The sequence below is a fragment of the Chloroflexota bacterium genome (assembly GCA_038040195.1).
Taxonomy (GTDB): domain Bacteria; phylum Chloroflexota; class Limnocylindria; order QHBO01; family QHBO01; genus DASTEQ01.
Map to the genome: position 1 here is coordinate 750,036 of JBBPIR010000001.1, position 55,441 is coordinate 805,476.

Genomic DNA, 55,441 nt, shown 5'->3' on the forward strand with positions numbered 1-55,441 from the left:
GTGTCGTCATCGGTCTCGCGCTTGCGAGCCTTGGTGTTCACGCGCTTGACGGCTGCCGCGGCGGCCCGCTTGATGGCGTGGCCCTCGGTGTCGTCATCGGTCTCGCGCTTGCGAGCATTGGCGGCGGCCCGCTTGACCGCACCGGCGGCGGCGGCCCGCTTGACGGCGTCGGCCGCGGCCCGCGTATGGACGTGGCCCTCGACGTCGTCGTCCCCGGAGATCTTGCCCCGGACTCTGATGTTCTTATCCATAGTTGACTGGTGCCTCCCGATTCTCTATTCCGGACCGAGTGGCCCGGAACCTCAGGCCTGACGGTAGGTTAGCGTCCCCCGACCTCTCGATCACCTCGGTGACAGCCCGGCTGTCAACTGGGTGACACTGGCCGACCCAATCAGCGGGCGACTTGCCGCTCCAGCCGTTCGAGGTCGGTGATGACCAGCGTATCGCGGTCGATGCGAATCAGCCCACGTTCGACGAGGTCGCTGAGGAGCCGGTTCACGCTCTGCCGCGTGGCCCCAATCATGGCAGCCAGATCGGACTGTGTGAAGGGCCAGTCGAGCGTTGCCTCCAACGTTCCCTGCGGCGTTCGCTGGGGTCCGGGCTCCGCCTCCCCGGCGAGGCTCAACAGCCGGCTGGCCAACCGCCCGGCAAGGTCGAGGAAATGCAGCTCCTCGACGTGGCCCGTCAACCGGCGCAGCTCGCCGGCCAGCGATCGGAGCAGGACGTCCCGTAGGCTCGCACTGCGACCGATCTCCTCCAGGAACGTCTCGCGGGGCAGGCTCAGCGTTTCGGTGACCTCCACCGCAGCCGCGGTCGCCGAGCGCGGCGCCCCGTCGAGCAGGGCAAGCTCACCGAAGAAGTCGCCCGCGTGGACGGTGGCGATGATCGCCTCCTCTCCCTCGGCCGAGGGCAGCACGATCTTGACCGACCCCGATGCCACGATGTGGAGCGCATCGCCCGGATCGCCCTGGTGGAAGATCACCTCGCCCCGGCGGAAGCGGCGGCGACGCAGGTGGCGCGCCACGTCCCGCAGGTCATCGGGCAGGACACCCGCAAACAGAGGGCATCGGGCCAACAGGGTCAGGCTCGGATCGTCAGCCATCGGTCAAAGACTCGTCGCTCCGGTCCAGGCGTGCCGACGTCCCACGATGCACGTCCAGCAGTCGCGAGGTCAGGCCGGGGCCGGCGCCGACCAGCTCCAGGAAGCGACCCCCGTCCAGGGCGAGCAGGGTCCCGTCGCCGGTGGCGGTTACGGTGGCCGTCCGCGGGACGCCACGCAGCAGCCCGATCTCGCCGAACACGTCATCCGGGCCCAGGGTCCGCAAGAACCGGGGCGCACCACCCGGGTCCTTGGTCTGGGCGACCTCGAACGTACCGTCCAGGACGTGGAAGAAGCGGTCAGCCGGGTCGCCCTGGCGCACGACGACCTGGCCTGGCGTCACGCGCACGCGGGTCAGGTGGCGGGCGGCCTGCTCCAACGCGGCGGGGGCCAGCCCATCGAACAGCGGAATGCGGACGAACCGCTGGGCGCCCGGGTCCATCTCCGACGCTGCGGACCTCCCCACCAGGACCGTCCCGACCAGCGTGGCGGCAACCATGGCGACCCCGAACCCGAGCAGGACGACGACCGGACCGGTCGCGGCTGCCAGGATGGGTGCCAGGAACGCACCCAGCGCATAGGCCGATACGGTCAGCGTGTCCATGGCGCCGATCGTTCGCCCCCGGATGGAGTCGGGGACCGCCCGCTGGAAGATCGTCGTCGCCACCACCTCGAGCAGGAGCATGCCGGCAGTGGCCACCGCCATGGCGGCAATGGCCGCCAGCAGGACCGTCGACTGGCCGACAAGGATGACTCCAACGCCCAGTGTCACACCACCCACCGCCAGCGGGATCTCGAGTCGCCGACGGAGGGTCATGGGCCCGGCGATGAAGGCGCCGATGAGTCCGCCCAGCCCGATGGCGGCGTTCAGCCAGCCTGTCCCAGCGTCGCCTGCGCCGAGCACCTCGACCGCGATGACCACGGTCAGGACGGCCAGCCCGCCGGACACGAAGCCGTCGAACAGGTTGATCACGCCCAGGCCGGACAGGGGTCGGATGGCCGGCCGGACCGACGCCCGGAACCCAATCGTGCTCGCCTCGGTAGAGGCGGCGTGCGCCGCCACGGCGCGTCCCCGATCCCTCGGCAGCCGCCACAGGACGGCGGCGATGATCACGAACGTCACGGCATTCAGAAAGAAGGCCAGCGGGATGCTGCCGACCGTGATGAGGATGGCCGCCACCGCCGGACCGATGATGAACGCCAGGTTGTCCAGGCTCGACCAGGCGGCATTGGCGGGGCCCAGCTCCCGCTCATCGGCCACCAGGCTGGGGATCAGCGAGCCGATGGCGGGGCTGAAGAAGGCCGAGAAGCAGGCCGCCAGCAGGCTGAGGGCCACGACCGCGATGATCGGCCCCTCAACCAGGGTCAGCGCGGTCAGCGCCAGCATGATGACCCCGCGGGCGAGATCGGTGACGATCAGGATCAGGCGCCGGTCGTACCGATCGGCCACGATCCCGGCCGGGACCGAGAGCAGGATGTAGGGGACAACGCGGGCTGCCCCCACGATCCCCAGCACGACGGGCGAGGCGCCGGAGTTGTAGACCACGACCAGCAGCGCGACCAGGTACAGCCAGTCGCCGATGGAGGACACGAACTCCCCGATCATGAGACGCGCGAGGGCCGGGTTGGCGAAGACGCGCCGGTAACTGGCGAGGCTGCCCATCGGTCCGGGCAGTCTACCCGTACACTCCGAGGCGCCCATGCCGGTCCCCGTCATCCGATCGGACGCCCATCTCGCCCACGATGGCCTGGTCGAGGTCGAGCGCGGCCGCGCCATCCCCGGCTACGAGGTGCCGGCCCGCGCGGTGGAGATCGAGCAGGCGCTGGTGGACGCGGGCGGATATCGGTTCGAGGACCCGACCGAGCATGGCGAAGAGCCGATCCTGGCGGTGCATGATCGCGCGCTGCTTGATGTCCTGGCGGTGGCCTGGGATGAGGCCCTGGCTGCCGGGCTCACCGACGGAACCCAGCCGCTCATCCCGGGCACGTTCCTGACGACCGGGTATGCAGCCGGTCATGAAACCGGTCTGCCGGGACCGGGCCACCGGGTGTTCGCGTACACATTTGACACCGCGACGCCGATCGTGGCCGGCACCTACCACGCGGCGCGGGTGGCGGTCGACGTGGCCCTCACCGCCATGGACCGTGCCCTGGGCGGGGCGCACCTGGCGTACGGCCTGTGCCGGCCCCCCGGCCACCACGCCGGCCGCGCCCTGTACGGCGGCTACTGCTTCTTCAACAACGCGGCCATCGTCGCGCAGGCCCTGTCCAAAGGCGGAGCCTCGCGGATCGCCATCCTGGACATCGACTACCACCACGGCAACGGCACCCAGCAGCTGTTCTGGGATCGGCATGATGTGCTGTACGTCTCCCTTCATGGCGACCCGGCCCGGGCCTATCCGTACTACTCCGGCTTTGCGGGCGAGACCGGCTTCGGCGCTGGCGAGGGCATGAACGTCAACCTGCCGCTTCCGGAGGGGACCGACCTCGCCACCTACCTGGTGGCCCTGGAGGTTGGCCTGCGCGCTATCCGCGACCACGACCCCGATGCGCCCGTGGTCGTGTCGGTGGGCTTCGACACGTTCTATCGCGACCCGATTGCCGATTTCGCGATCACAACCGATGACTACCGCCGGATCGGGGCCGCGATCGGTGCGCTGGACCTGCCGGTGATCGCTCTTCAGGAAGGCGGGTACGCCCTCGACGCCATCGGCGCCAACGCGGTCAGCTTCCTTGGCGGGCTCCAGGGCCGGGACAGCTAGGCGCCGCGATGACCGTCGATCCGGACAGCTACCTCGGGCGCGAGGTCGCCGGCTACCAGGTCGAGGAGGTCATTGGCCGGGGCGGGATGGGCGTCGTGTACCGGGCCGAGCACCTGCGCCTGGGGCGCAAGGTGGCGCTCAAGGTCGTAGCGCCCCAGATCGCGCGCGAGCCGAAGTTCCGGGAGCGCTTCCTGCGCGAGTCGCGGACAGCGGGCTCGCTGGACCATCCGAACGTGGTCCCGATCTATGACGCCGGGGAGGCGGACGGCGTCCTGTACATCGCCATGCGGTTCGTGGATGGCGTGGACCTGGCGACCCTGATCACGCGGGACGGGCGACTGGAGCCGGCACGCACGGCCCGCATCGTGGCCCAGGTCGCCAGCGCCCTTGACGCCGCGCACGAAGCCGGTCTCGTTCACCGCGACGTCAAACCCAGCAACGTGCTGCTCCCCGCTCGCGGCGCCGGCCGAGGCGAGCATGCCTATCTCGGGGACTTCGGCCTCACCAAGCGGGTCCTGTCCGAATCGGGCGTGACCGGATCGTCCGCCTTCCTGGGGACCATTGCGTACGTTGCGCCCGAGCAGATCGAGGGCCGTCCGGTGGACGCCAAGGCAGACCAGTACTCGCTGGCATGCCTCATCTACGAGTGCCTGACCGGGCATCGGCCGTTCGAGCGCGAGACCGATGTCGCGACCCTGTATGCGCACCTGCGCGATCCGTTTCCGAGTGTCGGGGACGCGGCGGAGCCGGATCTCCGATCCGCCCTGGACGGGGCCCTGGCCCGGGCGGCGGCCAAGAAGCCTGCGGAGCGCTTTGACTCGTGCGGCGACCTCGCCGAGGAGCTGGTTCGGATCACGGGTGCGACCACGGGGACCGGATCGCAACCGGTCGCGGTCCGGCGGGTCCGCTCCGCGGCGCAATCTCGCCGCCGGCTTGCGGCTGGTTTCGGTTCCGCCGCGGTGGTCGCGGCGCTGGCGATCGGGGGCTTCATCCTGTGGCAGAGCAACCAGTCCGCGGCACCGGTGATCACTGGTAACGGGGTGGCGATCATCGACACCGCGACCAACCAAGCTTCGCTTGGTGCTGAGCTCGCGAACGAGCCGACCGCGATCGCAGCCGACCCAACCGCGGCGTGGGTGACCCATTTCTCGGCCAGCCAGGTCTCGCGAGTGGATGCGGTGACCCGCATGGTGACCTCCATTCCGGTCGGGGCCGGGCCCGGGGCCGTGGTGGCCGGGGCGGCCGAGGGCCTGGTGTGGGTCGCCAATACGACGGCGGAGACGCTGTCCGAGATCGACGCTGAGAACCCGGGTAGGGGACCCACCACGATGGCCCTTCTCTTCCGGCCCGGAGCTTTGGCGCTGGGTGACGCGTTCCTATGGGTCATCGATACGCAGGCCGACAGCGTGACCCAGATCGACGCCGGAAGGTTGCGTTTGGAGAACGAACCAATCAGCGTCGGCGCCGAGCCAGTTGGAGTGGCCGCCGGCGGCGGCGCGGTGTGGGTTGCGAACAGCCTGGACCAGAGCCTGTCGCGGTTGGCGATCGGCCTCACCAGTGCCGACGCTCCCATCGCGCTCGGCTTCACCCCGGGCGCCCTGGCACTCGATGTGGATACCGATGCGCTGTGGATCGTGGATGCCGCCGGTGGCGCCGTGGTCCGGTACAACACCAGGTCCCGTGATCAGGTTGTCCGCGTCCCGGTGGGTTCCCGGCCGGCCGCGATCGCGATCGGCGGGGGCGGGGTGTGGGTCGCCAACTCCGGCGACGGGACCGTGTCCCGGATCGACCCCGCCACCAACGAGGTCGTGGCCATCATCGCCATCGGCGGTGCGCCGGTGGGCGTCGCCGTGTCCGGCGAGACGGTCTGGGTGGCTGTGGCGGGGCGCTGAGTGGAGAAGGCCGCAGCCGCGGTCATCGCGGTGGCCATCCTGACCGCGTGCGCGGGAGAGAGCGTTCCGGCCAGCCCTGGCCCCACGCAACCAAATGCCTCGCCGGAGGCCCAGGTTCAATGCGAGGACGTCCCGGTTCACGCCCCGGACGGACAAATCGTGTTTCTGACCGGCCGCTGGATCGGCAGCGGCGATCCGAACGCGGTTCCACGGCCATCGGTCTTCTATGTCCGACAGACGAACAGCTGTGTGGTGTGGGTCGGCCTGAGCGCAGAGGAGGGAGAAGCACTCGGGGAGTCCTGGATCGAGACCTTCTCGGGCCACATTCGCCCAGACTTGACGATCGTCGGGCTCTGGGACGAGTTGCCCGACGGCGGTCGCGGTGCCATCACGGTCGGCTTGGAGTTTGTGCCCGCTGGTAGCATGTTCGAGGTCCAGCTTCACCTCCGGGATTCCACTGGCGACATCCATCCCACCAAGAGCTGGGTTCGAGAGGACGCATCCACCTGAGACCGCTGGGCAGACTGTTCCTGGTGGCCGCGCTCCTCCTGGCCGGGTGCGACCAGGCGAGCCCAAGCGGATCCGAGGCACCGACCGCGAGCGGGCGAGGCGGCGAACCCGAACAGATCCTCCGGCTCAGCTACTCCGAGGTCGGTTCGCTGGATCCCGCTGGCTACTTCGACGGAACGCTGCATCTACTTGTTCGCGGCCTGACAGGCCTGGACGAGGAAATGCGCACCGTTCCGGCCATAGCCGAGTCATGGGACGTGAGTGAGGAGGGCACCCATCTCACGTTCCATTTGCGCCAGGCCAGCTACAGCAACGGCGATCCAATCGTTGCCGCCGATTTCGTGTACGGCTGGCGGCGTCTGCTCGACCCACGCATCGAGTCCGGGTGGGGATATCTGCTGGCCGATCTGGTCGGCGCGGGAGACCTTCTCGCGCTCACGCCCGATTCCGTCCCGGCGGACGAGGTGATCGACTCGATGCTGGCCGGCCTCGGCGTTTCGGCGCCCGATGAGCGAACGCTCGAGGTGGATCTCGCCAGGCCGGCGGCCTACTTCGCGACCGTCGCCTACTTCCCGGCTTTGGCCCCCGTTCCCCAATCGTGGATTACACGCCCAGGCGCCACTGAGGGGGGTGCCTTCGTGTCGTCTGGGCCCTTCGTGCTGACCGAGTGGGTTCACGACCAGAGGCGGACGTATGAACCGAACCCGATGTGGTGGGGCGATCCGACCGGGCTCGATCGCATCGAAATGCGCGTCTTTTCCTCCGACGAGGACGCCCTCGAGGCATTCCGGCGGGGAGAGATCGACCTCCTCGGTGTGCCGGCCCTCCCAGGGGCTGAGGACCTCAATTCCCTGGCGCAACCGCGTCCGGGCTCCTCCTTCTGGTTCATCGGATTCAACATGCTCACCCCAGGCAGCCTCACCGCGCGCAGCGCCGAGCTCCGTCGCGCGCTCAGCCTGGCCATCGACCGCGAGGAGCTGAACGCCATCGTCGGATTCAACGGCCCGGTGGCCGGGAGTCCCATTCCGCCGGGCGTCCCTGGCCACGATCCGGACCTCGCATCCGTATTCGATCCCGACGAAGCCCGTCGTAGCCTGGCGCAGGCGCTCAAAGAGCTGGGGCTGACAGATGCGGAGGACCTCCACCTGACGTTCCTCCACGGCACACTGGTCGGAGAGGGCCCGCGTCACCTGGAGCTGCAATGGCGAACGGTCCTTGGCATCGAGGTCGAGTTCGTTGGCCTGGAGGTCGATCAGTACTTCGAACGGCTTTTTGCCGGGCATGATTTCGACATGTTCTGGGTAGGGTGGATCGCGGACTACCCGCACCCCCAGAGCTACCTCGAACCGGTGTGGGGATGCCAGCAACGGGCGAACTGGGCGGCGTATTGCAACCCAGCGTTCGAGGAGCTCCTCGACCAGGCAGCCCGCACCGGCGACGTCGACAGCCAGCTGGCCCTCTATGCCGAGGCCCAGCGCCTGCTGGTGGACGAGCCAGCCGCGATGTTCCTCCAATGGGAAAGCGGGTACGCACTGGTTGCGCCGTGGGTGAACGGGCTGGTGCTCACCCCGATGGACGATTCCCCGGGATCCGTGTTCCTCGACCAGATCCGGATCACCGCGCGGGACTAGGCTTCCGGCGCGACCGCCGTCATACGGTCGCGGATGCGCTCCGCGGCGGCCTCGTCGTTGAGCCGATTGGCGGCCCGCAGTGCGCGCAGCCACAGACGACCGGCTTCGTCATCGGCGCCCAGCTCGGCGGCCCGTTCGGCGCCACGTTCGAGGTACTCGAGCGCCTTGCCCAGGTCGTGAGCCCGGGCATAGTGATGGGCGACTTCCTCCAGGTGGCTGTCCAGGGCAGCCGCGTACCGCGCTTCGCAGGCGCGGGCGGTAGCCAGGTGCAGCTCGGCCCGCCGGGCATCGGTCAAGGTGCCCAGGACGGCTTCGTGAAGCAGGCCATGTCGAAACTCGTAGGTCGGGTCCGGATAGCGTCCCCGTTCGACGATGATCCCGCCGCGCAGCAGCGCCTCGAGGGCGGGGTCGACCTCGTCGACCACTCCCTCCAGGATGGTGCGGCTGAACTGACGGCCGATCACCGCCGCCGCTTCAGTGACCCCGCGCACCTCGGCGGGGAGATGGTCGATCCGGGCCACCAGCAACCCCTCCAGCGCTGGCGGCAGGACATTGCGGGGGACGGTCAGGGTCCACGCTTCGTGATGCGCCAGCGCGCCGGTCTCCTGCAGGCGAGCCAGCAGCTCCTCGAGGAACAGCGGATTGCCCTCGCTGACTTCGGCCAGGGTGCGGCGCGTCCCGGGATCCAACCCCTCCCCAGGTACGAGGAGGGTCGCCAGCTCCTCCGCAGCCGCGAGGTGGAGGGGCGGCAGGTCGACGCTGGTCAACCGGTGGCTGAAGTCGGTGAGGGCCTGGGTGCGCAGTGCCCAGCCAGCCGTCCCGGTGTCAGGCCGCAGGGTCAGCATCAGGCCGATCGGTGCCCGATCGGTCAGGGCCATCACATCGATCGCCAGCTCAGCCGATGACTCGTCGGCCCAGTTGACATCCTCCACCGCGACAGCCAGCGGCCCATTGGCGGCCAACGACCGCAACCATCCGACGTACGCGGCCCGCAATCGGGCGGCCAGCTCGGGCGGGGACAGCTCCGTCAGCACGGCCTCGGCATCGGCATCCAGGCGGATGCCCAGGAGGCGGGCCAGCTCAGGGAGCCGATCGGCGCCGTCAGCACCCAGCCGGGCCCGGAGACGGGTCCGGACGGCCAGGTCGGGCTCTCCGTCAGGGATGCCCAACCAACCCCGCAGCATCTCGACGAACGGCCCAAAGGGCGAGCGGGCGCCATACGACAGGCAGTGCCCCTCGAGCCAGGTCATCCGCCCTTGACTGAGGCGGCGCATCTCGGCCAGGAGGCGCGTCTTGCCGAGGCCGGCTTCACCGACGATGAGCACCACCTGGCCCTGGCCAGCGGTCAGCTGGTCAAGCGTCGTCGTCAGGCGTGCGAGCTCGACGTCGCGCCCGACCAATGGGCGGTCAGCCGCCGGGCCGCCAGCGGCCGGGGCTCCAGGAGTTGGCGCTCCTGCAGCCGGGGCTCCAGGAGTTGGGGTCGCCGATTGCGGGCCGATCAGCCTCCAGGCCTTCACCGGCTCCTCGCGGCCCTTGACGTGCAGCGGCCCGAGAGGCTGGGTGATGAAGCGGCCGGCGAGACGCCGCGCGGTGGCCTCCCCGACCGCGATCGTCCCCGGCTCGGCGGCTGCCTCGAGCCGCGCGGCGATATTTGTCGCATCCCCCAGGGCCACGGTCTGCGGGTCCGCTGCCCCAACCATCCCCACGCCCGCCTGGCCGCTGTTCACCCCCACCCGCACTCCCAGGCCGGCGATGCCCCACGCGGCCTCCACTTCTCGGCCATACGCCGCCATCAGGTCGATGATTCGCAATGCCGCCCGCGCGGCGCGCTCCGGATCGTCCTCGTGGGCTGTCGGAACGCCGAAGTACGCGCAGATGCCGTCGCCCTGGTAGGCCTGCACGGTGCCACCGAAATCCTCGACCGCGCCGCTCATGCGGGTGACGCACTCGCCGATGAGCGCCTTGACCTCGTCCGGCGCCAGGCGCTCCCCGAGGCCGGTGGATCCGGTGATGTCGGCAAAGAGGGCAGTGATGGGGCGCAGCTGATCGGCGGTCATGCCCTACCGGCCTCCGGCCAGGATGGACCGATACTGCTCCGGATCGACGTTGCCGCCGCTCAGCACGATGACGCGTGGCGGGTGGACCGGCCCAGCGGCGCCGGTCAGGTGTGCGGCCATGCTGGCCGCGCCCGACGGCTCGATCACCAGTCGGGCCCGGAGTGCCAGCTGACGCATGGCCTCGCGCATGTCGTCGTCCGAGACGGTCACGATATCGTCGACGAGGGCCTGGATGTGCGCCCAGGGAAGGTTCCCGAGGCGGTTCACGCGCAGGCCGTCGGCAATCGTCTGGTGCGTGCGCTCGGTCGGCCAGGCTCGGACCTCGCCCGCGGCCAGGGATTCGCGCGCATCGGCCGCATCTTCCGGCTCGACCCCGACGATCCGGGCCTTGGGCGCCAGCGCCTTCACCGCCGCCGCGATGCCGCTGATCAGGCCACCACCGCTGATCGGAACGAGCACCTCCCCGACGTTCGGCAGATCCTCCACGATCTCCAGGCCGCAGGTTCCCTGGCCGGCGATGATCTCGGGGTCGTCGTAGGGCGCGACCATCGTCAGGCCGCGCTCCGCCGCCAGGTTCTCGGCGAGTGCCCGCCTGGCGTCGTTGCCGGGTGCGGCCAGAATCAGCTCGGCGCCGTCGGCTCGCACCCGGTCGATCTTCAGCGACGGAGCGTCCTCGGGCATCACGATTACGGCGTGGATTCCCAGCAGCCGCGCCGCCCTTGCCACCGCCTGCGCATGGTTGCCCGAGGAGTAGGTGATCACGCCAGCAGAGCGTTCATCATCGGTCAGCGTGGACAGCCGGAAGTAGGCGCCGCGCATCTTGAACGCGCCCACCGGTTGCAGGCTCTCCGGCTTGAGCCAGACCCCGTCTTCCCAGGGCAGCAACGGGGTGCGGACCGCCACCCCCCGGATCTGCTCAGCGGCGAACCGAATGCGCTCCAGCGGGACAAGCATGCGAGGATGCTAGACGGATGAGAAACCAACCGTCCGCCTGCCCGGCCACGCCACCACGGGCGTGCTCACGCGGGTCGATGCCGGGACTGCCCTCCAAGCCCGCTGAACCTCCGGCGCCGCGAATGCCACGATGGGCGCGGCCCGCGCGCCGCTCGCGAGTGGCCACCGTGGTCGCCGTCGCGCTGCTGGGACTCGCGGCCTGCAACCTCGGTTCGCCGGCAGCAAGCGTCGCGCCCACGCCGACGCCCAATTCTTCGTCGGCCGCAGCGTCCCTGGACTGCGAAGAGCCGAATCTCCTGAGTCCGCAGGGCAGTCGGGTGGACCTGACCGGGACCTGGACGGGTGGCTCGACCCTGTTCTACGTCCGCCAGGTCGGCCAGTGCGTGTGGTGGATTGGGCTCAGCAACTGGCCGGGACAGTCACCGGGAGACTTCTTTTCGAACACCTTCGCGGGGCGGCTGGGCGTCGAAGGCCCCGATTACGTCGTTCGCGGCGAGTGGGCAAGCATCATCCGGCCCAGCTCCGGGATGGCATACAACCCCCCATATGAGCGTCTCATCGCATTCGAGGTCGTGTTCGAGACGGTCGGGGGGACGGAAACCATCGTCCTGCGGGGCCTGCGAATGTCGGAACTGGCGCCCACGGACTGGTACGCCCGGGACCTAACGAGAACCGGCCCCCTCCCCGATACGCAGACGCCATGACCTGCGAATTGGCGACGTCTACATCGTACCCACGCGGATCGAAAGAGAAGAACCTGGGCCGATCCTGGATGGGCTTGGTGAAGATCTGGAGCAGGTAGTCTTCCTTGTGGCGGGTCGGCTTCGATCCCTGACCAGCTCCGCCGTCTTGACCCGGGCGAGGGCCATACTCTGACGCATGTGTGCAGGGCGCTGCCTCCTTCACGCCGCCGTTCTGGCGACCATAGTTCTCGCCGGGTGCGTCGGAGAGCCCGTTCGCTCGCCATCCCCAAGCACGTCGCCGATCTCAACCCAGCCAATCAGCGGCCATCTCCCGCCGGGGTGTGAGCCGAGCAACCTGCGAGGCCCGGACGGTCAGCCCGTAGACCTCACTGGCGCCTGGACCGGTCCGCAGTCGTGGGTGGGCTTTTTCCAGAGCCCGACCGAGACCACCTTTATCCGTCAGGTCGGCGATTGCGTGTGGGCCGCCATCATGGACGAGGAGTTCCGATCCGACCCGAATTACGTCGGAGACTTTGAGCTACCGGCCGGCAACCTCGGCACCATGCGCGGGCAGGTCACCAACGATTTCGTGATTGAAGGCGAGTTGGTCTCCATACGGTTCGGATCCCCCCTGCCGCCGGCCGTGTTCGTCCAGATCAGGCTGCGCATTGAGTTCGACAAAGACGGCCGGATCCTGCTGCGCGAAGACCGCACCCCGGGCGTGGGGCCCCGATGCTATTCCTTTGCCCAAGGAGAGCTCTTCTGTCCGATACCGGTGATTCTGTATCGCGTGGACGACCTTCCCGCCCCCGCCCCGTGATGACCCCGGCGGGGAAGCGTGGCCTTCGCGCCGCGATCCTGGCGGCATCACTCCTTGCCGGGTGCGTCGCGGAGCCCGTTGGATCGCCTTCGCCAAGTACGCTGCCGACCTCAAGCCCGCCGATCAGCGGCCAGCTCGCTCCCGGGTGCGAGCCGATTGACTTGCGCGGCCCAGACGGTCAGCCGGTTGACCTGACCGGTGCCTGGCGCTCGCCACCCGACATCGGTTTTTTCTTCGGGAGCAGGGCGGAGACAACATGGATGCGCCAGATTGGCGATTGCGTAGCGGCGGCCATCCTGGATGAGAAGTTCCGGACGAATCCGGATGTCACCGGCAGCATCGGCACCATGCGTGGGCGGATCACGAGCGGATTCGTGCTTGAGGGTGAGCTGGTCGCCGTCAGATTCGACCCTGGGTACCTGTCGGAGCCCGCTGACCTCGCTCCGATCAGATTCCTCATCGAGTGGGATGCCAACGGGCGGATCTTGCTGCGGGAGGATCGCGACCCGCGAGTGGGAGGGCCTCGATGCTACTCCACCCCCCTAGGGAGGAACTGTCCTCCCCCTGTGATTCTCTATCGGGTCGAAGACTTACCCGCGCTGACTCCGTCTCCGACCTAGGACTAGAGGTTGCCGCGCTTGGCCTGCTCCATCTCGATGGCCTCGAACAGGGCCTTGAAGTTGCCCAGCCCGAACCCGCGCGATCCGTGGCGTTCGATGATTTCGAAGAAGAACGTCGGCCGATCCTGGATGGGCTTGGTGAAGATCTGGAGCAGATAGCCCTCTTCGTCGCGGTCGGCCTCGATCCCGAGCTCCTCGAGCGTGTCCATCGGTATGCCAACGTCGCCCACCCGATCCGGCAGCGCGGCGAAGTACTCGTGGGGTAGGCCCAGGAACTCGATTCCGCGGCCGCGCAAGGTACGAACCGTGCCCACGATGTCGGTCGTCAGCATGGCGATGTGCTGAGTGCCGGCGTCGAGGTAGTAGTCGATGAACTCCTGGATCTGGCTCTTGCGCTTGCCCTCGGCGGGCTCGTTGATCGGGAACTTGATCCGCCCGTCGCCGTTCTGCATGACCTTGCTCATCAGGGCGCTGTACTCGGTGTGCATCATCTTGTCGTCGAAGTGGACCAGCTGGCTGAACCCGAGAACCTCGCGGTAGAAGTCGGCGAACTTGTTCATGTCGCCCAGCGCCACGTTCCCGACGCAGTGGTCGATGTTGAGCAGGGTCTGACCCGTCCCCGGCGCTGCGGGGTCTTTGATCCGGTGGTAGCCAGGTGCATAGGTCCCCGCATAGTCTCGGCGGTCGACGAAGCTGTGGACCACTTCTCCGTAGGTGTGGATCGCGGACGTGCGGAGGACACCCTTGTCGCCTGGGATCTCGGTAGGCGGCTGGGCTGAGCGGGCGCCGCGGGTGGTCGTCTCGCGCCATGCCGACTCCGCGTCATCGACCGCGAAGGCGATGTCCTTGACCCCGTCACCGTGCTTGCGGACGTGCTCGGCGACCTCGCCCTCGGGACTGATGGGCGCCGTGATCACGAAGCGGATGTCGTTCTGGACCAGGACGTACGACGCGCGGTCGCGAACCCCGGTCTCCAGGCCCGCGTAGGCGACCGGAGTAAATCCCCACAGGGTGCGGAAGTAATGGGCCGCCTGCTTCGCGTTCCCGACCCAAAACTCGACGTGGTCAATGCCCTTGAGGGGCAGGAAGTCGGTCGTCTCGGCGGCGGGAGCCGGCTTCGTAGTGGTCACGGCTCCGATGGTACGCCCGCCGGTCGAATCGCGCCGTATCCTCAGTCGATCATGCGATCAGCTGATTGGTTCGCGACGGCTGGCTTTGTCGCCCTGCTAGCCGGCTGCGCCCCGACGCCGACGCCATCGATCATCGGCCCTTCGCCCACCACGAATGGATCGAGCGCGTGTGCCGGCGTCGACCTGCGAGGCCCCGACGGCACAACCGTCAATCTGACCGGGACCTGGGAAGGCCTGAACAATCTGTGGTTTGTGACGCAATCGGGCAGCTGCGTAACGATCGAAGGCCTCAGCGGGTACGGGGGAGAATCCATTGGAGAGAGTCACCGCTTCGTGTTCAGCGGCGACCTGCGCCCCGATTTCTCTGTAGTCGGGCGCTGGACCTGGACCTGGGTCCTGGATGCCCCCGGCCTTCCGCTGCATGGGGCAATTACGGACCTCGTGCTTCAGGTGGAGTTCGCGGAGGATGGTGAGACGACGATCGAGGTCCCGTCCGGGGTAATGGACTCCGACCCTTCGGAGCATTCGAATACGGTTCCGTTGGAGCGGACCAGCCTTCGTACCGAGTTTCCCCCGCACTAGGCCTGCCGTATCCTCGGTCGCATGTCCGTTCGAACGGCGTGGCTGCGGGCCCTCGTTGTTGCCGCCTGCCTGGTCGCCGCGTGCACACCCACCACCGCGCCTTCTTCAACTGTGCCTCCGACCGAGAGTCCCGCGGCGGAGGCGGGCAACCTGCCCCCCGGCTGCGAGCCCATCAACCTGCGATCCCCAGCCGGGGAAGCCGTCGATCTCGAGGGGATCTGGATCCAGGATGAGAAAGAAGGCCGTCAACCATCCACATGGTGGATCCGGGCCTTCGGGGATTGCGTCTGGGGCGCCGGCACCTACGATGTCTACACCGACGACGCGTTCCTGGCCCGAGCGGATTCCGTCCAGGCGCTCCAGGGCAGGCTGGGCACCGACTTCGTGATCGACGGCACGATCGTCCTCCTCGGCCCATACCCCGACTTCGCAGTGCCGCAATCCTTTGCCGAGGTCCGACTGCTCATCGAGTTCGACGAAGCGGGCGAGATCACGCTCCGTGAGGACCGCGTCCCCGGCCTCCAGGGTCCCCGCTGTCCGGATCCGGTCGGGTACTGCCCTCCGCCGCTCCTGCTCCGACCAGACCGCTAACGTCGGACTGGCCTATCCTCGATCCATGGCTGCTCGAACGGCGTTGCTGTGCGCCCTCGTCGGTTCCGCCTGCCTGCTCGCCGCGTGCACGCCCGCCTCCGGGCCTCCGACATCGGTGGTGCCGACCGAGAGCCCGGCGGCGGCGGTCAGCAATCTGCCCACGGGCTGCGAGCCGATCAACCTGCTGTCTCCCGCCGGGGAACCCGTCGATCTCAACGGAATCTGGATCCAGGATGACAAAGAGGGCCGTCTACCATCGAAATGGTGGATCCAGACGCTCGGGGATTGCATCTGGGGCACCGGAATCTTCGATGACTACACCGAGGACCCACTCTTCGCCCTTTCGTTTTCCGTTCAGGGACTGCAGGGGAGAGTGGGCAACGACTTCGTAATCGACAGCACAATCGTCCTCCTCGGTCCACGCCCCACCATGGCGCTTCCGCAAACCCTCGCTGAGGTCCGACTGCTCATCGAGTTCGACCCGGCGGGCCAGGTCACTCTCCGTGAGGACCGCATCCCCGGTGTCCAGGGTCCTCGGTGCCCCGAGCCTCTCGCCGTGTGCCCGCAGCCGCTCCTTCTCCGACCGAGCCGATGAGCGCTTCAAAAGCGTGGCTGCGGGCCCTCGTCTGTGCCGCCTGCCTGGTCGCCGCGTGCACCCCCTCCTCCGCGCTACCTTCATCCGTGCCTGCTCTGACCGGGAGTCCCGCGGCGGAGGTCGGCAACCTGCCCCCGGGCTGCGAGCTGATCGACCTTCGGTCTCCCGCCGGGGAAGCCGTCGATCTCACAGGGATCTGGATCCAGGATGAGAAGGAAGGCGGTCAACCATCCACATGGTGGATCCGGGCCCTCGGGGATTGCATCTGGGGCTCCGGCATCAACGATCTCTACACAGACGACGAGTTCTTGGCCGGCCCGCATTCCATCCAGGCACTCCAGGGCAGGCTGGCGAATGACTTCGTGATCGACGGCACGATTGTCCTACTCGGTCCACCCCCCGACTTCGCAGCGCCCCAATACTTTGCCCCGGTCCGACTGCTCATCGAGTTCGACCAGGCAGGCAAGGTCACCCTTCGTGAGGACCGTATCGCCGGCGTCCAGGGCCCTCGCTGCCCGGATCCGGTCTTCTTCTGCCCCGCGCCGCTCCTGCTCCGACCCAACCGCTGAGGTCCGCCGCCTAATCGAGGTCCGCGGCGAGCACCAGGTCGGTCATGCGATCGACCGCGGCCGCCAGCTGCTCGGGGCTGACATAGGTCTCCTCGGAGGTATCGGTCTCCGACAGGACGTCGCTGACAACCAGGGCGCAGGCAGCCTGGACCCGGGATCGGGCAGCCAGGAAGAACAGCGCGCTGGCCTCCATCTCGAAGGCCAGCACTCCGCGGTCGCGCCAGCGCTGGGCATAGTCGTCATCCGGGTTGTAGAACACGTCGACCGATGCCACCAGACCGATGTGGGCGGCGATCCCCAGCTTCTCGGCGGCATGCACCAGCGCGTGGGTCAGCCGAAAGTCGGCTGCCGGCGCGTACGCCTCCCCGTGGAGGTAGGTGCGGGTCGCCCCGTCCACCGGACAGGCGGCGGTGGCGATGACCAGGTCGCCGGTCTTGACGCCGGGACCGATGCCGCCGCAGGTCCCCACCCGGACCAGCTGCCGGGCTCCCAGGCGCAGCAGCTCCTCCACCACGATCGAGAACGACGGCGTCCCGATGCCGCTTGACTGAACGCTCACCGGGCGCCCGTTCAGGGTGCCGGTGTAGCCGAGCAGCAGGCGGTTCTGGTTGACCAGGCGAGCGCCCTCCAGGCCGCCGTCGAAGCGGGATGCGATGGTCGTGGCCCGATTCGGATCGCCGGGCAGCAGGACCAGCGGGGCGTAGTCGCCCGGCTCGGCGTGAAGGTGGAGCTGCGGCATGGGCGTAGCCTAGCCGGTCGGCGCCTCGGCTAGCATGCCGGGGTGAATCGGTACGCCGATGAGCTGGAGTTCGCGGTTCGGCTGGCCCGCAGTGCGGGGACGCTGGTGCTGGAGTCGTACGGGCGGGTGGGCCGGGTGCGCCACAAAAGCCGCCGCGACGTGGTGACCGAGGTCGATTTCCGGTCCGAGGCCCTGATCGCGAAGCGGATCCGGCGCCGCTTCCCGGAGGACGGGATCCTGGCCGAGGAGGCCGGTGCGGACCGGGTTGGCGGACCAAATGGCGCGCGGCGCTGGTGGGCCATCGACCCGCTGGATGGCACGGTCAACTACGCCAACGGGATCCCGTATTTCTGCGTGTCGGTGGCCCTGGTCGAGGACGGGATGCCGGTGCTCGGCGTCGTGTTCGACCCGCTGCGCGGCGACCTGTACACCGCCACCGTGCGCAGCGCCGCCCGCTTGAACGGCAGCCTGGCGCGCGCGTCGACCAAGGACGCCCTGGGGGACTGCGTCGTGAGCCTCGCGATCCTGGGCCCCGGCGGTCTGGCCCGCGAGCGACGGATCGCGCCGGTAATCCGGATCCATCGCCGGATGGGGAGCGCGGCGCTCTCGCTGGCGTCGGTGGGGGCGGGGCGGTTCGACGCCTTCGTCCAGAACGGCGGCCTGTCGCGTTGGGACGTGGCCGCCGCCGGGCTCATCGCCGAGCGCGGCGGGGCGGTGGTAACCAACCTGTCCGGCGGGCCGTGGTGGGACGCGGACCGACCGGGACCGACCCTGAACGTGGTGGCCGCCCCGGAGCCGCACCACGGGGAGCTGCTGCGCTTGCTGGCCGCGGCGAAGACTCGCGTCAACTCCCGCCGCTGATGCCGTGAGAGGTAGGCTGAGGTTGATGCCACGGAGCTTGGTTGTAGCGACCATGATGGCCGCGCTCACGGCCTGCGCGTCGGCCCCGGCAGCTCCGGGTGCCAGTCCGTCCTATGCGGAGCCATTGCCCTCGTTGAACCCTGGGCGCGGGCTTCCGCCCGGCTGCGAGACCATCGACCTGCGCAGTCCTGCGGGAGAACGGATCGACCTGACCGGGGAGTGGGCGGGTAGTAGTGGCGAGCTGGCCAATACAATCGAACGGGCCTGGCTGAACCAGATCGGCGACTGCGTTTACGGATCGGTCCTGGGCGGTACATTCGTCAGGGACGCGGAGTTGGAGGAGGCGAGCCTCACCAATCTCAGCGGCCGCGTCGGCTCCGACTTCAGGATCGATTTCGAGGTCGTCATGGTTTTCCAGGACGCGGTATTCGAATTCGGCGAGTACAGCACCATGGCGATGGTGATCGAGTGGGACGCCGACGGCCGAATCCACCTGCGCGAGGATCGCGAGCCAGGAGATGCTGCTGGCCGATGCATTGCCAACCCCCAACTCTATTGTCCTAACCCCGTGATCTGGTACCGCGTCGAAGAGGCTCCGCCGTCCTGATCACCGCCCTCGAGGTCGTGCGTTACCTTTCAGCGGTGCGGTGGGCATGGTTGATGGTGGTGACCGGCCTGGTCACGGCGTGCACGGCGGCCCCATCGGCCAGCCCGTCGGCGGCCGAGCCATCGGCGACGACCGCGGCAGTGAGCGGACTGCCGCCCGGCTGCGAGACGATCGACTTGCGCAGTCCTACCGGAGAACGGATCGACCTGACCGGGGAGTGGGCGGGCACTGGCATATTGGCCGGAGAATCGGAGTCGGCTTGGCTGCAGCAGATCGGGGACTGTGTCTACGGCTCCGTGGTCGGTACATTCGTTAGGGACGCGGAGGTTGAGGCGAGTCTCACCAATCTCAGCGGCCATCTCGGCTCCGATTTCAGGATCGGCTTTGAGACCGTGATCGTTTCCCAGCCGCAAATTTTCGCGTTGGGTACCTACAGCACGATGGTGATGAGGATCGAGTGGGATGCCGACGGCCGAATTAGGCTGCGCGAGGATCGCGAGCCGGGCGAGGCTGCTGGCCGGTGCATACAAGGCTACTGTCCTAACCCCGTGATCTGGTACCGCGTCGACGAGGCACCGCCGTCCTGATCACCGCCCTCGAGATCGTGCGCTACCGTTTCGCAATGCGATTTGCGTGGTTGGTCGTGGTGACCGGCCTGGTCACGGCCTGTGCGGCCGTCCCATCGGCCAGCCCCTCGGCGGCCGAGCCATCGGCGACGACCGCGGCAGTGAGCGGACTGCCGCCGGGCTGCGAGACGATCGACTTGCGCAGTCCTACCGGAGAACGGATCGACCTGAACGGCGAGTGGACCGGCTCGGCCACCCTGTTCAACGCCAGCGAGGTCGCCCTACTGAACGAGGTGGGAGGCTGCGTCTACGGCTCCGTGACGGGGGTCGACCCCGATGGCTCGGAAGTCATCAGCAACCTCAGCGGCCGTCTGAGCTCGGACTTCACGATCGAGTTCGAGGTCGTCATCGTGTACCAGCACACCGTGTTCCCCTTCGGTGAGTACAGCACGATGGTGATGTTCATCGAATGGGATGACGACGGGCGCATCCGGCTCCGCGAGGATCGGGAGACAGGGGAGGCACCCGGCCGGTGCATAGACGGCCGGTTCGAATGCCCCCCCGTCATCTGGTATCGCGTCGACGACGTGCCACCGCAGTAGCGTCGGCGCTAGCTAGCCGATGCAGATGTCGCACCGAGGACTGCACCGAGCATAGACAGGGTGCGGGCGGTGGCGCCCCACACCCGGTGGCTGCCCCATCGGTACACGCCGGTCTGGAGGACGGCGCCCGGCACCGTGATCTCCTCCACGCCGACCGCGCCCTCGATCAGGAGGCGGACCGGGAATTCGATGAGTGCGGAGACTTCCTCCTCGCGCGGGATCAGGTCGGGGCGAACCTCGGTCACCGCCACTACCGGGGTGAGCTCGAAGTTCGAGATCGGGATCCAGACCGGGTCCAGGCGACCGACGACCCGCACCCCGGTGGGATCGAGGCCGATCTCCTCGAACGCCTCGCGCAGGGCAGTGGCCTCCAGCGACGCGTCACCCGGATCCACGGCTCCGCCGGGCAGGCTGATCTCGCCGGGGTGATCGGGGAGCGCGTGGTGCCGGACGGTGAGCGGGATGAGCAGCTCCCCGTGGTGGGGGTAAATGAGCAGAAGGGTCGCCGCCTGGCGGGCGGTCGGGAAACGGCTGCGGTCCCAGCGCCGCGGGTCGTCGAGGTCGGGGTCCGCCGGATCGGGCACCACCCGGCGGGGCGCCAAGCGCGGGTCGACGGCGATGGGGCGCGGGACGGTGGCCAGGGCCGAGGCGATGGCTGCCTGCCAGTCCCCATCAGCCCGCACGGTGTTCCTTTGTCGCCTCGCGGGCGTCCGTTAGCGGCGTTGCCGCGTGCGTCACATCCCTTCGTGACATCGTGCCGCACGATAGCGCGATACCACGAACGACTGTGACACGGCGTCAGGTCGGTCCGGCGAGCGGCCACCCCGTAAGATGCCCGTCACCATGACCTCCGCGCCCGGCAGTCGCGACGAGGCGGCACGCGCCGCGCTCCGTCAGACGCGCATTGTGGCCAACCGGGTCACGTTCAGCAGCGGCACCCGCCGCGAGGTGAACCGCGCCCTCGACACCCTGGAGGCGCAGCTCGGGCGCAACCAGGTGAACGCCACCGACACCGCGCGGGCTCTCGAGCTGCTGAATCGAGCGCACCCGTCGCTGCTGTTCGGGCTCCTTCGCGAGCGGGCCATCGCCGAGCGCTTTGCCCCGGCGTTGCGCGAGCTGGGTCTGCGCGGCGTGAAGCAGCGCCTGGACGAAGTCCCCCACTCGGTCATGGCCCAGCCGATCCCCGGTCCGACCGGCGGACGGCGGCACCGCGATGAGCTTCCGGCCAACGAACGCGTCGACGCGTTGGGCCGGCTCCTGCCGCCGCCGAAGGCCCCCTGACCCCGGGTTCCTAGGCCGCCCGCGCGGCAATGGCCGCCACCAGGGCATCCTCGGTGGCGACCGATTCCAGGCCCAACCGACTGGCTATCACGGCGGCCGTGGGCGGCTCGAGTCCAGTCCCGCGCAGCGTCTCCCAGTTCTCAGCCGCGAAGGCGCGCTCCGGCGTTGCATCCAGCACGACCCGGCCGGCCCGCAGGACGACGACCCGATCGAAGACGTCGGCCACGAAGCGCAGGTCGTGGCTGACCGCGATCACGGTCTGACCCGCCGCGTGGGCGTCGGCCACCACCTGGCGGATGCGCCCCACCCCGACCCGGTCCTGGCCGGTGGTCGGCTCATCCAGGACCAGGACTGGGGTGCCCATGGCCAGCACCGACGCAACGGCCAGCAGCTTTCGACGCGACGCGCCCAGGTCGTACGGATTGGTCGCCTCCGCGCCGGCCAGGCCAACCGCCTCCAGGGCTGCTTGGACGGCGGCTTCGAGCGCCTCGCCGCGGAGCCCGATGTTGCGCGGCCCGAACTCCACCTCGCCCCGGACGCTCCCCGCGAAGATCTGGCGGTCGGGCTCCTGGAATACGAGTCCTACCTGCGCCGCCAGCTCGGCGACCCGCCGGCCCGACGCATCGGTACCGCCCACCCGCACCTGGCCCGAGGTCGGACGCAGCAATCCGTTGAGGTGGCGAACCAGGGTCGTCTTCCCCGACCCGTTTTGGCCCACCAGGGCCACCGACTCGCCGGCTCCAACCCGGAGCGTAACGCCGTCGAGTGCGCGCACTCCACCCGGGTAGGTGTAGACGAGCTCCTCGACCGCCACCTCGATCACGCCGGTACCTCCAGCCGGATCGGGTCCACTCCCGCCGCCTCGGCCAGCCGTCGAAGGCGGACCGATGTCGGGGGGTCCACCCCTAGGCGCTCGAGCTGCGGGTCCGCGAGAATCGACTCCGCCGGGCCCTCCAGCGCCACCCGCCCCTGGTCGAGGGCGACCACCCGCCCACAGATGGCGGCCAGCAGATCGGTCTTGTGCTCGGCAATCAGGATGGACGCGCCGCCCGCCGCCAGGCGGCTGATCGCCGTGCCCATCAGGCCGGTGCCCGCCGGGTCGAGGTGGGCGGTCGGCTCGTCCAGCACCAGGTATTCAGGTTCCATCGCCAGCAGGCCCGCCAGGACGACCAGCTGCCGCTGGCCGCCGGACAGGTGCGCCGGGTCGCGCGCGGCGAGGTCCCCGATGGCCACTGCCTCCAGAGCCCGCACGGTGCGCGCCATGACCTCGTTCCGCGGCAGTCCCACGTTCATCGGTCCAAACGCGACCTCCTCGTAGACCGTCGAGCAGATCCCGCTGAGCTGGGCGCTGCCAAAGGCGATGCCCACCACGGCCGCCACCTCGCCGGGAGGCACGTCAGCCAGCCGCCGCCCCCCGACGGTCACCTGCCCGCTCAAGGCTCCGCCCATGGCCCGTGGCGCCAGGCCGGCCGCGACCAGACAGGTGGTGGTCTTGCCGGCCTCGTTGGCACCCACCAGGCCCACCACCTCGCCCGGACCCAGCGCCAGCGAGACGTCCACCAGCGACGGCGCCTGCGCCCCGGCGTAGCGGTAGCTGACCGCCTCCAGGCTCAGCACGGCGCGAACGCCACAGGCCTGCTCACCCCAGCCACCCCGCCAGGCCGGCCACGATGAGCACTGGAATGCTGAGGACCATGAGCCAGCGCGCCACTCGTTCGGCGTCGCTGTCCGCGGGTGCCCACAGCAGCGACCGGCGTCCGGGGCGTGAGAAGCCACGCGCCTCAAGGGCCATGGCGCGTTCCTCGACCTCTCCGATCGAGCCCAGCAGGACGGGCCCCACCAGCGGGACGAGGCCGCGGAAGCGCCGCCACAGGCTGCCCTCGGTGTCGAGGCCGCGCGCGCGCTGCGCATCGGCGATCTGCGCTGCGCGCTCGACGATGGCCGGCACGGTGCGCACCGATGCGCTGACGACGAAGGCGACCCGGGCGCTCACGCCCCGCCGCTCCAAATCGACCACCAACGAGCCGATGGGTGTGGTGAGGTAGAACAGAACCAGTGCGCCGGTGATGGCCCCCAGCCGGACCAGGGTCTCGATCGCGTAGGCCAGCCCTTCGGCGGTCGCTGTGACCGGGCCGATCCGGAACAGGACGCTGGCACCCGACGGGAAGAAGAACAGATTGACCACCAGGACGCTGATCGCCAACGGCAAAGCCACGACCAGCCCCACCCGCAGCAGCCGCGGCAGGATCCCGGCCACGGCAGCGGGCAGCACGACCGCGACCAGGGTGAGCGCCACCGGACCCAGGACGCCGCCCAGCAGGGTGGCATTGACTGCGGTGACGGTGGCCGCCACCAGCCGGGTCAGCGGGTTGAGCCGATGCCAGGCCGTCGGCGCGGGCGGGACCAGGAACGCCGGCGCCGCCGGCTCGGCGGCGACAGTCAGCCCGGCGCCTCCCGGTTGCCCGCGGGTGGCGCGCTTTCCTCGATCAGCTGCTCACCCTGCGGGAAGCGGGCCTTGAGGCGGACCGCCATGGCCACCACGATCAGGTACACGATCACGAAGGTCGTCGCCTTGTCGATCGGGTCGCTGATCAGCCCCTGCCCGGTGGTCGCGGCGTAGATGTCCACCCCGGCCTGGCGGAAGGCGGCCACCAGGAAGTCGGTGCCGGCGCCGGTCACCCCGCCGAATACACCCGCCGCGATGGGCGCGCTGATGAGGGCGGCGACGATCCCGGTCGCCACCCCGGTCACCACCGCGTAGGCGGCGGTGAGGTCACGCCGCCCGAACAGCAGCGCGAAGACCCCCAGCACGGCGGCCACGACCAGCAGAATGGCCACGTAGCCCAGCACCAGGAACAGCTGGTTGTCGCTCGACGGCAGCGGGTTGATGTCGGTCTGGAAGATGAGCCGGTAGCCGACAGACGCCAGCCATGCCAGGCCGATGATGATGCCGCCCACCACTACCCCGGCGATCACCAGTTGGCCGGTTGAGCGGTTGGTCCGGGGTCGCATGAGCCCCCAGCGTCCGGCCAGGCCGGCCGCGATGCCGATCACCGCCGCCACCACCGCGAACGCGGCCGCCGGTGGGTACTGGAACGGCGGCGGTATGACGTACGACCACAGGATGTTGCCCAGGAACCCCGTTGCCGCTCCAGCGACCGGCCCGGCCACGACCCCGACCAGGATGGTGCCGATGGAGTCGAGGTAAATCGGGATCTTCAGGGCCGCCGCGACCGTCTGGCCGAGCACGATGTTGATCGCGATCGCGAATGGCATGAGCACGATCACGCGCAGCGTGAACTGGCGGGACAGAGACTCCAGGCGCCCGGTCTGGATCTTCTCCAGCGCAAAGGTCACCGCCGCGCCAACGAGCAGGGCCACGGCCAGGATGAGGGCGAACGAGTTCGCGGCGGTGGGGTAGGCGCCGGTGTTCGGATCCACCGTCGGATCGCCGAACTGGCCAAAGGCCACGATCCCGGCCAGGGTGGCGATCAAAAACGCCACCACCCCGGCTGCCACGCGCAGCCCGCCCGACCCGCCGGCCCGCGCAGGGTTGTCCATGCTGGTCATCGGTCTCCTCCTCCTCGGTGCTTGAGTTCGGCGTCAGGCAACCGCCTGCGCCAGGCGTTCCAGGATCTCCTCGCGCATGGCAGGGGCGTCAATGGCCATGGCCACGTTGAGCATCGGCCGCGGATCGTCGTCGGCGGGACGGATCGTACCGGCGGTCGTCACGTCAGCCGAGGTGTCGCACACGAGCCGGCGGTCGCGGCTGTCGGTCACCAGGTCGGGCCGCAGCAGGGCTCCGACCAGGGTGACCGCGTCGTGCAGGTAGCAGCCGTCGATGCCGTCGGCCACCCGGTGGTAGCCGACGTAGAAGCGGATCGCGTCGCGCACCACGCCGGCCAGTTCGCTCTCCGGCAGCCGATCGAGGTCGTCGAGGGTGAAGACCGCCTGCTGGGTGGCGTCCAGCGGGAAGACGCGGTCCAGCGACCCGCTGGACAGGCAGATCTCGGCCGCCTCCGGATCCACGCACGCGTTCCACTCGCCGGTCTCGGTCGTGTTGCCCCGCACCCGCAGGGCGCCGCCCATCCAGACCACCTCCCGTGCCCCGCCCGCCAGGTCGACCCCGTTCTGCGCAGCGGACGCGATGTTGGTCAGCGGCCCGGTGGCCACGATCGTCATCTGGCCCGGGTGGCGGGTCAGGTGAGCCTCGAGGTAGCGGGCGGCCGGCACGGCCGTGAAGTCGGTCGTCTCGAGCGCCCGCTGCTCGCCTCGCAGCTCGGCGTAGCCGGTCCCGGTTGGCCCGTGGGTCTCGGGAGCGGTGCGCAGGCGACGGCTCAGAGGACGCGCCGCCCCGATGGAAACGGGGACGTCGGCACGGCCCACCAACTGGAGCAGGGTCCCGGTGTTTCGGGCCACGTATTGAAGCTCGACGTTGCCGGCCACGCAGGTCACGCCCCGCAGGGCCAGCTCCGGGGCAGTGGCCGCGATGAGCAGCGCCACCATGTCGTCGATCCCGGTGTCGACGTCCAAAACTACAGGGCGCCGATCCGCGGAGTCCTCGGGCATCGGCCGCATCCTACGCCGGCCAATCCCCGGCCTGGCCCACCTTGGAGGCCAGCGGCCGGCCGAGCGCCCCGCTGATGAAGCGAGCCGCGGCCAGGACGCCATCCAGGTCCACCCCGTGGCGCAGGCCCTCGCGGTCGAGCAGGTAGACGAGGTCCTCGGTCGCCAGGTTGCCGGCCGCGCCGGGCGCGTAGGGGCAGCCCCCGGTTCCACCCGTGCTGGCATCGAAGCAGCGGATGCCCAGGCCGATGGCGGTCGCCACGTTGGCGACCGCGGTGCCGCGCGTGTCATGGAAGTGCATCGCCAAACGGTCAGGACCGATGCCCGCGCCCTGGAGGGCGCCGGTCACCCGTCGCACGTCGGCGGGCCCAGCTACCCCGATCGTGTCGCCGATGCTCAGCTCGTCCACCCCCAGCTCGAGCAAGCGCTGGGCGACGTCCGCCACCGCGCTCTCGGCGATCGGTCCCTCGTACGGGCAGCCGAACGCAGTGGAAACGTAGCCGCGGGCCCACCAGCCCGCTCGCCGGGCGTGGTCGATCACGGGCCGGAACGCGTCGAGCGACTCGGCAATCGACATCCCGATGTTGTGGTGGGTGAACGATTCGGAGGCCGCAGTGAACACGCACACCGCGTCCGCCCCAGCCACGACGGCGCGCTCCAGGCCGCGGGCATTGGGCACCAGCACCGGATAGCGGACGCCCGGCCGTCGTTCCAGGCGCGGCAGCAGGTCGTCGGCGTCGGCCAGCTGCGGGATGGCGCCGGGTGCCACGAACGAGGTGGCCTCGATCTCGCGCAGACCGGCATCGACGAGCAATGCGATGAAGCTGAGCTTGGTCTCGGTCGGGATCGGCTGCGCCTCGTTCTGGAGCCCGTCCCGCGGTCCCACCTCGTAGATCCGGACGTCGACGTGGGTCATGGCCGGGGCATCCTACGCCGACACTTCGGCCAGCAGGTCGCCGCGCTGGACCTGGTCCCCTTCGTGGACGTGGACCGCCGTCACGGTTCCGGCCAACGGGGAGCTGACCGCGTGCTCCATCTTCATGGCCTCGATCACGATGACCGGTTCGTGCGCCGGCACGCGCGCTCCGGGGCCGTGCCGGACGGCAAGCACGCGTCCCGGCATCGGGGCGCTGAGCAGGGCCGTCCCCTCGCCGTGCGCGTGGCGGACGGCCTCCTCGATCGCCGGCGGGCGGGCCAGACCGAACTCGAGCGACTGGCCTTCGACGTCGACGTAGACGACGTCGCCATGCCTGGCCATGGCTGGCCTGCCGGCTGACGCATCGGCTGGCTCCACGGTGCGCGTCTCCTCTCCGTGGACGAGGCGCACGGCGGCCGGGGCGTTGGTCCGCCACCCGCCGCCCCATGGGCCAGCGTCCTCCGCCACAAGGAGCGCGGCCGCGGCTTTCCAGGCGGCCTCCGGCGGCGCCACCGGCCCGGGCAGGACGAGCTTGGTGAGGGTGTCGGTTCGCATCTCCCCGGCCTTGAAGGCGGGCTGGTCGGCGAGCCAGCGCAGGAAGCGCAGGTTGGTCCGGACGCCCAGGAGCTGCGTCTCGGCCAGGGCATCCCGAAGCCGCCGCACGGCCGCCGCCCGGGTGGGGGCGTGGGCGATGACCTTGGCCAGCAGCGGGTCGTATCGGTCCGGGACGACGTCGCCCAGGCGGACACCCGCGTCGACCCGGATGCCCTCTCCCGCAGGCCAGCGCAGCTCGACCACCCGGCCGCTGGCGGGCAGGAACCCGTGTTCGGGGTCCTCGGCGTACAGGCGGGCCTCGATCGCGTGGCCGCGCGGGCGCACCGAGGCCTGGTCAAAACCCAGCCGCTCGCCCGCCGCGATCCGCAGCTGGTCCTCGACCAGGTCGCGCCCAGTGACCGCCTCGGTGACCGGGTGCTCGACCTGGAGCCGGGTGTTCATCTCCAGGAAGTGATAGCCCCCTTCATCGGTCAGGAGGAATTCGACCGTGCCTGCCCCGACGTAGCCCGATGCGCCGGCCACCGCCACAGCCGCCGCCCCCAGAGCCTCACGCAGCTCCCGGCTCACCGATGGCGCGGGCGTCTCCTCCACGATCTTCTGCTGGCGCCGCTGAGCGCTGCAGTCGCGCTCCCCCAGGTGGACACCGTGGCCGTCGGCGTCGAACAGGACCTGGACCTCCACGTGGCGCGCGCCCTCCAGGAGGCGCTCGAGGATGAGCCGATCGTCCCCGAAGGCCGCTTTCGCCTCGCGCCGGCTGGCCGCCAGCTCGGTCGCCAGCTGCTCCGCCGAGCGCGCGACTCGCATGCCCTTGCCGCCTCCGCCGGCGGCGGGCTTGACCAGCAGCGGGAAGCCGATCTCCCCGGCCGCCTCGGCTAGGGCGGCGTCGTCCTGGGCCGGACCGTCGTAGCCGGGCACCACTGCCACGCCGTGTCGGACGGCGAGCCGGCGCGCCGCCGCCTTGTCGCCCATGGCTCGGATGGCCTCGGGCGGGGGCCCGATCCAGATCAGGCCGGCGGCGGTGACGGCGGCGGCGAAGTCGGGGTTCTCGGCCAGGAAGCCGTACCCGGGATGGATCGCATCAGCGCCGCCACGGCGGGCAGCCTCGAGCACCGCCTCGGCGTCGAGGTAGGCGCTGATGGGCAGCGCAAGATCGCTGCCCTCGGGCGGCGGCTCGTCGGGCGCATGGACGCGGACCACGCGCATCCCGAGCCGACGGACGGTGCGCGCGATCCGCTCAGCGATCTCGCCCCGGTTGGCGATCAGGACGGCGCCGATTTGACGCGCCCCGCCATCCGTTGGCGAGCTGGTAACCGCTTCCAGAGCGCCGCGGAGGATGCGTATCCGGCCGCCGACGCGGGTCCCAGGCAATCGGCCGCCGGCGATCCAGCGTTGGACGGTGCGGACCGTGACCCCGAGCTCCTGGGCGACCTCGCGGGGCGTCAGCTCGTCGCGCACGTCGCGATTGTCGCAGGCGCCCTCATGGGCTGCGCCGATGTCGGCGAGTTACCGGTGACTGGTAACCCGCACGGCGCCCAAGATTTCGGCACGCACAGTCACGCCTGACTGGCTGACCTGGGAATCCGCGTGGCCATCCCATTACCAGTCATACGTGATTGACCAGAGGCTTACGGGGGCGGCTCAACGCCTCCACGACGGGTCGCGCTTGTCGAGGAACGCGGACAGCCCCTCCTGGCCCTCCGGGCTGGTGCGCTGGCGCGCGATGGCAGCCACGGTCAGGGCGCGGGCCTGGGCCATCGGCTGGCCGCGGAGACGGCGGATGAGTGCCTTCGCCTCGCGAACCGCGGTCGGTCCGGCGGCCAGGATCTCGTCCACCAGCTCCGCCAGCCGCCGGTCGAGGGCGGCTTCGTCGGCCACCACCTCGTGCACCAGGCCGATCTCCCGGGCTCGCCCAGCATCGAATCGGCTCCCGGGCAGGAACAGCGCACGCGCCTGGCTTACGCCGATCTTGGCCACCGCATAGGGGCCGATGACTGCCGGCAGGATTCCCAGCCGGGTCTCGGTGAAGCCGAAGGTCGCGTCCGCGGTCGAGACCACGATGTCGGACACGGCGCACAGGCCCATGCCGCCCCCCAGTGCCGCGCCCTGGACGCGGGTGACGACCGGGACCGGGCACGTGTCGATCGTCTCGAGCATGGTGGCCAGCACGCCAGCGTCAGCCTCATTGGCCGCGACGTCCATGTCGGCTGCGACGCGCAACCACGCAACGTCGGCACCGGCACAGAACACCGAACCTTCCCCGGCCAGCACCACGGCCCGCAGGGTCTCGGGTGGCTCGGTCGCGAGTGTCGCGAAGGCATCGGTCAGCGCCGCGATGAGGTCCGCATTGAAGGCGTTGCGCACCTGGGGCCGCGCCAGCACGACGCGGGCCACCGTACCCGAGCGCTCGAGGCGCAGCGGCCCACTCATCGGTGGCCGCGATGGAACGGGTCCGCCACCGCCCGGACGCTACCTAGCAGCGGTTCCGCCAGCCAACGGGCGTCCATGTCCTCCGGGAGCGGAGGCAACGGCCCGCCGCCCCCCACCAGGCCCAGCAGCAGGCGCCATCCATCCCCGGTGTCGCTCTCGACCAGGTAGGCCTCCCGGATCCCCGGCCAGCCGGCCAGGTCGGCGGCCAGCCGGCGCTCGGCCTCGCGAGCCTCCGGCCCCGGCAGCCGTACCCGGATCGAGTGCCCGCCATCGGCGGAGGCGAGCGGTTCGTCGCTTCCCGGCAGGCGGCCGGCCGCCAGGTCCGCGATCTCATCCGGTTCGAACCGGTAGGGAATCGGCCCGGCGGGATCCAGGATCACGGGCAGCCCGGCCGCGGCCAGGTTGGCCAGCGCGATCCGCGCCGGCAGGGCCAGGGAGCTGGATCCCAGCGGCGACCAGGCCGCCATCGCCGCGTGTGAACCGAACGCGACGCTCACCGACGAGCCGTCCGGGGCGCGAGCCAGCAGGACGCCAACTTCCACTTCTTGCTCGTCGTCAACCACCTGCTCGACCGCCTCACGAGCCTCCTTTTCGGCGCCCGGTGGCACGGGCAGGAGCAACGTGGCCGCCCCGATCGCCCGGTAGAACGCCTGGAGCGGGGCCGGATCGTCACCGCCCTCCGCGTCCCTTGCGGCAATGGCCGCCTCGTACAGAGCGGCCGCGCTCTCTTCCAGGGTCCCGCTGGGGACGCCGCGGGCATGGGAGCCGGGGATTGGCCGGTCCTCTGCCGGACGCTCGGTCATCCCCACCAGCCTACCGTAGGTGGGCGGTGGGTCAGGCTTAGTCCTCCGAACGCTCGGGCGGCTCCGTCGGCCGAGTCCTCTCAGCAGCCGGTGCTGCCGGCTCGGATGTCTCAGCCTTTGGAGCTGCCTGAGCCGTCGCCGCAGCCACCGGTGCCACCGCGCGTCCGCGCCGCTGGGCGCCGAACAGGACCGTGATCAAACCAACCGCCGCGACGATGATGCCGGCCCACGGCTGATAGGGATCCAACCAATCCATGAACCTCAACTGGAGGCCAAGGCTGGGCAGCACCAGCGAGCCGACTCCGAGGATGACGAGGAGGACACCCAGGCTGATCATCGTTTAGTCCCTCCGTATGGCTTAGGGCGTAGCCGGACCAGAGTCTAGCCGTCCCTACATCCGGAACACGCCGAAGCGCGTCTCACCAATCTCCGCATTCAACGCGGCGTTGATGCCCATGGCCAGCACCCGCCGAGTGTCCATCGGATCGATCACGCCGTCGTCCCACACACGCGCGGTCGAGTAATAGGGCGAGCCCTGGCGCTCGTACTCGTCCAGGATCGGTGCCTCGAACGCGTCGCGTTCGGCATCGGTCTGAAACCCGCCGCGCACGGTGGACAGGACCCGGGCCGCCTGGGCGCCGCCCATGACGCTGATCCGGGCGTTGGGCCACATCCACAGCTGCCGGGGTCCGTAGGCGCGGCCCGCCATCCCGTAGTTCCCGGCTCCGAACGAGCCGCCGATGATGACCGTGAACTTCGGCACCGCCGTGGTCGAGACCGCGGTCACCAGCTTGGCCCCGTCCTTGGCGATCCCGCCTGCCTCGTACTCGCGGCCGACCATGAACCCGGTGATGTTCTGGAGGAACACGAGTGGGATCCGGCGCTGGGACGCCAGCTCGATGAAGTGCGCGCCCTTCAAAGCCGAGGCGCTGAACAGGACCCCGTTGTTGGCCAGGATCCCAACCGGGTAGCCCTCCAGCCGGGCGAAGCCGCAGACCAGGGTCTCCCCGTACCGTTCCTTGAACTCGTGGAACTCCGACTCATCGACCAGGCGGGCGATGACCTCGCGCACGTCGTAGGCCAGGCGCCGGTCTGCCGGAATGATCCCGTACAGGTCCTCCGGATCGACCGATGGTGGCCGCGGGGCGGCCACCCCCCAGGGCGGCTCCGGCTTGCGCCAGGCCAGGTTGCGGACGATGGAGCGGGCGATGGCCAGCGCATGCTCGTCCGACAGGGCGTAGTGGTCGGCCACGCCGCTGGTGACGGTGTGGACCTCCGCCCCGCCCAGCTCCTCGGCGCTCACCTGCTCCCCGGTGGCAGCCTGCACCAGTGGCGGGCCGCCGATGAAAATGGCTCCCGTGCCGCGGACGATCACCGTCTCGTCGCTCATGGCCGGCACGTAGGCGCCGCCGGCCGTCGAATGCCCCATCACGACCGCGATCTGCGGCACGCCGCGTGCCGACAACTGTGCCTGGTGGTAGAAGATCCGGCCGAAATGGTCGCGGTCGGGGAAGACCTCGTCCTGGAGGGGGAGGAACGCCCCACCCGAGTCGACCAGGTACAGGCACGGCAGACGGTTGTCGAGCGCAATCTCCTGCGCGCGAAGGTGCTTCTTGACGGTCATGGGGTAGTACGTGCCGCCCTTGACCGTGGCGTCGTTGGCCACGATCACGCACTCGACGCCCTCGACGCGACCGATGCCCGTCACCAGGCCCGCGCCCGGCGCCTCGTCGTCGTAGAGGCCGTTGGCGGCGAGAGGCGACAGCTCGAGGAACGCGCTCCCCGGATCGATCAGCCGTTCCACCCGCTCGCGAACGAGGAGCTTGCCCCGCTCGCGATGGCGGGCGATGGCGCGTTCGTCGCCGCCGGCTCCGTTGAGCGTGACCTGGGCCGTCCGCTCGCGAAGCTCGGCCATCAGGGCCCGCATGGCGTCCGCGTTGGCGGCGAAGCTGGGGGATGAGGGATCGACCGCGGAACGGAGGACGGCCATGACTGGCCGATTATGGCCCGCGATCTCGCGGTGCCGACCGCCTGGCGGGCGGCGCTATCGGTCAGGCCAGGCTGACGAGGGGGACCAGTCGGCTGACGTGCGTCGAGTTGACGATGACGACCGAGACGACGTGCTCGAACGCCGGATCGCCGTGGTGGAGCAGGTGGGCCTCCGTGAGCGGGACAAACGCCGGCAGCTGGAACGGGTCCGGGAACGTCGTTCCGGGCGACAGATGGATGTTGCCGGTCACCGTGAATGGCCCGGCGTCGGCAGCAACACGCTGGATGCGCCGATGAAGGCGCAGCTGGCGATTCGTCCGCCACTCCGGCGGCATGATGAGGACGACGTCGGCGGTGGCCACGGTCCGCCACTCCCCGTTCTTGTCCAGGACCGGACGCACGGTCATGTCGTCCCCGCCCGCGCGCGGCTGCCACAGGCGCAGCTCCTCGCTGGCCAGCAGGAGGTCGGTCACGCGCTGCCCCTTGGACGCGATCCAGCCCACCATGCGGGTATCCGCGGTATACAGCTCGATGGGCGCTAGATCGGTTCCAGTGGCCAGGGCGGCGGCGCCGGAGGTCGCCGACCCGCCACCACCGCGGCGCCAGTTCCAGAAGGTCACGTGCTGACGCTACCCGGTGCGCCCGGCACGAGCCACGGCCCGACAGTACTAGCGTGGCTGCACCACAAAGGCGTTGCCGGGCGACACCATTCCTATGGCGGAGCTCCGCACCAGGGTGTACAACGGGCGCATGACGCGCGCTATTCGGTTCGGAATCATTGCGGGGCTCATCCTCGTCCTGCTGACGGGGGGTGCGGCCGCACTGGCCTTCAACGGCGAGGGACCCAACGCCGAACGGGTGGTCGAGCTCCTGGACGACCAGGAGATCACGACCGACACCGCCGAGCTGGACGCGCTCGCCGACGTCTACGGACTCGGTGGCGCAGTCCGGATCCTGGCCTTCGCCGATGCGGCGGGGGTAGAGCCCTCCGAGATCGCGGAAATGCGCGAAGACGGGATGGGCTGGGGCCAGATCGCGCGAGCCCTGGCCGAAGAAGATGAGGAATTCGACCTCAAGCCCGGCATCGGCTGGATCATGGGTGGCCACGGCCAGGGCCACGGCCAGGGACAGGGGCAAGGCCAGGGGCAGGGACAGGGACAGGAAAAAGAGAAAGTGCACGGGCAGGGGGGTGGCGACACCGGCGACTGATATCGTCGCCTGGTGATCGAATTCGAGGACTTCCTGCGGGTCGACATGCGGGTCGGCCGTATCGTCGCCGCCGAGCCGTTCCCCGAGGCCCGCAACCCGTCGTACAAGCTCCACATCGACTTCGGCCGGGAGATCGGTGAGCGGGTCTCAGCCGCCCAGCTGACCGTCACGTACCCTGACCCGGCCACCCTCATCGGTCGCCAGGTGGTCGCCGTCGTGAACTTCCCGCCCCGCCGGATCGCGGGCCTGGCCAGCCAGGTCCTGGTCCTGGGCGCTATGGGCGAGGGTGGCCAGGTCCATCTGCTGGAGCCGGATCCCGCCTCGCCCGAAGGTCTCCGCATCGGCTGATCGGGCGGGATCGGCCATACTCGGCCGGTCGTGACCGCAACCAATCCCTCGCTGCTGGGCGAGGCTCCCGACGGCATGCCGGCCCCGGACATCACCCCGCCCCAGGTGGCGCGGACGGGGGACGCGTTCGCGTCGCTGCGGATCGTGGTCGGCCTCGCGCGATTGACCCGCAACGTCACCCACCAGCTGCGCGACGTGGTGGCCGCGCTCAACGCCGCGTACCTGGACTGGTCGTTCCGCGAGGACGTCGTCCTGGCCGAGCTGACCCAGCTCCAGTCCAACTGGGGCATCTCGTTCCACGGGGAGGACCGGATCGTGATCGGGGCCAACGAGCGCGGCCGGACGTTGCTCATCGTCGACTCGACCAAGATGACGCCGTTCCTCATCTCCCAGGCCCAACGCCTGGCCGATGCGTGCGACGCGGAGCTCCGCCGCTTCACGTTGGGCGACGGGGTGACGACCGACAACTGACCGATGACGGTGGCTGACCGATGACCGCGGGACCGAAGACGCCGAAATCGCTCACGTGTACCGCCACCCTCACCGGGGAAGGCGGCGTGCACCCCAACGTGGCCGACCGGCAGGCGGGGAACCCCTATTACTTCATTCTGCCCGTCGACTTTCAGGCCGCCTTCGGCCGCCACCGGCCTCCAATCCGCGTCACGGTCCGTGGCCACACCTGGCGGACCACCCCAGCCCGATACGGCACGGACTACTACCTGGTCGTCAACCGAGCCGTCCGCGAGGCCACCGGCCTGCAGTACGGGGACCGGGTCCGCATTCGGATCGACCCCGACACGGAGCCCCGGGTAGTGCAGCGGCCACCCGAGCTCGCCGCGTCGCTGGCCGGCGCGCCGAACGCCAGGGCCATCTACGACGGGCTCTCGTTCAGTCACCAGAAGGCATACGCCGACTGGGTGGCCGAGGCCAAACGATCCGAGACGCGAACCCGTCGCGCGGCGGCATCGGTCGAGCGCCTGCTGGCCGGCCGGAAGGAACCGAGCGGCTGAGCCAGGCCTTCTAGACGTAGGATGCCGTCATGCGACGCCTGAGAAGCCTTCGGGATCGAATGATCGCGCTCGTCCTTGTGGGATTGCCGCTGCTCATCGCGGCCTGCCAGAACGGCTCCGGACCCGGCTACTAGACCGGCTGGCCGTCAGTAGCGGTCGGCCTGGGCAGCCTGGCCGACGGCGGCCTCCGGCGCCTCCATTCGGATCGGCACCCGATCGGTCCGGCGTGGCTTGGGCCGGAAGGGCGAGGTCTCGGGGACGATCGGTCCATCGGTTTCCGCCAGCTCGCCACCCCGGTAGGCCTCCCAGACCGCCATCACCGTGTCGCGATGGGGTCGAATCCGGCAGTGCTCGTCGCGGTTGCCCATCTCGTCGCAGTAGCCCAGGGGCACGCACTTGGGGGCCAGGAACGATCCGAAGAAGGGGCTGACCCGGAAGATCTCGTGGCGGATCTGCTTGAACAGCTGGCGGATCTCCCACTGGGCCATGGTGCACAGCCGTAGCCCGCTCATATGGATGAGCTGGCGCAGGTTGACGGTCATGATCAGGTTGGTCTGCATGGCGTTGGGGAAGATGAAGCGCGCATCCTCGGCCGGAACCTCGGCTTGGAGCAGCTGCCCGTATAGCTCAAGGTTGTCGTCGATCGCCTGCTGGAAGCGGCCCGCGAGGTCGTCGGGCAGGTCGCCCTTGGTGATCGAGTCGGGGATGGTGTAGTTGTCGCGGGCTTTGAACGAGACGTAGCGCTGGGACTGCTGGTCAAAGGCGGTCCCTGACCGGTGGCGGACCAATTGGTGGGACAGGGTCCGGGTCACACCACTGATGGCGAAGGTGAAGTTGACGTGCTCGATGGTCGAGCCGTGACCCGACTCCATGACTTTGCGCACGAGCGCCTGCTGCTTCTCGTCGGCCACCTGCCGCGCCACCGCCTTGTCCCAGATGGCGTCCGGCAGCTGCTCCGAATAGCACGTTCGGCAGGCCGTGTAGATGATCGGGAGGTAGTACTCCTCGACGATCTCGGCGGTGGGGAAGATCAGCTTGGCGGACAGGTTCGGAGAGGTCGGCGGCATGGGACTCGCACGAGGGTGATGGGAGCCGCAGTCTAGCACCGGATCGATGCCAAAAGGAGGGCCTTTTCCACAACCTGTAGTGGTGTGGATAACTTCAGGCCGCTATCTTGTGTGTCGGTCCGCCTGGTCGTCCGAGGCCTCCGGACGGCGTTCCTCGAGTCGTGCCAGGCCGTGGAGACGGTCGTAGGCGATGAAGTTGCCGCCCCCCGCGCGGGCCGACGCGACCGCCTCATCGGCCCGTGCCAGCAGCGTGTCGGCGGTCAGCTCCTGGCGCGATCGCATGGTGGTGACGCCCAGCGAGACGGTGATCGTGACCTCTCCCCGTCCAGTCGATACGGGGCGTTGGGTGGCCCGGTCACGGATGGCCTCCGCGAACACCGTGGCGCCCTTCTCATCGGTATGCGGGAGGATGGCCAAAAAGGAGTCTCCGGCTACCCGGCCGATGGCGTCCGCTTCGCGGACGCGGACCCGCATCCGCAGCGCCAGCTCGCGCAGCACCGCATCGCCGACCGCCGTCCCGTGCTGGGCGTTGATCTCCCCCATCCCATCCACGTCCATGAGCACGATGGACACCGCGTGCGGATAGCGGCGCGCGGCCGCCACCTCGTCGCGCAGCCGGTCCATGATCGCGCTGCGACTGGCGACGCCGGTCAGCGGATCAACGTCGGCCGCGCGCTCCAGCTCGGAGCGCTGCAGGGCGATGGTGTGACGCGCGTCGGTCAGCTCGGCCAGGGCGGCCCGCACCTCCCGGCCCAGGCGGTCGCGTTCCGCAGTGTCGTCCTCTGACCTTCGGTTGAGGGGAGGCGGGCCCGGATTCGTGAAGGCGCGCGGGGCGACGGGCGCGGGCGCGGTCGCGGTCGCGGTCGCGGTCGCGAAGTCGTCGGACTCCCTCTCCTCTCGGTCGACCAGCGCGAGCACCAGCAACGGCGGGGTCAGCAACAGTGGGGCCATCGCGAGCAGCCCGTCGACCGTCCCCGGACGCGCCCAGGCGAGCAGGCCGGCCGCCACGGCCACGGTCACCGATCCGAATGCGGCCGTCGTGTTGCGGCGGTTCACCCACGCGCCAGCCGCACCCGCGGCCAGGAGTCCGGCCGCCAGCATCACCACGGACGTGGCGGAATCCAGCTCAGATCCGGGAGCCAGCAGGGCAGCCGCGAGCGCGGTCTCGGCCAGCACGAGGGCCACGATAACGCCCAGCCAACGAGACCGTTCGTCTACCAGCATCTGGTTTCCGGCCCATGCGGCGGCGGCCAGGCCGGACGCCACGACCAGCAGGGTCAGAGCCAGGCCGCTGTTGGGGAGGGTCGCCGCCGCGGTGGGCCCCGCCAGCGCCAGCGCGGCGCTGCCAGCGGCCAACGCGGTGGCGCTCAGGCCGGCCGCGCCGGCCGATAGGCGCCCAGTCCTCAGCAACGCGTTGAGCAGGGGAATCACCGAAACGGCCGAGCACAGGGCCACTGCGCCCAGCCCGAGCGTGGCGAGCCAGCCACTTCCGCCGCCGGGGTCCAGGGTGAGGGGCGGAAACAGGCGCAGCACCACGAGAGCGGCCACGGGGAGCACCAGGGCCAGCCCGGTGCCCACGGACCGCGCGATCGCTGCGGTCAAATCTGATCGGGGCATCTACTCAGCGGTGCGTCTGGTCACCGCGAGTCTGTCAGCCTGGGGGTCACCGACAAATAGTACGAACGGCCGCGCCATACTCAGAGCATGGCCTCCAGGTCTCCAGGCGAGCGGCTGCCCAACGAAACTGTCATGACCCGAACCGCGTTCCTGGCCGCCACCGACGAGCTCATCGCGGAAGGCGACCGCCTGGCCCACGCTCCCGACTGGGACCGCTTCCGGGCCTGGCTGCTCGAGTCCGACAAGCTGCTGGAATCGGTCTGGGGTCGGATGGACCGATATCACCTGGCCTGGCTCAACGTCGGTCGGGATAGCGCCCCGCCCGGCTCAACCCTGGACCAGGCGGGCACGGGCCGCTTCGTCGCCGAGGTGGCGCGCGCCAAGGTGGCCGTCCTGCGTACGATGCGCACCGCGGTGGAGCGCCAGGGCTGGCGACGCCTGGCCGATGATCCCGCGCCACGGGAGACCACGTGACCTACGACCGAACCGGGGGACTCGCCGCGATCCTGGCCCACCCCGCCGACGAGGCGTTCACCTGCGCCGGGACGCTGGCCCTGGCCCACGACGCGGGCGAGACGACGCGCCTCCTGGTCGTGACCCGCGGCGAGGCCGGGAACCCCGAGCGGACCCCCGACGCTCAGCTCGCCGCCGTGCGCGAGGCAGAGATGATCCGCGCCGCGGAGGCGATCGGGCTCAACGAGGTCACCCTCCTGGACGGCTACCCGGACGGGGCCGTTGCCGCCGAGCCGCAGGAGCGGCTGGTGAGCGAGATCGTCGCCTGGCTGGGGAACCGCCGCCCGGATGTCGTCATCACGTTCGGCGCGCACGGCGTGACCGGCGACCCGGACCACATCACGGCCGGCAGCGCCGCGCGGTGGGCGGTCGAGCGCCTCGCGAAGGAGGGCGTGGCGCCGCACTCGGCTTTCGTCATCGCGCCGGGCTACGGGCCGGGGCCCAACCGCTACGACCTCTCCCCGGAGGAGCAGGGCGCGACCCACCGGATTGACATCACCGAGGTCGCGGACCGACGGTTGGCCGCGCTCGAGAGCCACGCTTCTCAGGCCGATACCGCCGAGGCGATCGCCGAGCTCCGAGCCGCCATTGAAGCCGGTGGGCCGATCTACGAGGCTTTCACCCGGGTTCGCCCCGAGGTCCTGCCACCGCATCCGAAGTACGACACCAGCCTTTTCTAGGTGGCCCTCGGTGGCTTCCTCGCGAATCCCTGCTAATCTGGTCGGGTATGACGATTGATTCGAACCTCGCCAAGGTCGACGAGGTGATGACTGCCCTGTATGACATTCACGATCCGGAGATCGGGATGAGCATCGTGGATCTCGACCTGATCAAGAACGTCGAGATCGGAGCCGATGGCGCCCCGACCGAGATCAAGATGGTCCTGACCACGCCCTTCTGCCCGTGGGCCGGGGACCTGATTCAGGAAATCAAGCAGAAGACCGAGGACATCGTGGGTCCTCCGGTCAAGGTGACCCTGCTGGCCGATCGCTGGGAGCCGCCGCCCGGCCTCTTCTAGGCGTGCCTCACGGGGCGAGACTCGCTCGCGGGCTCCGATCCCAGCCGCTGCCCGGTGTCACATCGTTTCGTGCTATCGCGCTACACGATGTCACGAATGCCTGTGACACCACCCGATCGGGTCCGTGGCGGCGCTAGGATCGGGCTGGCATGAAGATCTACACCCGCAAGGGCGACGCCGGTGACACCGGGCTCCTGTTCGGCGGTGCCCGGGTCGGCAAGGGGAGCCCCAGGATCGAGGCCGCCGGCACGGTCGACGAGGCGGTGGCCGCCTTGGGCCTCGCCCGCGTCGCGCTGCGAGCGGACGATCCTCTGGCCGTCCTTCTGATCCGGATCCAGAAAGAGTTGTTCGTGGTCGGCGCCGAGGTCTCCACGCACCGGGTCCGGCGCGCTCGACTGACGCCCGGGACGAGCGTCGTGACCGAAGCGATGGTGACGGCGCTGGAGCGGGAGATTGATGCCCTGACCGCCGCCCACCCGATGCCGGTGGAATTCGTCGTGCCGGGAGAATCCCAGCCGGGCGCCGCGCTGGACCTCGCCCGGTCCGTGACTCGACGCGCGGAACGCAGAGTCGTGCTCCTGGCCGAAGGTGGTGACCTCCCCGACACGTACGTCGTGCGCTACCTCAACCGCCTCGCGGACCTGCTGTTCGTGATGGCCCGCGTCGCGGATGGGGGCTTCCGGCCAGTTCGCGGCCACGCGTAAGTGATACGGCGTCTATGGCCGTCGCGGGGTGTTACCCGGGCGCAGTGGGGGACACGAGCGGCAAGGTGAAGCGGACCGTGGTGCCAAGCCCGACTTCTGAGGTGGCGGTCATGTCACCGCCGTGGGCTTCGACGAGGTCGCGAGCGATGGGCAGGCCAAGCCCACTCCCCGGGGAGTCGGGCGAGCGATAGAAGCGGTCGAAGATCCGGCCCAGGTCCTCGGGGCTCATCCCGCTCCCCGTGTCACGCAGTGCGACAACCACCTGGTTGTCCGCCAAGCGCGCGGCGAGGTCAACGCGGCCGCCGGACGGGGTGTGACGAAGGGCGTTGGTCAGCAGGTTCGCGATGACCTCACGCATTCGGGGCGGGTCGACCTCCAGCACCGGCACGTCCTCGGCCACCGTGACGGTGAGCTGAATGCCGGCCTGCTCCGCCTGGTTGCGGTACCCGGCAGCCGCCTCCTGGAGTAGTGCTCCGAGATCAGTCGGCTCGGGATGCAGCGTGAGGCGTCCGGCCTCTGCGAGGGACAGGGTGCGCAGGTCCTCGATCAGCCGTTCCATGACCCGTGTCTGCTCCAGGATGGGCTCGAGGTGCTCAGCATCGGCGGGGTAGACCCCGTCGATCAGTGCCTCCACGTTGCCCTGGATCACGGTGAGCGGGGTTCGGAGCTCGTGCGAGACATCGGCCAGGGTCGACTGGCGTTGAGACTCCATCTCCTCAAGCCGGGCACTCATGGCGTTGAAGGCCCGGGCGAGGGAACGGACCTCTCGCGGACCGTCCTCGGGTACCCGGGCACTGAAGTCGCCCGCCTCGACGCGGCCGGAAGCCTCGATCAGGTCGCCGACCGGGGCGGCCGCGCGACGCACCGCCCGACCTCCCATCCCGAGGACGATGAGAACGAACAGACCGATCAGGATGGCCGCCGCCCATGGCTCCGAACCGCCCACCGCGTTGCTGATCAGCCACGCCAGGAGGGCCACCACCGAGGCGAGCACCACCACCATGAAGACGAAGAAACAACCGATGCGCCACATGAATCCGCCGCGCGTCCGGCGCCAGTATTCGGCCCGCTCAGCGTCAGCCGGCGGCCACGCCTCTCCCTCCGGCCACCACCGCGGCCGGTGACGGCCGTATCCGTGGCAACCCCAGTGGCCCCGATCAGGCATCGGTCAGGCGGTAGCCGACGCCGTACACGGTGAGCAGGTAGCGCGGGGACCGCGGATTCGGCTCCAGCTTGCGCCGAATGTTCTTGACGTGGGCGTCGATGGCCCGCTCGTACGACTCGAAGGCCACGCCGTGGATGGCGTCCAGGAGCTGGGAGCGGGTGAAGACTCGGCCCGGCTGCCGCGCCAGGGCGGTGAGCAGCTGGAATTCGGTCGCGGTGAGGGCCACGGCCCGCCCGGCCGCCTCGACCCGGAGGCGAGGCACGTCGAGCACCAGGTCGCCCGCGTGAATCACTTCTGCCTCGGTGTCACCGGCGTGGCGGCGAAGGACGGCGCGGACTCGCGCGGTGAGCTCGCGTGGGCTGAAGGGCTTGGTGACGTAATCGTCGGCCCCCAGCTCGAGGCCGACCACCTTGTCGGTCTCGTCGTCGCGAGCGGTGAGCATGATGATCGGGACCCCTGAGTCGCGGCGCAGCCGGCGCGTGACCTCGAGCCCGTCGAGTCCCGGCAGGCCAAGGTCCAGCACGATCAGGTCGGGCCGATCCTGGTGGGCCCGCATGAGCGCCTCCGGCCCGGCCCGGGCGGTCGAGACGGCGAAGCCCGCCCGCTCGAGGTAGTCGCGGACGAGCTGGACGATCCTGGGCTCGTCATCGACGACGAGGACCCGTGCCATGGGAGGCATGGTAGTCGGGCGGGCGGCACCGGCCGCCCGCCCGTATCGGTCCGGTGAGTGGACTCAGACCTTGTCGGCGACCGGCTTATCCGGCTTGTCCGACGCCTCTGGCGCCTTGCCGTGCTGCTCTCGGTGCCACTCGTCGAAGTAGTCCCGCGGACCACCGTGATGATCCCCGCCGCGGCCCTTATGGCCGTCCCAGCCCCGAGGCCCGCCCCAGCCCCGATGCCCGCCCCAGCGGCCCCAACCAAAGGCGGCGCACAGCAGGCCGAAGATCAGGAACAGGAAGAAGATGCCGAACAGGATCCCGAGGAATCCTCCGCCCCAGCCCCAGCCCCAGGGATGTCCGACATAGGGTCCCGGGTAGACGCCGATGGGCACCGGGTCCCCGGAAGCGATCGTGCTGCCGATATCGGCCGCGATGCCCGCCGTCACCCCGGCGTTGTAGACGGCGGTTCCGGCCAATGCGACCAGCACGACCAGAAGCACGAATGCGATGAAGCGCCCGAACATGACTTGAGACTCCTCGTGTAGGACCGATGAATGCGGTCCGTTCGAGGCCAGACTGGGGCCGAGATGTGGGCGGAATGTGAACGCCCGGTGCGGAAATCGTGTGGACCGAGCGCCGATTTCCAACGAGCCGGCTGTACCGTACGCGCCAATGCGTGACGGCCTGGAACGGCGCACCCTGGAGCTCCTGAGCGTGGTGGCGGTGGCCGCCATCCTGGTCGGCATCCGGATGCTGGACGGCACCGATCTTGGCTCCAGCTGGGAGCGGGGGCTGACGGGCGTCGCGAGCCAGCTGCCGGTGACGTTCCCGGCGGCGGTGCTGGTCTTCGGCTCCGCGGTGCTCCAGCTGGCCGCCGGCGCAGTCGTGATCCGGGTTCTCCGCCGCGCGCCTTATGCATCGCTGACCGATGCCGTCCTGGGTGGCCTGGTGGGGGCGGTCATCATCGGGTTGGCGGCGCTCATGCTGCTGGGCAGCCTGGGGCTGTTCCGCCAGCTGGTGCTGCTGGCGGTCAATGCGGCGGTCATCGGTCTGGGCTGGTTCGTCCGACCCATCTTCGACAGCAGGCCGGTGTTCAGGCTGGGGTGGCCCTCGGTTGCCAGCGCCTTCGTGGTCCTGGCCTGGTCCGGATCGGTGATCCTCCAGCTGGCCTCGCCGGTGGTGCCGTTCATCGACGTCCTGCCCAACCACGTGGCGCCGGCCGAGCACCTCCGCGCCTTCGGCGAGTTCGCGACCCTGACCACCGCCCCGTCACCTATCTACGGGCCGTCGCGGATGTTCCTGGGCTATACCGGGCTGCTGGGGTCGGCCACGGTCCTGAGTGGTCAGCCCGCGGCGCTGGCCACGGCTGCGTTCGTCCTGCCAGGAACCATCCTCGTGGGCGTGGGCATGGTCCGCCTGGCATCAGGCATCCTCGGCCGGAGCGTGGGGTGGTGGATGTTGGTTGCCTTCACCCTCACCATCTCGTTCGCACGGATGGCCGATGACCGGGCCACGGTTCTGGTCCTGCCCGTGGTCGCCTTCTGCCTGGTCGAGCTGCTGGAGGGGACCGATCGGGGGCGGCCGCTGGTCCTGGCGGTCGGGCTGGCGGCGACGGTGTTCGTCCACCCGCTGGTCGGGGTGCTGACGGCGGGGACGGTTGTCGCCCTGGTGGCGCTCGTCCCCGGGCGGTTTGAACGGCTGGGGGTGCCGGCGCTGGTGGGGGGCGGGGTGCTGGCGCTTCCCCAGGCCTCAACCATGCTCGGGGTCGACCTGCCTTCTGCCATGGGACTGGCCGTTGTCCCTCCCGCGCTGGCTGCCGTGTGGCTGTTCGACCGCTCCGAGGCGGCGCGTCGCTGGTTCGTGCTGGTCTTCCGCGCCGCAGGGATGGCGGCCGTGGTGGCCGTGGTGCTGTTCGCGCTGCCTTCGCTGGAACGCTGGGTCAACACGTTCGTCGATTTCTTCCTGCGCTACCCGATCCTGGTCTGGACCGCGGCCGTGGGTGGGATCGTGGCCGGACGCCGGACCTTCGCCCTGGTGCCGGTGGTGGCCTTCGTCATCGGTCTGCTGGCGGTGCTGGCCGCGGCCGCCATTCCGTGGCAGAACGTGGGAGTCGAGGGCCTCGACTTCGAGGTGACCAAGACCCTCCATTACTGGACGCCCGTGTTCCTTGCTGTCATGGGGGCGTTCGCGGTCCAGGCGGTGTGGGAGAACCCGCGGTTCGGGCTCGCCCTGCGCGCCGGGGTTGTGGGCTTGTTCCTGGTCGCCGCTGCGCTTCCCATCCGAGCCGAGCCGATCGAAGCCCTGCTCCTGGGCGAGCACCGGATGAGCGAGACACTGTCGATTGACCTGCGCGCCGCGGAATTCGGGTTCTGGGGCGGCTATCCCGACTCACGGACCATCATCACCGCGCCTCAGGCGGAACTGGTCGAGCGGCTGCGGGACGAGGTGGCCGCCGGGCGCCTCCAATCCACCACTCCCGTGCTGCACGTGGCGTTCAACTTCCAGCAATGGGATGCCACGCCCATCGGCGTCTTCGGCGGGATGCTGGAAACCATGGTGTCCGAGCAGACCGAGGTCAGCATCCACACCGCCGGCGGGCGCCTCCACCCGCTGGACGAGCTGGACCCTCTCCTGCAAGCGGGCTACCCGTACCTCGTCTTCGAGCCAGGCGACCTGCCCGATGGCCTCCGCGAACGAATTGTGGGCGCCGGTTATCGGTCCATGTTCGTCAACGGCCAGGGTGAGATTTTTGTGGCATTTTCAGGCGGTTAGGCATACCATCTGAGTCCATTTCGGGGTGGAAACTTGTCGACCGATTTCGACGCATACAAGACGCTTCAAGTCCTTTCGGACGCCGACGATATCGTCATCGAGGCGGCGTTCCGAGTCCTCGCCCGCCGCTACCACCCGGACGGCCAGAAGGGCGACGCCGCGCGGATGGCGGACATCAACCGCGCGTACGACCTGCTCCGTACTCCGATCCGCCGTCGACGGTACGACCGGGAGCGCCACCTCACCCCGGTCGGCCCCGGGCCGGCATCGGTTCAGCCCCCGCCGACGAATGGGTACGCCGAAGCGGCGACCACCAACGGCAACGGCCATATGCCCTTCAACGTGGTCGACTTTGGCCGCTATATGGGTTGGACCCTGAAGGACCTGGCCAAGCACGATCCAGACTACCTGCGCTGGCTGTCCCGCAGCTCGGGCGGGGTTCGCTACCGAAATCAGATCCATGATCTGCTCCCCGACGAACGCGAGGCAGCCGCGGCGAAGATGAGGCCCCCGGGCCACCGCGACTAGTCCGGGCGCGCCTGCGCGAAACGGCACCGGCCCGGAAGAGCTCTGCCCACCACATCACAGGGCTTCGTGACATCGTGTAGCACGGTTGCGCGATAGCACGAACGACTGTGAGACTCACCTCGGCGTCTGGGCGGGGACCATGCGTGCGTCGCACGCGTTCGTGGTAGCCCGAGCGGGGCTGTACGATCGGGCTCATGACGGAAGCCAGCGCGGTGTCCGCGGACGAGGTACCGCCCCGCGGCCGGACCGCGCCACTCGAAGACGCGGAAGCTGACCGCTTGTTTCGCGAGGGCGTGGCCCTCTTCAACGGAGCGCGCTACTGGCACGCGCACGAGGCCTGGGAGACGTTGTGGCGGGCCGCGCCAGACGAGGAGCGCGACTTCTACCAGGGCCTGATCAAGCTCGCGGCCGGATTCCTGCACCTGTCGCGTCGAAACCGGCGTGGCGCACGGAACAAGCTGGCGGAGGGCATCGCGCACTTGAGTCGCTACGAGCCTATGCACCGCGGCATCGGCGTCACTGAGCTGGTGAACAAGGCCAAGGAGATCGTGGCCGATCTCGACGCCGGCGCCATCCCCTACCTGATCCCGCCTTCGATCCGGTTCATCGCTTCGACCTCCGTGAACCGATGACGGAGCTGGAGCCGACAACCCGGCTGGAGCGCGATTCGATGGGCGAGGTTCAGGTCCCGGCCGATGCCAAATGGGGCGCCACCACCCAGCGCGCGGTCGAGAACTTCCCGATCAGTGGCCTGCGCATCGACCCGTCCGTGATCCGCGCCCTGGGCCGGATCAAGGCAGCTGCCGCCACCGCCAACGCCGAGCTGGGCGTGTTGGAAGCCGATGCCGCGGCCGCCATCCGGGCCGCGGCCGAGCAGGTCGCCGCCGGCGGCTGGGACGACCAGTTCCCGATCGACGTGTACCAGACCGGCTCGGGCACCTCGTCGAACATGAACGCCAACGAGGTCATCGCCACCCTGGCTGCCGAGCAGTTCGGCCAGCCGGTCCATCCCAACGATCAGGTCAACGCCAGCCAGTCGAGCAACGACGTGTTCCCATCGGCCATGCATCTGGCCGCCACCGAGGCCGTGGTGAACGACCTCATTCCGGCCCTGACCCGGCTGGCCGAGGCGCTGGAGGCCAAGGCCGATGAGTTCGAGAGCGTGGTCAAGTCCGGCCGCACGCACCTGATGGACGCCACGCCGGTCACCCTCGGCCAGGAGTTCGGCGGGTACGCGGCCCAGGTACGGTATGGCGTCGAGCGACTCCACGACACGCTGCCGCGGGTCGGCGAACTGGCCCTGGGGGGCACCGCCGTCGGGACCGGGATCAACGCCCCGGCCGGGTTCGCGGCGGCCGTCATCGCGGAGCTGCGCGAGACCACCGGGCTGCCGCTGACGGAGGCCCGCAACCACTTCGAGGCCCAGGGCGCGCGCGACGCGCTGGTGGAGCTGAGCGGCCAGCTGCGGACCATCGCCATCGGTCTGTACAAGATCGCGACCGATATCCGCTGGATGGCCTCCGGCCCGCGCGCCGGCCTGGCCGAGATCCACGTCCCGGACCTGCAGCCGGGGAGCAGCATCATGCCCGGCAAGGTGAACCCGGTCATCCCCGAGGCGCTGTCCATGGTCTGCGCCCAGGTCATCGGCAACGACGCGGCCGTTGCGTTCGGCGGCGTGGCCGGCAACTTCGAGCTGAACATCATGCTGCCCGTGCTGGCCCGCAACCTGCTGGAGTCCATCCGGCTGCTGACGACCGCGTCGGTCCTGTTTGCAGACCGATGCGTCAGCGGCATCACCGCTGACGAGGATCGTGCCCGGGAGTACGCCGAGGGGTCACCCGCGGTGGCGACGGCCTTGAACCCGGTCCTCGGTTACGAGGAGGCGGCCAGCATCGCCAAGCAAGCCCTCGCCGAGCGGAAGAGCATCCGGGAGGTCGTGATCGAGCGTGGCCACGTCGAGAGGGGCACGATCACCCGCGAGGACCTCGACCGCCTCCTCGACGTGATGGGCATGACGCAAAGGGCCCCGTGAACGTCGATCGCGCAGCCCTCGGCGCGCGCCTCGACCAGGAGCGTCGGCGGGCGAGCCAACTCGGCGATATTCGCGAGGCCATCTTCGGGGCACAGGACGGCTTGGTCAGCACGCTTGCTGTGGTCAGCGCGGTCAGTGGCGCCACGGACGATCGGTTCACGGTTCTCATAGCGGGCATCGCCACTGGCCTGGCCGGGATCTTCAGCATGGCAGCCGGGGAATACCTGTCGAGCAAGAGCCAGCGGGAGATCGCCCTGGCCCAGATCGGGGCCGAACGTGAGCGGGTCGCCAACCAGCGCAGCGACGTGCAGGCCGAGTTGGCATACATGCTCGAGGAGGACGGCCTGGAGAGCCATGATGCCGAGCTCGTTGCCGAGGTCATGGCTCGCCGACCCGAGGTGCTCCTCAACTCGAAGGTCGAGAAGGAGTACGGCATCGCGGTCGAGGAGGCCCGTGGCTCACCGCTCCAGGGAGGCGTCGTGATGGGTGTCGCGTTCGGTTTGGGTGCCCTCGTGCCCATCCTGCCCTACGTCGTCCTCCCGACCGAAGTGGCGGTATACGCATCGGTCCTCGCCACCGCTGGCGTGCTGTTTGCAATCGGGATTGTGAAGACCCGATGGACGCTTGGTCATCCGATCTGGTCGGGTATCGAGATCTTGCTCATCGGTGCGGCGGCGGGCATCGTCGGTTACCTCCTCGGAACTGTCCTGCCGAACCTGCTCGGCGTTCCGGCAATGAGCTGAGAGCGAAGGTCGGCCGATGCGCCTCGAAGACAGCGTCACCATCAACCGGCCCCCCGAGGAGGTCTGGGCGTTCTACACGGACTGGTTCAACGCGCCTCGCATCGGCGGCGGAGACATGCTCGGCCTTCGGCAGACCTCGCCGGGCCCCACGGGCATCGGCTCGACCCTGCAGGGCCGAAGGGTGATCCTCGGCTTCGAAGCCCGGATCCAGTTTCTGATCACCGAATGGGACCCGCCGCGCACGATGGCGTCGTCGATATCGGGCCGGGCACTCAGATCGGGCTCGGCACGCACGACCCTTGAGGCGGTCGGCGACGGGACCCGGTTCAGTGGATGGCTGGAGCTGGAGCTGCGCCCGGCGTGGAGGTTGCTGCTGCCGATCGTCGGCCCGGTCATGAAGCGCAACAGGCGCACCGCCTACGCGAACTTGAAACGGTTCCTCGAATCCCAGCCTTGATGGACGGCCGAAGGGAGACCAGTGCCGCATTTCGATGAGAGCATCGTGATCAACCGCCCAGTGGACCAGGTGATTGCGTTCGCGACCGACTGGTTCAACGGACCGCGCGACGGCAGTGTTCTGGCATTTCGCCAAACCTCACCCGGCCTGCCCGGCGTCGGCACAACCTTGGAGGGGCGAATGGTGATCCTGGGCTTCGAGACGCGGTTCACGACACGGATCATAGAGTGGGACCTGCCGCATGCCGTTACTTTCGCCAGCGCGGGCGGGCCCTTCCGGTCGCTTGTTCTGCGTGTGACTCTCGAGTCGAGGGCGGATGGCACCGAGATGGTCGAGTCGCGGGAGATGGACCTACAACCGGCGCTCAAGCTGCTCGGGCCCCTCGTGGTTCCCTTCTGGAGGCGCCGGACGAAGACTGCCCAGAAGAACTTCAAACGCCTCGTGGAAGCACAGCCCCGCTAGGAGGCTGACCAGCGTTAGTCGATCGTCGCGACGTTCACGGGGACGCGAATGCCTTTGAGTCGCTCGGCGCGCAACGGGCCATGGGCGAACCCGCGTTCCGTGGCCGCCAAAACATCCTGGCTGGCGAGAATCTCGTCGGCCCCCGCCAGAGCCGCAATGCGGGCGGCAGCGTGGACCCCACGGCCGGAGTAGCTGGCACCGCTCTTCGTCGCCTCCGCGGCATGGAGGCCGATCCGGATCGCGGGCGCGAAGCCATGATCACGGCGGTGGTCGCGCATCGTGCGGCGGATGGCGGTGGCTGCTTCGATCGCCTGGTCCGCGGTGGCGAAGGCGAGGAAGAAGCCGTCCCCGGCGTGGTCGAGAATCTCGCCGTGGCGCTCGATGACCAGGTGCCGAATCGTGTCGTCGTGCCAGCGTAGCAGCGCACCCCAGGCCTCGTCGCCGATGGCCTCGATGAGATCGGTGGAGCGGACGACATCGGTGAACATGAAGACCCTCTGCGCCCTGTCGGCGGCCTGCTCGCCAACCGACGCCCCTTCAATGCGTTCCAGCTCCGCGTAGGCGGCCTTGAGATCCGGCTCTGCCCCGAGCCGCTGGAACGCGGCGATGGCCGAGTGGAGCTCTTGGGCCGCGGCGTCGTTTCGCCCACCGGCAATGAGCGCCCGCCCCAGGCACGCTCGAGCCCGCGCCGCTTCATACGGGGCCTGTAGCTCCTGCCAGATGCGCCGCGCCCGCCGGAAGGATTCGACCGCCGCCCCGACGTCACCCCCCGCCAAGGCGGCGCGACCAGCTGCGTCGGCCGCGGCGGCGCGCAGGGCGTGGGTCCCGTACCGCTCCCCCAGGCCGCTCATCTCGTCAGCGGCCTCGCGAGCCTGCTGGACGTCGCCGCCGGCGGCGGCTGCCTCGACCAGCGCGGGCAAGAGGCGCGCCCGCTCGAGGGGGGTCACGGCGGGTTCGTCGAGCGCCTCGCGGAGGAGGCTGCGGGCGGCATCGGTTCGGCCCTGTGCCAGTCGCAACATGGCCAGTCCCGGCTCCGGATCGCGGCCCAACTCGTGTGCCTCGGCGAACGCCTGCTCTGCGGCGCCGTAGTCTCCAAGTCTCAGGCGGATCTCGCCAATCTGATAGAACCCTTCGCCGGAGTAGGCCACGGCGAAGTCGCGCAGCTCGTCGCACGCCAGCCGCGCCTCGGACTCGGCCTCCTCCCACGCGCCGCTCATCCGAGTGATCTCCGCGCGCCGCACCCGGCACATGCCGGGGAAGCCGGAGATCTGCTGGCGCTCGCACCAGCGCTTGGCGGCTTCGGAGAAGTCCGCCGCGCGGCGGTAGTCCGCTACGTCTTCGCAGGCGATTGTCGCGTTGCAGTAGACGATGGCTGCGGCCCGCGGCGAAAGCTCGTCACCGATGGCGGCCACCATGGCTTCCTCCAGGAGCGCCATCCCCTCCTCGACCCGGCCCAGCTGGACGAGGACCGTGCCCTTGTCCTCCATGCCCAGCCCGATGAGGTCGCGGTCGGCGAGTCGAGTCCCGATCTCGAAGACCCGGTTTGCGTGCTCCAACGCCTCCTCGAGATCGCCACGATTCAACGCGGCGTTTCGCCGCGCCCGCTCGAGAAGTCCGTGGGCGTGCGCCTCCGGAGTCCCCTCCAGCAGGCGTTGCGCGCGGCTCACCCAGCCTGAGGCGACCGAAGGCTCGAGCCGATGGCTGTACTCGGTCGCCAGCTGCAGGGCTGTTCGGGCGGCACGCGCTGGCTCGTCGGCGGCGATGTGACCCGCGTACGCTCGTTCCTGGGCGGCGATCGCCGAGGTCATGTCCCCGGTCCACCAGGCGGCATCGCCGAGCTGATCGAGGTCTCCAGGCGTCAGCAGCTTCGCCGCGTCGGCGGCGCTGAACAGGTCCAGCGCTTCTTGCCAGCGGTGCTCTGCCGCAGCGGTGCGCGCCTGGAGCAGGGCTTCGGCAGGTGGAGTGGCCTGGATGGTGGTCATGGCTGCGCCTGATCCTACAATGGACCTTCCGAATATCCGCGCAGACGAGTGTCCATGACAACGACCTTGAGCAAGACTTATCGCAACCTCATCGGTGGAGAGTGGGTGGAAGCCCGTTCGGGCAAGACGTTCACCTCGACCAGCCCGGCCAACCGCGAGGACGTCATAGGTGAGTTTCCGGCCAGCGGGTCCGCCGACGTAGACGCCGCGGTTGCGGCCGCCAAGGCGGCCTACCCGGCCTGGTCGATGATGCCGGCTCCCAAGCGGGGCGAGATCCTGTTCAAGGTGGCGCGCATCCTGGCCGAGCACAAGGAGGAGCTGTCGCGCCTCCTGACCCGCGAGATGGGCAAGGTCCTGCCCGAGGCGCGCGGCGATGTCCAGGAGGCCATCGACGTCGCGTACTACATGGCCGGCGAGGGGCGGCGCCTGTTCGGCTACACGGTGCCGTCCGAGATGCCCGACAAGTTCGCCATGGCCATCCGCAAGCCGATCGGGGTGGCCGCCATCATCACGCCCTGGAACTTCCCGATCGCCATCCCGGCCTGGAAGCTCTTCCCGGCGCTGATCTGCGGCAACACCGCCGTCCTCAAGCCAGCCTCCGACACCCCTGCCTGCATGATCCGATTCGTCGAGCTGCTGCTCGAAGGAGGCATTCCAGAAGGGGTGGTCAACGTCGTCACCGGGTCGGGGACCGATGTCGGTCATCCGCTGGTGGAGCACCGCGACGTCCGACTGATCAGCTTCACCGGCCACACCGAGACCGGCGTCGACATCTCGACCCGTGCCGCTAAGACCCTGAAACGGGTCAGCCTGGAGTTGGGCGGCAAGAACCCCATCGTCATCTGGTCCGACGCCGACCTCGACCTCGCCCTGGACTCGGTCATCTGGTCCGCCTTCGGGACCACCGGCCAGCGCTGCACCGCGGCCTCGCGGATCGTGGTCCATCGGTCCATCCATGACACGTTCGTGCAGAAGCTCCACAAGCGGGCCGGGGCGCTGGTCCTTGGGGACGGCCTGCTGGACACGACCGACGTGGGGCCGGTCATCAACGAGAAGGCGCTCGAGCGGATCGGCTCGTACGTCGCCATCGGGCAGAAAGAGGCCGACCTTGTCGTCGGCGGGCATCCTGCCCGTGACGGGGAGCTGGCCAAGGGCTCCTTCTTCGAGCCCACGGTGTTCGCAGAGGTGAAGGGCGACGCGCGGATCGCCCAGGAGGAGATCTTTGGCCCGGTGACCGCGGTCATCCCCGTCGACACCTGGGAGGAGGCGGTCCAAGTCGTGAATAGCGTCCAGTACGGGCTGTCGACATCGCTCTTCACCAACGACGTCAACCTGGCCTTCCGCTCCATTCGCGACTTCGACTCCGGCCTGGGGTACGTCAACCACGGCACCATCGGGGCCGAGGCGCACCTCCCGTTCGGTGGCACCAAGGCCACCGGCAACGGCCACCGCGAGGTGGGGCAGGCGGCGCTCGACTTCTACGCCGAATGGAAGAGCGTGTACATCGACTACTCGGGGAAGCTCCAGCGGGCCCAGATCGACATGGAGTTCGTGGACCAGGAATAGGCCCATCGGCCCCTTCGGGGTACGATTGCAGCCCATGCGGCTGCCCCTCTTCCCGCTCCACGTCGTGGCCTTCCCGCACCTGCCGCTGCCGCTCCACGTCTTCGAGCGCCGATATCGGGCCATGACCCGTGACCTGCTCGAGGAGGGCAACCCGTACGGCGGCAAGTTCGTGGTGACCATGATCTCCGCCGGGCGTGAGGTGGCCGCCAAGCCGGGGACCGGCCAGCTCACCGTCCGCCGGGTGGGCACCATTTGCGAGGTCCGGCGCGCAGACCGATTCGCCGATGGGCGCTACGCGCTGATGGCGGTGGGGGTCAGCCGGGCGCGGATCCGCAGCGTCGACCACTCCGGCCCGTACGCCGTGGCGGAGGTCACCCCGCTCGATGAGCGGTCCGGCGACGAGGCTGAGAGCTTGGTGCCCGACGTCCAGGTCGCCCTCGACGCCTACCTGTCCACCATCCGCCGCTTCCTGGCGGAGCGCGACGCAGCCGACCTCGAGGACCTCCTGGCGGACGCCGATCCCGACGCGGATCCTGATGCAGACCGGGATGCCTCCTCGGCTGGGGAGGTCAAGCGATCGACCCGCATGGAGCGCCTGATCAAGCCCATGCGCCTCCCCACCGACCCGCTGGCCGCCAGCTACGCCGTGGCCGGCGTGCTCCAGGTCGAGCTGTCGCGCAAGCAGCGGCTGCTGGAAGCGCCCGACGCCGCAGCCCGCCTTCGCGCCGAGCTGTCGCTGCTCCAACGCGAGGCGCACATGCTGGGCGACGCCTCACTGGCCCCCATGGGCCGCTTTGAGTACCACGCCAACTAGACCGATGCCGGCCGACTGGCGCCGGCCGGGCGGGTTCCTCCTCACCGCCCTCCTGGTCGTGGCCGGCTGCGCCCCGTCCGCTTCACCGAACGCGTCGGCGACCCATTCATCCTTCCCGCGCATTACCGCCAGCCCGTCACCAAGCCCGAGCCCCAGCCCGTCGCGGACGCCGCGGCCGACGTCCACCCCGGTAGCCCTCGGCTGCTTCGCCGGCAACCGGGGGCCGGCGGGCGAGCGAGAGATCATCGCCATCGCCCCGAATGCGGGCCCAGCCATGGCCCTGACCTTCGACATGGGTGGCCGGCTGGACCCGGCCATAGACATCCTGGAATTCCTGATCGCCAACCAGGTGTGCGCCACCCTGTTCCCCACCGGCGCGATGAGCGAGACGGCCGTGGGCCAAGAAGTGCTCGCCATCGTCCGCGCCAATCCCGACCTGTTCGAACTCGGCAACCACACAATGCACCACTGCAACCTGCGCGACGGCGGGCTGGGCTCGCCGACCGAGGCTCCCTGTGCGACCGAGGGGCCTCCCAGCGCCGCCTTCATCAGCGCTGAACTGAACGATGCGGCCGCCATCGTGGAAACGGGCAGTGGCCAGCCCACACTGCCGTACTGGCGCCCGCCGTATGGGGCCTACAACGAGACGGTCCTGACCGCCGCGGCGGAGCTTGGCTACACGAAGACGATCATGTGGTCCATCGACACCATCGACTGGAGGCCAATCGCCGACGGCGGCCCGACCGCCGCGCAGATCGCGTCCGGGGTCGTGACCTCCGCCAGCAGCGGCTCGATCGTCCTCATGCACCTGGGCGGATACGAGACCCTCGCCGCGCTGCGGATCATGGTCCCGGCACTCCGCGAGCGGGGCCTGGTGCTGACCTCGATCAGCGACCTGCTGAACTAGCCAAGGCGCGACGGATGGGCCAGCCGGACGCGGCGTCGATATCGGCTTCGCTGACGCCCGGTTGGAGGGTGGATAGCTCCATTTCGCCATCGGTGCCGAATCGGTAGACCCCCAGCTGGGTGATGACCGTGTCCGGGCCGCCGCCTGCCCAGCCCGGACGGGGGCGGCCATCGGGATGGCGATGGCCAGGCGAGGTCACGAAGTCGACGCGCTCCACGAAGGAACGGGGGGACTGGCTCATGACGACGATGACCCGCGCGGCGTTCAGCGCGATCTCGCAGGCCCCGCCGGACCCGGGAAGCCGCACGGTCGGGTTCGCATATGGACCGATGACCGTGGTGTTCAGGTTCCCCCAGCGGTCGACCTGAGCGGCGCCCAGCATCCCGACCTCGATCCGCCCGCCCTGGAGGAAGTACGCGAACAGGTCGTGCATGCTCATGGTCGCGGTGGCCCCCGAGACGAGGGCCGGGTCGCCGATGCTGTCGGGCAGTCGGGACGGTCGCGCCCCGACCACCCCCGACTCGTAGATCAGCTCAAGGTCCGGCGCCACCGTGCGACGGGCCAGGATGGCGGCGGCGTTGGGCAGACCGATGCCCACGAACACCGTTCGGGCGCCGGCCAGCTCCGCGGCGGCGGCGGCCACCATCAGCTCGTCGGGCGTCGTGCTCACGAATACTCGCCGTAGTCGACCGATCCCGACGGGCGGGGTTTTGGCCGGAGGGCGGCCACGGTCTCGGGGCCCAGCTTGTCGAGGTAGGCCGAGCGGTCGGGAACCCCGCGCACCCATTCGTCGAGCCACGCCTCGAGTTGAGCGGGGTCGCGGCTGATTGGATCCCAGGCGCGGTAGAACGCGTTGTCGCGGTCGTAGTAGCCCTGGGCGAACGATGGGTGCGCCCCGTAGTGCTCGACGCAGACGGCCGTCACCGCCACCCCGGGCAGCAGGGTCCGGTCCGGGTCGGCCCGGATGACCTCGGTGTCGACCAGCTCCTCCACGACCGCGATGACGCGCTCGGCGGCCAGGGCCGCCTCGCGCTGGACCCCCACCAGCCCCCAGACCTGGACGTTGCCCTCGGCGTCGGCGCGCTGGGCGTGGATGATCGTGACGTCGGGGTTGAGGGCCGGCACGACCGCGACGTCATCGCCCGGGGCGTAGGGGGACGCAACCCACTGGATGAGTGGGTTGGCCGCCGGCAGGTCCGACCCGGCGTAGGAACGCAGTGGGTAGAAGGGGAGATGCGCGGCGCCCGCCACGTAGCGGCCGACCATCCCGAAATGGCTGTACTCCTCCAGCTCCAGGCCGCCGCCTTGGATGGCGCGCCGGATGGCGTGCAAGGAACCCACGCCCGGGTTGCCGAGCCACGAGAAGATGAGCTTGCGGGCGCATCCCGCGGCCACCATCTGGTCGTAGACCAGGTCCGGCGTCAGCCGGGCCAGGGTCAGGTCGCGGCGACCCTGGCGGAT

General features: G+C 69.5%; 62 protein-coding genes (1 of these 62 running past the window's edge). 34 read left to right on the plus strand and 28 right to left on the minus strand.

The genetic code is table 11. The features are described 5' to 3' along the window. From AABM41_03790 to AABM41_03800, 3 genes are all read right to left on the minus strand, one after another. Nucleotides 1-251 (minus strand): hypothetical protein (locus AABM41_03790; protein MEK6191431.1); only part of this gene is annotated, 251 nt, incomplete at its 3' end. A gap of 140 nt (nt 252-391) precedes the next feature. Further along, the gene (locus AABM41_03795; GenBank protein ID MEK6191432.1) at nt 392-1,102 is read right to left on the minus strand and encodes a Crp/Fnr family transcriptional regulator; all 711 of its coding nucleotides are present in this window, start codon (nt 1,100-1,102) and stop codon (nt 392-394) included. Beyond that, nucleotides 1,095-2,762: an MFS transporter gene (locus AABM41_03800; protein ID MEK6191433.1), complete on the minus strand. Its 1,668-nt coding sequence runs from the start codon at nt 2,760-2,762 to the stop codon at nt 1,095-1,097. The genes AABM41_03795 and AABM41_03800 overlap by 8 nt, the downstream gene beginning before the upstream one ends. A gap of 37 nt (nt 2,763-2,799) precedes the next feature. On the opposite strand from AABM41_03800, the gene AABM41_03805 reads away from it, so the two are divergent. From AABM41_03805 to AABM41_03820, 4 genes are read left to right on the plus strand one after another with little or no spacing between them, the layout of a single operon-like run. Further along, nucleotides 2,800-3,861: a histone deacetylase family protein gene (locus AABM41_03805; GenBank protein ID MEK6191434.1), complete on the plus strand. Its 1,062-nt coding sequence runs from the start codon at nt 2,800-2,802 to the stop codon at nt 3,859-3,861. Between the two features lie 8 nt (nt 3,862-3,869). Further along, on the plus strand, nt 3,870-5,753 hold the full coding sequence (locus AABM41_03810) for a serine/threonine-protein kinase (protein MEK6191435.1): 1,884 nt from the start codon (nt 3,870-3,872) through the stop codon (nt 5,751-5,753). Then, nucleotides 5,754-6,263 (plus strand): hypothetical protein, encoded by a 510-nt coding sequence (locus AABM41_03815; GenBank protein MEK6191436.1) that lies wholly within the window; start codon nt 5,754-5,756, stop codon nt 6,261-6,263. A 23-nt stretch (nt 6,264-6,286) separates the two neighbouring features. After that, the gene (locus AABM41_03820; GenBank protein MEK6191437.1) at nt 6,287-7,894 is read left to right on the plus strand and encodes a peptide ABC transporter substrate-binding protein; all 1,608 of its coding nucleotides are present in this window, start codon (nt 6,287-6,289) and stop codon (nt 7,892-7,894) included. Here AABM41_03820 and AABM41_03825 read toward each other — a convergent pair. Next, a complete protein-coding gene (locus AABM41_03825) occupies nt 7,891-9,951 on the minus strand; it encodes an adenylate/guanylate cyclase domain-containing protein (protein ID MEK6191438.1) in 2,061 nt (686 codons plus the stop codon). The two genes, AABM41_03820 and AABM41_03825, sit on opposite strands and share 4 nt — an antisense overlap. Before the next feature lie 3 nt (nt 9,952-9,954). Further along, nucleotides 9,955-10,905: a threonine/serine dehydratase gene (locus AABM41_03830; GenBank protein MEK6191439.1), complete on the minus strand. Its 951-nt coding sequence runs from the start codon at nt 10,903-10,905 to the stop codon at nt 9,955-9,957. Between the two features lie 158 nt (nt 10,906-11,063). Here AABM41_03830 and AABM41_03835 point away from each other — a divergent pair, with 158 nt between their 5' ends. From AABM41_03835 to AABM41_03845, 3 genes are all read left to right on the plus strand, one after another. Then, the gene (locus AABM41_03835) at nt 11,064-11,609 is read left to right on the plus strand and encodes a hypothetical protein (GenBank protein MEK6191440.1); all 546 of its coding nucleotides are present in this window, start codon (nt 11,064-11,066) and stop codon (nt 11,607-11,609) included. A 397-nt stretch (nt 11,610-12,006) separates the two neighbouring features. Next, nucleotides 12,007-12,408 carry a hypothetical protein gene (locus AABM41_03840; GenBank protein MEK6191441.1) on the plus strand — a complete coding sequence of 134 codons (402 nt, stop codon included), beginning with the start codon at nt 12,007-12,009 and terminating at the stop codon, nt 12,406-12,408. Between the two features lie 260 nt (nt 12,409-12,668). Continuing rightward, nucleotides 12,669-13,028, plus strand: a complete 360-nt coding sequence (locus AABM41_03845; protein MEK6191442.1) for a hypothetical protein — start codon at nt 12,669-12,671, stop codon at nt 13,026-13,028. Nucleotides 13,029-13,030: 2 nt separating this feature from the next. Here AABM41_03845 and hppD read toward each other — a convergent pair whose 3' ends face one another. After that, complete coding sequence (gene hppD, locus AABM41_03850; protein MEK6191443.1) at nt 13,031-14,158, minus strand: 4-hydroxyphenylpyruvate dioxygenase; 1,128 nt, start codon at nt 14,156-14,158, stop codon at nt 13,031-13,033. 51 nt (nt 14,159-14,209) lie between these two features. Between hppD and AABM41_03855 the strand changes: the two genes are divergently transcribed. The 4 genes from AABM41_03855 to AABM41_03870 all read left to right on the plus strand — a co-directional run bounded on the left by AABM41_03855 (nt 14,210) and on the right by AABM41_03870 (nt 16,495). Further along, on the plus strand, nt 14,210-14,740 hold the full coding sequence (locus tag AABM41_03855) for a hypothetical protein (GenBank protein ID MEK6191444.1): 531 nt from the start codon (nt 14,210-14,212) through the stop codon (nt 14,738-14,740). 21 nt (nt 14,741-14,761) lie between these two features. After that, complete coding sequence (locus AABM41_03860; protein ID MEK6191445.1) at nt 14,762-15,331, plus strand: hypothetical protein; 570 nt, start codon at nt 14,762-14,764, stop codon at nt 15,329-15,331. A 25-nt stretch (nt 15,332-15,356) separates the two neighbouring features. After that, the gene (locus tag AABM41_03865) at nt 15,357-15,926 is read left to right on the plus strand and encodes a hypothetical protein (protein MEK6191446.1); all 570 of its coding nucleotides are present in this window, start codon (nt 15,357-15,359) and stop codon (nt 15,924-15,926) included. Between the two features lie 86 nt (nt 15,927-16,012). After that, a complete protein-coding gene (locus AABM41_03870; GenBank protein ID MEK6191447.1) occupies nt 16,013-16,495 on the plus strand; it encodes a hypothetical protein in 483 nt (160 codons plus the stop codon). Between the two features lie 10 nt (nt 16,496-16,505). Here AABM41_03870 and AABM41_03875 read toward each other — a convergent pair whose 3' ends face one another. Then, nucleotides 16,506-17,234 carry a purine-nucleoside phosphorylase gene (locus tag AABM41_03875; protein ID MEK6191448.1) on the minus strand — a complete coding sequence of 243 codons (729 nt, stop codon included), beginning with the start codon at nt 17,232-17,234 and terminating at the stop codon, nt 16,506-16,508. A gap of 42 nt (nt 17,235-17,276) precedes the next feature. Here AABM41_03875 and AABM41_03880 point away from each other — a divergent pair, with 42 nt between their 5' ends. The 4 genes from AABM41_03880 (at nt 17,277) to AABM41_03895 (ending at nt 19,870) form a co-directional block, all read left to right on the plus strand. Continuing rightward, complete coding sequence (locus AABM41_03880; GenBank protein ID MEK6191449.1) at nt 17,277-18,095, plus strand: inositol monophosphatase family protein; 819 nt, start codon at nt 17,277-17,279, stop codon at nt 18,093-18,095. Between the two features lie 133 nt (nt 18,096-18,228). Next, nucleotides 18,229-18,702, plus strand: coding sequence for a hypothetical protein (locus AABM41_03885; GenBank protein ID MEK6191450.1), 474 nt, complete (start codon nt 18,229-18,231; stop codon nt 18,700-18,702). 59 nt (nt 18,703-18,761) lie between these two features. After that, complete coding sequence (locus tag AABM41_03890; protein MEK6191451.1) at nt 18,762-19,289, plus strand: hypothetical protein; 528 nt, start codon at nt 18,762-18,764, stop codon at nt 19,287-19,289. A 35-nt stretch (nt 19,290-19,324) separates the two neighbouring features. After that, nucleotides 19,325-19,870 (plus strand): hypothetical protein, encoded by a 546-nt coding sequence (locus AABM41_03895; GenBank protein MEK6191452.1) that lies wholly within the window; start codon nt 19,325-19,327, stop codon nt 19,868-19,870. 8 nt (nt 19,871-19,878) lie between these two features. Here AABM41_03895 and AABM41_03900 read toward each other — a convergent pair whose 3' ends face one another. Further along, a complete protein-coding gene (locus tag AABM41_03900) occupies nt 19,879-20,553 on the minus strand; it encodes a CoA pyrophosphatase (protein MEK6191453.1) in 675 nt (224 codons plus the stop codon). Between the two features lie 160 nt (nt 20,554-20,713). Here AABM41_03900 and AABM41_03905 point away from each other — a divergent pair, with 160 nt between their 5' ends. Beyond that, on the plus strand, nt 20,714-21,151 hold the full coding sequence (locus tag AABM41_03905; protein ID MEK6191454.1) for a hypothetical protein: 438 nt from the start codon (nt 20,714-20,716) through the stop codon (nt 21,149-21,151). A gap of 10 nt (nt 21,152-21,161) precedes the next feature. Here the strand turns inward: AABM41_03905 and AABM41_03910 are convergent, their stop codons facing one another. The 12 genes from AABM41_03910 to AABM41_03965 all read right to left on the minus strand — a co-directional run bounded on the left by AABM41_03910 (nt 21,162) and on the right by AABM41_03965 (nt 33,027). After that, nucleotides 21,162-21,974 (minus strand): ABC transporter ATP-binding protein, encoded by an 813-nt coding sequence (locus tag AABM41_03910; GenBank protein ID MEK6191455.1) that lies wholly within the window; start codon nt 21,972-21,974, stop codon nt 21,162-21,164. Next, the gene (locus tag AABM41_03915) at nt 21,971-22,768 is read right to left on the minus strand and encodes an ABC transporter ATP-binding protein (GenBank protein MEK6191456.1); all 798 of its coding nucleotides are present in this window, start codon (nt 22,766-22,768) and stop codon (nt 21,971-21,973) included. Before AABM41_03915 ends, AABM41_03910 begins: the two co-directional genes overlap by 4 nt. 22 nt (nt 22,769-22,790) lie before the next feature. After that, nucleotides 22,791-23,594: an energy-coupling factor transporter transmembrane component T gene (locus AABM41_03920; GenBank protein MEK6191457.1), complete on the minus strand. Its 804-nt coding sequence runs from the start codon at nt 23,592-23,594 to the stop codon at nt 22,791-22,793. After that, nucleotides 23,591-24,721: a hypothetical protein gene (locus AABM41_03925; GenBank protein ID MEK6191458.1), complete on the minus strand. Its 1,131-nt coding sequence runs from the start codon at nt 24,719-24,721 to the stop codon at nt 23,591-23,593. The genes AABM41_03920 and AABM41_03925 overlap by 4 nt, the downstream gene beginning before the upstream one ends. Nucleotides 24,722-24,754: 33 nt before the next feature. After that, a complete protein-coding gene (locus tag AABM41_03930; protein ID MEK6191459.1) occupies nt 24,755-25,720 on the minus strand; it encodes a nucleoside hydrolase in 966 nt (321 codons plus the stop codon). Nucleotides 25,721-25,730: 10 nt separating this feature from the next. Next, the gene (locus AABM41_03935) at nt 25,731-26,633 is read right to left on the minus strand and encodes a hydroxymethylglutaryl-CoA lyase (protein ID MEK6191460.1); all 903 of its coding nucleotides are present in this window, start codon (nt 26,631-26,633) and stop codon (nt 25,731-25,733) included. A 12-nt stretch (nt 26,634-26,645) separates the two neighbouring features. Further along, nucleotides 26,646-28,643, minus strand: coding sequence for a biotin carboxylase N-terminal domain-containing protein (locus AABM41_03940; GenBank protein MEK6191461.1), 1,998 nt, complete (start codon nt 28,641-28,643; stop codon nt 26,646-26,648). A gap of 183 nt (nt 28,644-28,826) precedes the next feature. Next, nucleotides 28,827-29,615 carry an enoyl-CoA hydratase-related protein gene (locus AABM41_03945; GenBank protein ID MEK6191462.1) on the minus strand — a complete coding sequence of 263 codons (789 nt, stop codon included), beginning with the start codon at nt 29,613-29,615 and terminating at the stop codon, nt 28,827-28,829. Then, nucleotides 29,612-30,418 (minus strand): SseB family protein, encoded by an 807-nt coding sequence (locus tag AABM41_03950; GenBank protein ID MEK6191463.1) that lies wholly within the window; start codon nt 30,416-30,418, stop codon nt 29,612-29,614. Before AABM41_03950 ends, AABM41_03945 begins: the two co-directional genes overlap by 4 nt. Nucleotides 30,419-30,455: 37 nt before the next feature. Next, on the minus strand, nt 30,456-30,755 hold the full coding sequence (locus AABM41_03955) for a hypothetical protein (GenBank protein MEK6191464.1): 300 nt from the start codon (nt 30,753-30,755) through the stop codon (nt 30,456-30,458). Between the two features lie 54 nt (nt 30,756-30,809). After that, entirely contained in the window at nt 30,810-32,408 is a 1,599-nt protein-coding gene (locus AABM41_03960) for a carboxyl transferase domain-containing protein (GenBank protein ID MEK6191465.1), read from the minus strand. Between the two features lie 61 nt (nt 32,409-32,469). Next, nucleotides 32,470-33,027 carry a hypothetical protein gene (locus tag AABM41_03965; GenBank protein MEK6191466.1) on the minus strand — a complete coding sequence of 186 codons (558 nt, stop codon included), beginning with the start codon at nt 33,025-33,027 and terminating at the stop codon, nt 32,470-32,472. Between the two features lie 130 nt (nt 33,028-33,157). Here AABM41_03965 and AABM41_03970 point away from each other — a divergent pair, with 130 nt between their 5' ends. From AABM41_03970 to AABM41_03985, 4 genes are read left to right on the plus strand one after another with little or no spacing between them, the layout of a single operon-like run. Further along, the gene (locus AABM41_03970) at nt 33,158-33,616 is read left to right on the plus strand and encodes a hypothetical protein (GenBank protein ID MEK6191467.1); all 459 of its coding nucleotides are present in this window, start codon (nt 33,158-33,160) and stop codon (nt 33,614-33,616) included. Nucleotides 33,617-33,628: 12 nt separating this feature from the next. After that, entirely contained in the window at nt 33,629-33,964 is a 336-nt protein-coding gene (locus AABM41_03975) for a tRNA-binding protein (GenBank protein MEK6191468.1), read from the plus strand. A gap of 30 nt (nt 33,965-33,994) precedes the next feature. After that, on the plus strand, nt 33,995-34,435 hold the full coding sequence (locus AABM41_03980; GenBank protein ID MEK6191469.1) for a hypothetical protein: 441 nt from the start codon (nt 33,995-33,997) through the stop codon (nt 34,433-34,435). A 20-nt stretch (nt 34,436-34,455) separates the two neighbouring features. Then, entirely contained in the window at nt 34,456-34,974 is a 519-nt protein-coding gene (locus tag AABM41_03985) for a YdeI/OmpD-associated family protein (protein ID MEK6191470.1), read from the plus strand. Nucleotides 34,975-35,120: 146 nt separating this feature from the next. Here AABM41_03985 and thyX read toward each other — a convergent pair whose 3' ends face one another. Together thyX and AABM41_03995 are read right to left on the minus strand one after the other, a co-directional pair. Then, a complete protein-coding gene (gene thyX / locus AABM41_03990) occupies nt 35,121-36,041 on the minus strand; it encodes an FAD-dependent thymidylate synthase (GenBank protein ID MEK6191471.1) in 921 nt (306 codons plus the stop codon). Nucleotides 36,042-36,143: 102 nt separating this feature from the next. Continuing rightward, complete coding sequence (locus AABM41_03995) at nt 36,144-37,643, minus strand: GGDEF domain-containing protein (GenBank protein MEK6191472.1); 1,500 nt, start codon at nt 37,641-37,643, stop codon at nt 36,144-36,146. A gap of 147 nt (nt 37,644-37,790) precedes the next feature. Here AABM41_03995 and AABM41_04000 point away from each other — a divergent pair, with 147 nt between their 5' ends. From AABM41_04000 to AABM41_04015, 4 genes are all read left to right on the plus strand, one after another. Further along, a complete protein-coding gene (locus AABM41_04000) occupies nt 37,791-38,132 on the plus strand; it encodes a hypothetical protein (GenBank protein ID MEK6191473.1) in 342 nt (113 codons plus the stop codon). Further along, nucleotides 38,129-38,851 (plus strand): PIG-L deacetylase family protein, encoded by a 723-nt coding sequence (locus tag AABM41_04005; protein ID MEK6191474.1) that lies wholly within the window; start codon nt 38,129-38,131, stop codon nt 38,849-38,851. The genes AABM41_04000 and AABM41_04005 overlap by 4 nt, the downstream gene beginning before the upstream one ends. Before the next feature lie 47 nt (nt 38,852-38,898). Further along, complete coding sequence (locus AABM41_04010) at nt 38,899-39,189, plus strand: iron-sulfur cluster assembly protein (GenBank protein ID MEK6191475.1); 291 nt, start codon at nt 38,899-38,901, stop codon at nt 39,187-39,189. A gap of 149 nt (nt 39,190-39,338) precedes the next feature. Continuing rightward, entirely contained in the window at nt 39,339-39,893 is a 555-nt protein-coding gene (locus tag AABM41_04015) for a cob(I)yrinic acid a,c-diamide adenosyltransferase (protein MEK6191476.1), read from the plus strand. A gap of 31 nt (nt 39,894-39,924) precedes the next feature. Here the strand turns inward: AABM41_04015 and AABM41_04020 are convergent, their stop codons facing one another. The 3 genes from AABM41_04020 to AABM41_04030 form a co-directional block, all read right to left on the minus strand. Beyond that, nucleotides 39,925-41,058, minus strand: a complete 1,134-nt coding sequence (locus AABM41_04020) for a HAMP domain-containing sensor histidine kinase (protein MEK6191477.1) — start codon at nt 41,056-41,058, stop codon at nt 39,925-39,927. Next, nucleotides 41,051-41,728 (minus strand): response regulator transcription factor, encoded by a 678-nt coding sequence (locus AABM41_04025; protein ID MEK6191478.1) that lies wholly within the window; start codon nt 41,726-41,728, stop codon nt 41,051-41,053. Before AABM41_04025 ends, AABM41_04020 begins: the two co-directional genes overlap by 8 nt. A gap of 63 nt (nt 41,729-41,791) precedes the next feature. Next, nucleotides 41,792-42,241, minus strand: a complete 450-nt coding sequence (locus AABM41_04030; GenBank protein ID MEK6191479.1) for a hypothetical protein — start codon at nt 42,239-42,241, stop codon at nt 41,792-41,794. Nucleotides 42,242-42,389: 148 nt separating this feature from the next. On the opposite strand from AABM41_04030, the gene AABM41_04035 reads away from it, so the two are divergent. From AABM41_04035 to AABM41_04065, 7 genes are all read left to right on the plus strand, one after another. After that, entirely contained in the window at nt 42,390-44,489 is a 2,100-nt protein-coding gene (locus AABM41_04035; GenBank protein MEK6191480.1) for a hypothetical protein, read from the plus strand. A 33-nt stretch (nt 44,490-44,522) separates the two neighbouring features. Next, nucleotides 44,523-45,017: a DnaJ domain-containing protein gene (locus AABM41_04040; GenBank protein MEK6191481.1), complete on the plus strand. Its 495-nt coding sequence runs from the start codon at nt 44,523-44,525 to the stop codon at nt 45,015-45,017. Nucleotides 45,018-45,211: 194 nt separating this feature from the next. Continuing rightward, nucleotides 45,212-45,649, plus strand: coding sequence for a DUF309 domain-containing protein (locus tag AABM41_04045; protein MEK6191482.1), 438 nt, complete (start codon nt 45,212-45,214; stop codon nt 45,647-45,649). Then, nucleotides 45,646-47,049, plus strand: coding sequence for a class II fumarate hydratase (locus AABM41_04050; GenBank protein ID MEK6191483.1), 1,404 nt, complete (start codon nt 45,646-45,648; stop codon nt 47,047-47,049). The genes AABM41_04045 and AABM41_04050 overlap by 4 nt, the downstream gene beginning before the upstream one ends. Continuing rightward, complete coding sequence (locus AABM41_04055; protein MEK6191484.1) at nt 47,046-47,792, plus strand: VIT1/CCC1 transporter family protein; 747 nt, start codon at nt 47,046-47,048, stop codon at nt 47,790-47,792. Before AABM41_04050 ends, AABM41_04055 begins: the two co-directional genes overlap by 4 nt. A gap of 16 nt (nt 47,793-47,808) precedes the next feature. Next, nucleotides 47,809-48,249, plus strand: a complete 441-nt coding sequence (locus AABM41_04060; GenBank protein ID MEK6191485.1) for an SRPBCC family protein — start codon at nt 47,809-47,811, stop codon at nt 48,247-48,249. A gap of 21 nt (nt 48,250-48,270) precedes the next feature. Beyond that, on the plus strand, nt 48,271-48,711 hold the full coding sequence (locus AABM41_04065; protein MEK6191486.1) for an SRPBCC family protein: 441 nt from the start codon (nt 48,271-48,273) through the stop codon (nt 48,709-48,711). 14 nt (nt 48,712-48,725) lie between these two features. On the opposite strand, the gene AABM41_04070 is transcribed toward AABM41_04065, so the two are convergent. Continuing rightward, nucleotides 48,726-50,693 carry an adenylate/guanylate cyclase domain-containing protein gene (locus tag AABM41_04070; GenBank protein MEK6191487.1) on the minus strand — a complete coding sequence of 656 codons (1,968 nt, stop codon included), beginning with the start codon at nt 50,691-50,693 and terminating at the stop codon, nt 48,726-48,728. A gap of 54 nt (nt 50,694-50,747) precedes the next feature. Here AABM41_04070 and AABM41_04075 point away from each other — a divergent pair, with 54 nt between their 5' ends. From AABM41_04075 to AABM41_04085, 3 genes are read left to right on the plus strand one after another with little or no spacing between them, the layout of a single operon-like run. Then, nucleotides 50,748-52,259 (plus strand): aldehyde dehydrogenase family protein, encoded by a 1,512-nt coding sequence (locus AABM41_04075; GenBank protein ID MEK6191488.1) that lies wholly within the window; start codon nt 50,748-50,750, stop codon nt 52,257-52,259. 34 nt (nt 52,260-52,293) lie between these two features. Beyond that, nucleotides 52,294-53,073 carry an LON peptidase substrate-binding domain-containing protein gene (locus AABM41_04080; GenBank protein MEK6191489.1) on the plus strand — a complete coding sequence of 260 codons (780 nt, stop codon included), beginning with the start codon at nt 52,294-52,296 and terminating at the stop codon, nt 53,071-53,073. Between the two features lie 4 nt (nt 53,074-53,077). Next, a complete protein-coding gene (locus tag AABM41_04085; protein MEK6191490.1) occupies nt 53,078-53,980 on the plus strand; it encodes a polysaccharide deacetylase family protein in 903 nt (300 codons plus the stop codon). On the opposite strand, the gene AABM41_04090 is transcribed toward AABM41_04085, so the two are convergent. After that, complete coding sequence (locus AABM41_04090) at nt 53,961-54,650, minus strand: CoA-transferase (protein ID MEK6191491.1); 690 nt, start codon at nt 54,648-54,650, stop codon at nt 53,961-53,963. The two genes, AABM41_04085 and AABM41_04090, sit on opposite strands and share 20 nt — an antisense overlap. Beyond that, a protein-coding gene (locus AABM41_04095; protein MEK6191492.1) for a CoA-transferase crosses the window boundary here: on the minus strand, nt 54,647-55,441 show its 3' portion. 96 nt of this gene lie beyond the right edge of the window; 795 of the gene's 891 nt are visible here — the last part of the coding sequence; its start codon lies beyond the right edge, outside the window; its stop codon occupies nt 54,647-54,649. Before AABM41_04095 ends, AABM41_04090 begins: the two co-directional genes overlap by 4 nt.

Bases quoted from the DNA above. Each gene is read 5' to 3' on its own strand.
- AABM41_03810 (MEK6191435.1), top strand. From the start codon at position 3,870: ATGACCGTCGATCCGGACAGCTACCTCGGGCGCGAGGTCGCCGGCTAC.
- AABM41_04060 (MEK6191485.1), top strand. From the start codon at position 47,809: ATGCGCCTCGAAGACAGCGTCACCATCAACCGGCCCCCCGAGGAGGTC.
- AABM41_04035 (MEK6191480.1), top strand. From the start codon at position 42,390: ATGCGTGACGGCCTGGAACGGCGCACCCTGGAGCTCCTGAGCGTGGTG.
- AABM41_04085 (MEK6191490.1), top strand. From the start codon at position 53,078: ATGCCGGCCGACTGGCGCCGGCCGGGCGGGTTCCTCCTCACCGCCCTC.
- thyX (MEK6191471.1), bottom strand. From the start codon at position 36,041: ATGCCGCCGACCTCTCCGAACCTGTCCGCCAAGCTGATCTTCCCCACC.
- AABM41_03805 (MEK6191434.1), top strand. From the start codon at position 2,800: ATGCCGGTCCCCGTCATCCGATCGGACGCCCATCTCGCCCACGATGGC.
- AABM41_04000 (MEK6191473.1), top strand. From the start codon at position 37,791: ATGACCCGAACCGCGTTCCTGGCCGCCACCGACGAGCTCATCGCGGAA.
- AABM41_03865 (MEK6191446.1), top strand. From the start codon at position 15,357: ATGGCTGCTCGAACGGCGTTGCTGTGCGCCCTCGTCGGTTCCGCCTGC.
- AABM41_03930 (MEK6191459.1), bottom strand. From the start codon at position 25,720: ATGCCCGAGGACTCCGCGGATCGGCGCCCTGTAGTTTTGGACGTCGAC.
- AABM41_03855 (MEK6191444.1), top strand. From the start codon at position 14,210: ATGCGATCAGCTGATTGGTTCGCGACGGCTGGCTTTGTCGCCCTGCTA.
- AABM41_04050 (MEK6191483.1), top strand. From the start codon at position 45,646: ATGACGGAGCTGGAGCCGACAACCCGGCTGGAGCGCGATTCGATGGGC.
- AABM41_03945 (MEK6191462.1), bottom strand. From the start codon at position 29,615: ATGAGTGGGCCGCTGCGCCTCGAGCGCTCGGGTACGGTGGCCCGCGTC.
- AABM41_03830 (MEK6191439.1), bottom strand. From the start codon at position 10,905: ATGCTTGTCCCGCTGGAGCGCATTCGGTTCGCCGCTGAGCAGATCCGG.
- AABM41_03860 (MEK6191445.1), top strand. From the start codon at position 14,762: ATGTCCGTTCGAACGGCGTGGCTGCGGGCCCTCGTTGTTGCCGCCTGC.
- AABM41_04045 (MEK6191482.1), top strand. From the start codon at position 45,212: ATGACGGAAGCCAGCGCGGTGTCCGCGGACGAGGTACCGCCCCGCGGC.
- AABM41_03925 (MEK6191458.1), bottom strand. From the start codon at position 24,721: ATGACCAGCATGGACAACCCTGCGCGGGCCGGCGGGTCGGGCGGGCTG.
- AABM41_03955 (MEK6191464.1), bottom strand. From the start codon at position 30,755: ATGATCAGCCTGGGTGTCCTCCTCGTCATCCTCGGAGTCGGCTCGCTG.
- AABM41_03795 (MEK6191432.1), bottom strand. From the start codon at position 1,102: ATGGCTGACGATCCGAGCCTGACCCTGTTGGCCCGATGCCCTCTGTTT.
- AABM41_04080 (MEK6191489.1), top strand. From the start codon at position 52,294: ATGCGGCTGCCCCTCTTCCCGCTCCACGTCGTGGCCTTCCCGCACCTG.
- AABM41_04030 (MEK6191479.1), bottom strand. From the start codon at position 42,241: ATGTTCGGGCGCTTCATCGCATTCGTGCTTCTGGTCGTGCTGGTCGCA.
- AABM41_03950 (MEK6191463.1), bottom strand. From the start codon at position 30,418: ATGACCGAGCGTCCGGCAGAGGACCGGCCAATCCCCGGCTCCCATGCC.
- AABM41_03985 (MEK6191470.1), top strand. From the start codon at position 34,456: ATGACCGCGGGACCGAAGACGCCGAAATCGCTCACGTGTACCGCCACC.
- AABM41_03970 (MEK6191467.1), top strand. From the start codon at position 33,158: ATGACGCGCGCTATTCGGTTCGGAATCATTGCGGGGCTCATCCTCGTC.
- AABM41_03800 (MEK6191433.1), bottom strand. From the start codon at position 2,762: ATGGGCAGCCTCGCCAGTTACCGGCGCGTCTTCGCCAACCCGGCCCTC.
- AABM41_03935 (MEK6191460.1), bottom strand. From the start codon at position 26,633: ATGACCCACGTCGACGTCCGGATCTACGAGGTGGGACCGCGGGACGGG.
- AABM41_03960 (MEK6191465.1), bottom strand. From the start codon at position 32,408: ATGGCCGTCCTCCGTTCCGCGGTCGATCCCTCATCCCCCAGCTTCGCC.
- AABM41_03905 (MEK6191454.1), top strand. From the start codon at position 20,714: ATGACCTCCGCGCCCGGCAGTCGCGACGAGGCGGCACGCGCCGCGCTC.
- AABM41_04015 (MEK6191476.1), top strand. From the start codon at position 39,339: ATGAAGATCTACACCCGCAAGGGCGACGCCGGTGACACCGGGCTCCTG.
- AABM41_04020 (MEK6191477.1), bottom strand. From the start codon at position 41,058: ATGCCTGATCGGGGCCACTGGGGTTGCCACGGATACGGCCGTCACCGG.
- AABM41_04075 (MEK6191488.1), top strand. From the start codon at position 50,748: ATGACAACGACCTTGAGCAAGACTTATCGCAACCTCATCGGTGGAGAG.
- AABM41_03845 (MEK6191442.1), top strand. From the start codon at position 12,669: ATGCGCCAGATTGGCGATTGCGTAGCGGCGGCCATCCTGGATGAGAAG.
- AABM41_04025 (MEK6191478.1), bottom strand. From the start codon at position 41,728: ATGGCACGGGTCCTCGTCGTCGATGACGAGCCCAGGATCGTCCAGCTC.
- AABM41_03895 (MEK6191452.1), top strand. From the start codon at position 19,325: ATGCGATTTGCGTGGTTGGTCGTGGTGACCGGCCTGGTCACGGCCTGT.
- AABM41_04010 (MEK6191475.1), top strand. From the start codon at position 38,899: ATGACGATTGATTCGAACCTCGCCAAGGTCGACGAGGTGATGACTGCC.
- AABM41_03875 (MEK6191448.1), bottom strand. From the start codon at position 17,234: ATGCCGCAGCTCCACCTTCACGCCGAGCCGGGCGACTACGCCCCGCTG.
- AABM41_03825 (MEK6191438.1), bottom strand. From the start codon at position 9,951: ATGACCGCCGATCAGCTGCGCCCCATCACTGCCCTCTTTGCCGACATC.
- AABM41_04070 (MEK6191487.1), bottom strand. From the start codon at position 50,693: ATGACCACCATCCAGGCCACTCCACCTGCCGAAGCCCTGCTCCAGGCG.